Origin of the sequence: Rhizobium sp. SL86, assembly GCF_026672545.1 — a bacterium.
Lineage (GTDB): Bacteria > Pseudomonadota > Alphaproteobacteria > Rhizobiales > Rhizobiaceae > Neorhizobium.
Genome location: NZ_JAPPRJ010000009.1, coordinates 1 through 56875, shown reverse-complemented (window position 1 = coordinate 56875; position 56875 = coordinate 1). Strand labels below are relative to the sequence as shown.

The 56875-nt window shown below is 62.1% G+C and carries 54 protein-coding genes and 1 tRNA gene (1 of these 55 cut by a window edge); 28 read left to right on the top strand and 27 right to left on the bottom strand.

Going from position 1 to position 56875, the window contains the following annotated elements; genetic code table 11:
• The 5 genes from OU993_RS23445 to OU993_RS23425 form a co-directional block, all read right to left on the bottom strand.
• Nucleotides 1-138, bottom strand: the 5' end (the start) of a protein-coding gene (locus OU993_RS23445; protein WP_268161331.1) for an HD-GYP domain-containing protein. Its footprint begins 924 nt before the window's first position; the window shows 138 of its 1062 coding nt (coding positions 1-138); the start codon lies at nt 136-138; its stop codon lies off the left edge, out of view.
• A gap of 12 nt (nt 139-150) precedes the next feature.
• On the bottom strand, nt 151-2439 hold the full coding sequence (locus OU993_RS23440) for an ATP-binding protein (protein ID WP_268161330.1): 2289 nt from the start codon (nt 2437-2439) through the stop codon (nt 151-153).
• Nucleotides 2436-2942: a molybdopterin-dependent oxidoreductase gene (locus OU993_RS23435; RefSeq protein WP_268161329.1), complete on the bottom strand. Its 507-nt coding sequence runs from the start codon at nt 2940-2942 to the stop codon at nt 2436-2438. Before OU993_RS23435 ends, OU993_RS23440 begins: the two co-directional genes overlap by 4 nt.
• A gap of 48 nt (nt 2943-2990) precedes the next feature.
• Nucleotides 2991-3452: a chemotaxis protein CheW gene (locus OU993_RS23430; protein ID WP_268161328.1), complete on the bottom strand. Its 462-nt coding sequence runs from the start codon at nt 3450-3452 to the stop codon at nt 2991-2993.
• 364 nt (nt 3453-3816) lie between these two features.
• Nucleotides 3817-3892, bottom strand: a tRNA-Thr gene (locus OU993_RS23425).
• A gap of 170 nt (nt 3893-4062) precedes the next feature.
• Here OU993_RS23425 and OU993_RS23420 point away from each other — a divergent pair.
• Nucleotides 4063-4821 (top strand): NAD kinase, encoded by a 759-nt coding sequence (locus tag OU993_RS23420; protein ID WP_442793034.1) that lies wholly within the window; start codon nt 4063-4065, stop codon nt 4819-4821.
• Between the two features lie 76 nt (nt 4822-4897).
• On the opposite strand, the gene prfB is transcribed toward OU993_RS23420, so the two are convergent.
• The 3 genes from prfB to OU993_RS23405 all read right to left on the bottom strand — a co-directional run bounded on the left by prfB (nt 4898) and on the right by OU993_RS23405 (nt 10218).
• Nucleotides 4898-6029 (bottom strand): peptide chain release factor 2 gene (prfB, locus tag OU993_RS23415; RefSeq protein ID WP_268161326.1). Its coding sequence is split into 2 segments (ribosomal slippage): nt 4898-5959 and nt 5961-6029, totalling 1131 coding nucleotides; the frame shifts between segments, so codons are not numbered across the junction.
• Nucleotides 6030-6142: 113 nt separating this feature from the next.
• Entirely contained in the window at nt 6143-8596 is a 2454-nt protein-coding gene (locus tag OU993_RS23410) for a penicillin-binding protein 1A (protein ID WP_268161325.1), read from the bottom strand.
• Nucleotides 8597-8985: 389 nt separating this feature from the next.
• Nucleotides 8986-10218, bottom strand: a complete 1233-nt coding sequence (locus OU993_RS23405; RefSeq protein ID WP_268162513.1) for an N-acetylmuramoyl-L-alanine amidase — start codon at nt 10216-10218, stop codon at nt 8986-8988.
• 711 nt (nt 10219-10929) lie between these two features.
• Here OU993_RS23405 and OU993_RS23400 point away from each other — a divergent pair.
• The 6 genes from OU993_RS23400 to aat all read left to right on the top strand — a co-directional run bounded on the left by OU993_RS23400 (nt 10930) and on the right by aat (nt 17899).
• Entirely contained in the window at nt 10930-13908 is a 2979-nt protein-coding gene (locus tag OU993_RS23400; RefSeq protein WP_268161324.1) for an Rne/Rng family ribonuclease, read from the top strand.
• Between the two features lie 193 nt (nt 13909-14101).
• A complete protein-coding gene (locus tag OU993_RS23395) occupies nt 14102-14866 on the top strand; it encodes a DsbA family protein (RefSeq protein ID WP_268161323.1) in 765 nt (254 codons plus the stop codon).
• A 114-nt stretch (nt 14867-14980) separates the two neighbouring features.
• Nucleotides 14981-15418 carry a type II 3-dehydroquinate dehydratase gene (gene aroQ, locus OU993_RS23390; RefSeq protein ID WP_268161322.1) on the top strand — a complete coding sequence of 146 codons (438 nt, stop codon included), beginning with the start codon at nt 14981-14983 and terminating at the stop codon, nt 15416-15418.
• A gap of 25 nt (nt 15419-15443) precedes the next feature.
• Nucleotides 15444-15917 carry an acetyl-CoA carboxylase biotin carboxyl carrier protein gene (accB, locus tag OU993_RS23385; protein WP_268161321.1) on the top strand — a complete coding sequence of 158 codons (474 nt, stop codon included), beginning with the start codon at nt 15444-15446 and terminating at the stop codon, nt 15915-15917.
• A gap of 9 nt (nt 15918-15926) precedes the next feature.
• A complete protein-coding gene (gene accC, locus OU993_RS23380) occupies nt 15927-17276 on the top strand; it encodes an acetyl-CoA carboxylase biotin carboxylase subunit (protein WP_268161320.1) in 1350 nt (449 codons plus the stop codon).
• 2 nt (nt 17277-17278) lie between these two features.
• Entirely contained in the window at nt 17279-17899 is a 621-nt protein-coding gene (gene aat / locus OU993_RS23375; protein ID WP_268161319.1) for a leucyl/phenylalanyl-tRNA--protein transferase, read from the top strand.
• A gap of 23 nt (nt 17900-17922) precedes the next feature.
• Here aat and OU993_RS23370 read toward each other — a convergent pair whose 3' ends face one another.
• The 3 genes from OU993_RS23370 to OU993_RS23360 all read right to left on the bottom strand — a co-directional run bounded on the left by OU993_RS23370 (nt 17923) and on the right by OU993_RS23360 (nt 19407).
• A complete protein-coding gene (locus tag OU993_RS23370) occupies nt 17923-18318 on the bottom strand; it encodes a DUF2155 domain-containing protein (RefSeq protein ID WP_268162512.1) in 396 nt (131 codons plus the stop codon).
• A 124-nt stretch (nt 18319-18442) separates the two neighbouring features.
• Complete coding sequence (locus tag OU993_RS23365) at nt 18443-18841, bottom strand: NADH:ubiquinone oxidoreductase subunit NDUFA12 (protein ID WP_268161318.1); 399 nt, start codon at nt 18839-18841, stop codon at nt 18443-18445.
• 98 nt (nt 18842-18939) lie between these two features.
• The gene (locus tag OU993_RS23360; protein ID WP_268161317.1) at nt 18940-19407 is read right to left on the bottom strand and encodes a GNAT family N-acetyltransferase; all 468 of its coding nucleotides are present in this window, start codon (nt 19405-19407) and stop codon (nt 18940-18942) included.
• A gap of 253 nt (nt 19408-19660) precedes the next feature.
• Between OU993_RS23360 and OU993_RS23355 the strand changes: the two genes are divergently transcribed.
• The gene (locus OU993_RS23355) at nt 19661-20086 is read left to right on the top strand and encodes a hypothetical protein (RefSeq protein ID WP_268161316.1); all 426 of its coding nucleotides are present in this window, start codon (nt 19661-19663) and stop codon (nt 20084-20086) included.
• Nucleotides 20087-20098: 12 nt separating this feature from the next.
• Here the strand turns inward: OU993_RS23355 and OU993_RS23350 are convergent, their stop codons facing one another.
• The 3 genes from OU993_RS23350 to OU993_RS23340 form a co-directional block, all read right to left on the bottom strand.
• Nucleotides 20099-20599, bottom strand: a complete 501-nt coding sequence (locus tag OU993_RS23350; protein ID WP_268162511.1) for a GNAT family N-acetyltransferase — start codon at nt 20597-20599, stop codon at nt 20099-20101.
• A gap of 93 nt (nt 20600-20692) precedes the next feature.
• Nucleotides 20693-22198 (bottom strand): Asp-tRNA(Asn)/Glu-tRNA(Gln) amidotransferase subunit GatB, encoded by a 1506-nt coding sequence (gene gatB / locus OU993_RS23345; protein WP_268161315.1) that lies wholly within the window; start codon nt 22196-22198, stop codon nt 20693-20695.
• 109 nt (nt 22199-22307) lie between these two features.
• Nucleotides 22308-22817 carry a GNAT family N-acetyltransferase gene (locus OU993_RS23340; RefSeq protein WP_268161314.1) on the bottom strand — a complete coding sequence of 170 codons (510 nt, stop codon included), beginning with the start codon at nt 22815-22817 and terminating at the stop codon, nt 22308-22310.
• A 271-nt stretch (nt 22818-23088) separates the two neighbouring features.
• Here OU993_RS23340 and OU993_RS23335 point away from each other — a divergent pair, with 271 nt between their 5' ends.
• Genes OU993_RS23335 through OU993_RS23325 form a run of 3 tightly spaced genes read left to right on the top strand, consistent with a single transcriptional unit; the run spans nt 23089 to nt 23888 of the window.
• Nucleotides 23089-23346 carry a YjhX family toxin gene (locus OU993_RS23335; RefSeq protein WP_268161313.1) on the top strand — a complete coding sequence of 86 codons (258 nt, stop codon included), beginning with the start codon at nt 23089-23091 and terminating at the stop codon, nt 23344-23346.
• A gap of 4 nt (nt 23347-23350) precedes the next feature.
• Nucleotides 23351-23608 (top strand): hypothetical protein, encoded by a 258-nt coding sequence (locus tag OU993_RS23330; protein WP_268161312.1) that lies wholly within the window; start codon nt 23351-23353, stop codon nt 23606-23608.
• On the top strand, nt 23592-23888 hold the full coding sequence (locus OU993_RS23325; RefSeq protein ID WP_268161311.1) for a type II toxin-antitoxin system RelE/ParE family toxin: 297 nt from the start codon (nt 23592-23594) through the stop codon (nt 23886-23888). Before OU993_RS23330 ends, OU993_RS23325 begins: the two co-directional genes overlap by 17 nt.
• A gap of 21 nt (nt 23889-23909) precedes the next feature.
• Here OU993_RS23325 and OU993_RS23320 read toward each other — a convergent pair whose 3' ends face one another.
• The 4 genes from OU993_RS23320 to OU993_RS23305 all read right to left on the bottom strand — a co-directional run bounded on the left by OU993_RS23320 (nt 23910) and on the right by OU993_RS23305 (nt 27079).
• Nucleotides 23910-24374 carry a GNAT family N-acetyltransferase gene (locus tag OU993_RS23320; RefSeq protein WP_268161310.1) on the bottom strand — a complete coding sequence of 155 codons (465 nt, stop codon included), beginning with the start codon at nt 24372-24374 and terminating at the stop codon, nt 23910-23912.
• 20 nt (nt 24375-24394) lie between these two features.
• Entirely contained in the window at nt 24395-25876 is a 1482-nt protein-coding gene (gene gatA / locus OU993_RS23315) for an Asp-tRNA(Asn)/Glu-tRNA(Gln) amidotransferase subunit GatA (RefSeq protein WP_268161309.1), read from the bottom strand.
• Between the two features lie 61 nt (nt 25877-25937).
• A complete protein-coding gene (gatC, locus tag OU993_RS23310; RefSeq protein ID WP_268161308.1) occupies nt 25938-26225 on the bottom strand; it encodes an Asp-tRNA(Asn)/Glu-tRNA(Gln) amidotransferase subunit GatC in 288 nt (95 codons plus the stop codon).
• A 149-nt stretch (nt 26226-26374) separates the two neighbouring features.
• Nucleotides 26375-27079, bottom strand: a complete 705-nt coding sequence (locus OU993_RS23305) for a metal-dependent hydrolase (protein ID WP_268161307.1) — start codon at nt 27077-27079, stop codon at nt 26375-26377.
• 206 nt (nt 27080-27285) lie between these two features.
• Between OU993_RS23305 and ruvX the strand changes: the two genes are divergently transcribed.
• Entirely contained in the window at nt 27286-27777 is a 492-nt protein-coding gene (gene ruvX / locus OU993_RS23300) for a Holliday junction resolvase RuvX (protein ID WP_268161306.1), read from the top strand.
• On the opposite strand, the gene OU993_RS23295 is transcribed toward ruvX, so the two are convergent.
• The 3 genes from OU993_RS23295 to OU993_RS23285 form a co-directional block, all read right to left on the bottom strand.
• Nucleotides 27717-28046 (bottom strand): DUF6105 family protein, encoded by a 330-nt coding sequence (locus tag OU993_RS23295; RefSeq protein WP_268161305.1) that lies wholly within the window; start codon nt 28044-28046, stop codon nt 27717-27719. The two genes, ruvX and OU993_RS23295, sit on opposite strands and share 61 nt — an antisense overlap.
• Nucleotides 28043-28213, bottom strand: coding sequence for a hypothetical protein (locus OU993_RS23290; RefSeq protein WP_268161304.1), 171 nt, complete (start codon nt 28211-28213; stop codon nt 28043-28045). Before OU993_RS23290 ends, OU993_RS23295 begins: the two co-directional genes overlap by 4 nt.
• Before the next feature lie 140 nt (nt 28214-28353).
• Nucleotides 28354-30006 carry an acyl-CoA dehydrogenase family protein gene (locus OU993_RS23285; RefSeq protein ID WP_268161303.1) on the bottom strand — a complete coding sequence of 551 codons (1653 nt, stop codon included), beginning with the start codon at nt 30004-30006 and terminating at the stop codon, nt 28354-28356.
• Nucleotides 30007-30131: 125 nt separating this feature from the next.
• On the opposite strand from OU993_RS23285, the gene OU993_RS23280 reads away from it, so the two are divergent.
• The 4 genes from OU993_RS23280 to dprA are packed head-to-tail and all read left to right on the top strand — an operon-like array spanning nt 30132 to nt 34167.
• Complete coding sequence (locus OU993_RS23280; protein WP_268161302.1) at nt 30132-31088, top strand: aspartate carbamoyltransferase catalytic subunit; 957 nt, start codon at nt 30132-30134, stop codon at nt 31086-31088.
• Nucleotides 31085-32377: a dihydroorotase gene (locus tag OU993_RS23275; protein WP_268161301.1), complete on the top strand. Its 1293-nt coding sequence runs from the start codon at nt 31085-31087 to the stop codon at nt 32375-32377. Before OU993_RS23280 ends, OU993_RS23275 begins: the two co-directional genes overlap by 4 nt.
• A gap of 12 nt (nt 32378-32389) precedes the next feature.
• The gene (gene plsY / locus OU993_RS23270) at nt 32390-33007 is read left to right on the top strand and encodes a glycerol-3-phosphate 1-O-acyltransferase PlsY (RefSeq protein WP_268161300.1); all 618 of its coding nucleotides are present in this window, start codon (nt 32390-32392) and stop codon (nt 33005-33007) included.
• A gap of 8 nt (nt 33008-33015) precedes the next feature.
• Nucleotides 33016-34167, top strand: a complete 1152-nt coding sequence (dprA, locus tag OU993_RS23265) for a DNA-processing protein DprA (protein WP_268161299.1) — start codon at nt 33016-33018, stop codon at nt 34165-34167.
• Here the strand turns inward: dprA and OU993_RS23260 are convergent.
• Nucleotides 34141-34353 (bottom strand): hypothetical protein, encoded by a 213-nt coding sequence (locus tag OU993_RS23260; RefSeq protein WP_268162510.1) that lies wholly within the window; start codon nt 34351-34353, stop codon nt 34141-34143. The genes dprA and OU993_RS23260 overlap by 27 nt on opposite strands.
• 244 nt (nt 34354-34597) lie before the next feature.
• Here OU993_RS23260 and topA point away from each other — a divergent pair, with 244 nt between their 5' ends.
• The 6 genes from topA to rpmG all read left to right on the top strand — a co-directional run bounded on the left by topA (nt 34598) and on the right by rpmG (nt 42280).
• On the top strand, nt 34598-37270 hold the full coding sequence (topA, locus tag OU993_RS23255) for a type I DNA topoisomerase (protein WP_268161298.1): 2673 nt from the start codon (nt 34598-34600) through the stop codon (nt 37268-37270).
• Nucleotides 37271-37335: 65 nt separating this feature from the next.
• Nucleotides 37336-39627 (top strand): ribonuclease R, encoded by a 2292-nt coding sequence (rnr, locus tag OU993_RS23250; protein ID WP_268162509.1) that lies wholly within the window; start codon nt 37336-37338, stop codon nt 39625-39627.
• 10 nt (nt 39628-39637) lie between these two features.
• Nucleotides 39638-40105 carry a DUF983 domain-containing protein gene (locus OU993_RS23245; protein ID WP_268161297.1) on the top strand — a complete coding sequence of 156 codons (468 nt, stop codon included), beginning with the start codon at nt 39638-39640 and terminating at the stop codon, nt 40103-40105.
• An 83-nt stretch (nt 40106-40188) separates the two neighbouring features.
• Nucleotides 40189-40806, top strand: a complete 618-nt coding sequence (locus OU993_RS23240) for an NUDIX domain-containing protein (protein ID WP_268161296.1) — start codon at nt 40189-40191, stop codon at nt 40804-40806.
• A 29-nt stretch (nt 40807-40835) separates the two neighbouring features.
• Entirely contained in the window at nt 40836-42020 is a 1185-nt protein-coding gene (locus OU993_RS23235) for an MFS transporter (RefSeq protein WP_268161295.1), read from the top strand.
• Nucleotides 42021-42112: 92 nt separating this feature from the next.
• The gene (gene rpmG, locus OU993_RS23230; RefSeq protein WP_046792751.1) at nt 42113-42280 is read left to right on the top strand and encodes a 50S ribosomal protein L33; all 168 of its coding nucleotides are present in this window, start codon (nt 42113-42115) and stop codon (nt 42278-42280) included.
• Between the two features lie 693 nt (nt 42281-42973).
• Here the strand turns inward: rpmG and OU993_RS23225 are convergent.
• On the bottom strand, nt 42974-44341 hold the full coding sequence (locus tag OU993_RS23225) for a PleD family two-component system response regulator (protein ID WP_268161294.1): 1368 nt from the start codon (nt 44339-44341) through the stop codon (nt 42974-42976).
• A gap of 16 nt (nt 44342-44357) precedes the next feature.
• A complete protein-coding gene (locus tag OU993_RS23220; protein ID WP_165220271.1) occupies nt 44358-44729 on the bottom strand; it encodes a response regulator in 372 nt (123 codons plus the stop codon).
• Between the two features lie 126 nt (nt 44730-44855).
• Between OU993_RS23220 and OU993_RS23215 the strand changes: the two genes are divergently transcribed.
• From OU993_RS23215 to OU993_RS23200, 4 genes are all read left to right on the top strand, one after another.
• Nucleotides 44856-45164, top strand: coding sequence for a DUF3572 domain-containing protein (locus tag OU993_RS23215; RefSeq protein WP_268161293.1), 309 nt, complete (start codon nt 44856-44858; stop codon nt 45162-45164).
• Nucleotides 45161-45805 (top strand): hypothetical protein, encoded by a 645-nt coding sequence (locus OU993_RS23210; RefSeq protein ID WP_268161291.1) that lies wholly within the window; start codon nt 45161-45163, stop codon nt 45803-45805. The genes OU993_RS23215 and OU993_RS23210 overlap by 4 nt, the downstream gene beginning before the upstream one ends.
• A 97-nt stretch (nt 45806-45902) precedes the next feature.
• Nucleotides 45903-47195, top strand: a complete 1293-nt coding sequence (locus OU993_RS23205; protein ID WP_268162508.1) for a DNA polymerase IV — start codon at nt 45903-45905, stop codon at nt 47193-47195.
• Nucleotides 47196-47306: 111 nt separating this feature from the next.
• Nucleotides 47307-48560, top strand: a complete 1254-nt coding sequence (locus tag OU993_RS23200; protein WP_268161290.1) for a L,D-transpeptidase family protein — start codon at nt 47307-47309, stop codon at nt 48558-48560.
• A gap of 28 nt (nt 48561-48588) precedes the next feature.
• Here OU993_RS23200 and dnaE read toward each other — a convergent pair whose 3' ends face one another.
• The gene (gene dnaE / locus OU993_RS23195) at nt 48589-52086 is read right to left on the bottom strand and encodes a DNA polymerase III subunit alpha (RefSeq protein ID WP_268162507.1); all 3498 of its coding nucleotides are present in this window, start codon (nt 52084-52086) and stop codon (nt 48589-48591) included.
• A gap of 1287 nt (nt 52087-53373) precedes the next feature.
• Between dnaE and OU993_RS23190 the strand changes: the two genes are divergently transcribed.
• Both OU993_RS23190 and OU993_RS23185 read left to right on the top strand, forming a co-directional pair.
• Nucleotides 53374-54168 (top strand): class I SAM-dependent methyltransferase, encoded by a 795-nt coding sequence (locus tag OU993_RS23190; protein WP_268161289.1) that lies wholly within the window; start codon nt 53374-53376, stop codon nt 54166-54168.
• 83 nt (nt 54169-54251) lie between these two features.
• Entirely contained in the window at nt 54252-54860 is a 609-nt protein-coding gene (locus tag OU993_RS23185) for a DUF2026 family protein (RefSeq protein ID WP_268161288.1), read from the top strand.
• Nucleotides 54861-54987: 127 nt separating this feature from the next.
• Here the strand turns inward: OU993_RS23185 and OU993_RS23180 are convergent, their stop codons facing one another.
• Together OU993_RS23180 and OU993_RS23175 are read right to left on the bottom strand one after the other, a co-directional pair.
• Nucleotides 54988-55671 carry an ABC transporter ATP-binding protein gene (locus tag OU993_RS23180; RefSeq protein WP_268161287.1) on the bottom strand — a complete coding sequence of 228 codons (684 nt, stop codon included), beginning with the start codon at nt 55669-55671 and terminating at the stop codon, nt 54988-54990.
• 15 nt (nt 55672-55686) lie between these two features.
• The coding region (locus tag OU993_RS23175) for a lipoprotein-releasing ABC transporter permease subunit (protein ID WP_268161286.1) at nt 55687-56875 on the bottom strand (1189 nt) is incomplete at its 5' end.

Genomic DNA, 56875 nt, shown 5'->3' with positions numbered 1-56875 from the left:
GAAGTCCAGTTCCGGCATCGCGTGAAGCGCTTCCTCCGGGCTGATGAAACCGACCGCCGAACAGTTTTCAACGCTGGTAGCCAGCTTCTTCAGGAGCGTGAGATTGGTCTTGTTGTCGTCCACGACGAGTATTTTCATGTCAACTCCTCCTTAAGCCGCCATCGATTGCTTTGCCGCGTCGATGTCCTTGCTCAGCATTTCGATATCCTTGAGCGTTGGCGTCGTTTGACGCAGCGCCTGAGACTTCTCCGCGATATCAGCTAAACCTACATTAGCTGCAGAACCTTTAAGATTGTGAAGCAACTTATCGAGCCTGTCCGGCTGACCGTTGCTCATTTCCCGGCGCAGATTGTCGAGCAGCTCCACCGCATCGTCGAAGAAGGATTCCATCAGCTCGTCGAAGGCTTCGGGGCCGAGGATGTCGGCGATCTCCTGCCGCCGGGCAGCCAGGGCATCCAGTTTTTCCGTCCGAGCGGCGACGGATACGGCTGCGGGCGGGCTCGTTTCTGTGGCCTGCGGGGCAGCCGCCGGCACCGTCGGGACCACCGTTGCGACCGCGGCATCCGGCTCTGCCGCCTGCCCTCGCGCCGGATGCAGTTCGACGTCGGAGATCAGCCTGTGCAGCATGGCGATGCTGATCGGTTTTGCCTGGAAACCCGCCATGCCAGCGTCCATGCACCGCTGGCGATCTTCCTCCGAGGCATTGGCCGTCAGAGCGATGATCGGCGTGTCGGCACTTGCACCTCCGGAGGCACGCAGGCGGGTGGTCGCCTCGATTCCATCCATCACGGGCATCTGCATGTCCATGAGAATGAGATCGAAGGCCTCAGCGCGTGCCCGCTCCAGGGCAATCTCGCCATTGTCGGCCATGACCACGGTCTGCTTCAGGTGTTTCAGGTAACCCAGAATGACCTGCTGGTTGACCTTGTTGTCTTCGGCCACGAGGATCTTCAGTTTGGGCAGGTCGGCAAGCACCTTGCTCTGCTGCAGGGCGACCTCCAGGTGCGGTGCCGCCGCCGCCTCGACCGGAATCTCGAACCAGAACGTGCTGCCCTGGCCTGTGACGCTGTCGACGCCGATCCGGCCGCCGAAACGGTCGATGATTTCCTTGCAGATGGTAAGGCCAAGCCCGGTGCCGCCATATTTACGGCTGATGCTGGCATCGACCTGGGAGAAGGGACGGAACAGCTTCTCTTTGCCTTCCTCGCCGATGCCGATGCCGGAATCCTGCACTTCGATGCGCAGCCACAGGCTAGAATGTGCCCGGAATTGCCGCAGGCGCAAGGTGACCGTGCCCTGCGCGGTGAACTTCACCGCATTGCTCATCAGGTTGAGGATCACCTGCCGCAGGCGAGTCGGATCGGACAGCACGTAACGGGCACGCCAGCGATAGGGCAGATCGACGACGATGCGGTTCCCGGCTTCGGTCGCGCGGCCACGCATCATCTCGGCGCTCGTTTCCGCAAGCGTCAAAAGATCGACGGAGCGTTGTTCGAGTTCCAGCTTGCCGTGTTCGATCTTCGCGTAGTCGAGAATTTCGTTGATGATGTCGAGCAGCGCTTCGCCGGAACGGCGGATCGTGCGCACATGCGCAGCCGATTCGGGCGAGAGGCGGGTCAACTCCAGAAGCTCGACCATGCCGAGGATGGCGTTCAGCGGCGTGCGGATCTCATGGCCCATCGTCGCCATGAACTGCGATTTGGCCCGATTGCCCGCCTCGGCCGCCTGATAGGAAACGGTCAGCTTGTCGGCCATCGCCTCCAGGCTGACGCCTGCGGCCTGGACGCCCTTCAGCTGCCGCTGCAGGGTGAAAATGAGGAGGACGACCGACAGCACCAGAAGCCCGATCAGCCCCATCGACTTGCGCTGAAGCGATTCGAGTTCGATTCGCCCCTCGGCACGTTCGGCACTGATCGTCGTGTTGGTGTAGACGAGAAGGTCAGCGGTCTCGCGGGAGAGGATCGCCAGCTCGTAATCCAGGGAGGTGAGGCTGGCCTGCGAGATCTCCTCGCCGGCAAGGATCGCATCGAAGATCGGCGCATTGTTGAAGATGAGACGCTGGATCTTGTCGACCTGTTCGATGACGGCCGGATCCGACAGAAAATTCTGCTCGAACTTCGTTTCCCGCAAAATCTTCATGCGCGAATAGACCACATCGTAACGGGTCGACAGCTCCTCGAGCGATGCGCGGTCGGTCCGCCCCGAACTGATCATCAGCTCCAGCCGATGATGAAGGTCGTGGGCTTCGCGGTTGAACTGGTAGACTGACCACATCGCATTTTCCCGCACGGCGTCGCGAAGGTCGCTCTGCCGGCGGGAGATGTCGACATAAACCGACACCAGGATCGCCAGAAGAAATACCGAAAAGACCTGAATGGCCGCGGTTGTGCGGCTGGCCTTGCGGATCTCGTCGCCGCCGAAGGGGGTCTTGCTGGTCACGATTTAACCTCGATCTCCTTGATCTGCCAAACGGAGCGGGAGAAATATTTCTCGTTGTAGAGCTTCGGGTCGAGATCGAAGGGATAGATCAGAAACAACGGCCCCTTGTCCCGGACGGACATAACCTTGCCGTTCATGCGCGAGGCCAGAATGGTCTGGAGCGCTGTGGCGTCCTCCATCGGCACTTCGGCGAAATAATCATTGATGGCGCGCACAAGGAGCGTCTTGCCCTTGGCGCCTGCCGCCTCCAGGATCGCCCGCAGCAGAGGTCCGGAAAACTCCGTCTTGCCTTCGGTCCAGGGTGTTTCGGTCACCACCTTGCGCCCGGCGAGCTTTTCCAGCATCGCGAGGTCGAACTGGGCCGTGCCATCGACATTGGGAGTGGCAAGCGTGCCGCGAACGGTCAGGATCACGGGGCCCTTCGGGGCATCGAGCGCCAGGGCGTGCGGGGCGGTCAGCACCACCGCGAGAAAGGTCAGCAACGGTTTCAGTCTTTTCATCATGTGTCCTCCACACAAAAGAGACGAATGGGTCTGACAGATTGGAACGGATCAGGCGGCCTGCGGAATCTCGTCGTTTTCGAAGAGCCGGGCGAGATTGATGAAGCAGATCATGCCCGTCTCGTGGGTGATGATGCCGTCGCAATAACGTCCGTCGAACGAGGTGAAGATCTCCGGCACCGGCTGCAGTTGACTGACGGGCACGCTCAGCATGTCGGTGACCTGGTCGACGAGGAGGCCGATCACCACGGAGCCCGCTTCCGCCACGACGATGGCGCTGCGTTCGTTGCGTTCAGCCGGCGCCATGCCGAGCCGGTGAGCCAGATCGATGGTCGGGATGACGTTGCCACGCAGGTTCATCACACCCAGCACGAAACCCGGCGCATTCGGGATCGGCATCGACGGTGCCCAGCCACGGATTTCCCGCACGGCCGTGGTGCGGATGCAGAAATTCTGCTCGCCGAGGCGAAATGCGATGATTTCGAGAACATTGCTGAATGCAGGTGTGGACATCGATCGCCTCCCGGACGTATCGGCACACGGCATGGACGGCTGCGGCGAGCCAGGCCCAAACGGGACCCCGGCAGAAGCAGCCCGGTGCGGTGCAACGACAACAGTGAAATGTGCAAGAGCGTCGTCGGCAGCCCGGGCGGTCAACCGCCATCAGCGCGTCAGCGACAAGACGCCATGTCCCGGATCCGAGGTCATTTCAGTTGCGATGCCACTGCATCCTCCGGGCACCCCAAATCTAGGATAGAGAGTGTAATCGCCGCTGAAGGAATTACTTCAATTTGAAGCTATTCTCGTTTTTTCTAATACAACGCAGGCGAAAGTGGCGGAAAACCGCGACCGGAAGGCGAATTTTGAAAAAGAAGGATGGTGCCCCCGGCAGGGTTCGAACCCGCGACCCCCTGATTACAAATCAGGTGCTCTACCAACTGAGCTACAAGGGCATGTGGCGAGGGAGTTAGCATATTCTCCCCGTGTGTAAAGGGCAAAACGTGACAAATAACAAACGCATGTGAGCGAAGGGCGGCGATGGCGCTGTCAAGGCTTGTCGCGGCCTTGGCTTTTCCTGTACCAAGGCTTTGACGCGAAAGGGGCGCCGATGTCTTTGAACAGCATGAGACTTTCCTTCCTGGCATCGTCCGCGCCCGAGGCGCAGCTTGCGCTGAACGAGCTTGCCCGGCTCTACGGCAACCACGAGATCGGCGAGGCCGACGTGATCGTCGCGCTCGGCGGTGACGGTTTCATGCTGCAGACGCTGCACCAGACGATCAACAGCGGCAAACGAATCTACGGGATGAACTGTGGCTCCGTCGGCTTCCTGATGAACGACTATCGGGTCGAGGATCTCGAGCAGCGAATCGAACAGGCGGTGGAGAATGATTTTCATCCGCTGGAGATGCGCACGAAAAATGCCGACGGCAGCACCTCGATCGCGCTTGCCATCAACGAGGTCTACCTCTTCCGCCAGTCCTACCAGGCCGCCAAGCTCCGGGTCACCATCGATGGCCATGTGCGGCTCGACGAACTGATCTGCGACGGCCTGATGATTGCGACGCCCGCCGGCTCGACCGCCTACAATCTTTCCGCCCACGGGCCGATCCTGCCGCTCGAAGCGCCGCTTCTCGCCATGACGCCGGTCAGCGCGTTTCGCCCGCGGCGCTGGCGCGGCGCGCTTTTGCCCAACAAGGTCTGTGTCGAGCTCGACATCCTGGAACCCGAAAAGCGACCGGTCAACGCGGTTGCCGACAATACGGAGATCAAGAGCGTGCTCTCCGTCCGCATCGCCGAATCGACGGTGAAGACCGCCCGCATCCTGTCCGATCCCGATCATTCCTGGTCGGAACGTATTCTGGCGGAACAGTTTTCCTACTGAGCGCTTCCCGAATCAAAAACGGCGCGCCCAAGGGACACGCCGTTTTTGTCGTTCGATGAGGATAGAGACTCTCGTCTCAATCGATGTCGGAGACTTCGACGCCGGCACAGCCATTGATGCGGTGGGCGAGTGCGGCCTCCATGAACTCATCCAGGTCGCCGTCCAGCACATCGCCCGGCGCCGTGCTTTCGACGCCTGTGCGCAGGTCCTTCACCAGCTGGTAGGGCTGGAGAACGTAGGAGCGGATCTGGTGACCCCAGCCGATATCCGTCTTGGAGGCGGCTTCGGCATTGGCGGCGTCTTCCCGCTTCTTCAGCTCCTGCTCGTAGAGACGGGCGCGCAGCATGTCCCAGGCCTTGGCGCGGTTCTTGTGCTGCGAGCGTTCCTGCTGGCAGGCCACCACGATGCCAGTCGGCAAGTGCGTGATGCGCACGGCCGAATCGGTCGTGTTGACGTGCTGTCCGCCGGCACCGGACGACCGGTAGGTGTCGATGCGGCAGTCGCTTTCGTTCACCTCGATCTGGATCGTGTCGTCGATGACCGGATAGACCCAGATCGACGAGAACGACGTGTGGCGGCGCGCATTGCTGTCATAGGGCGAGATCCGCACCAGGCGATGCACGCCGGACTCGGTCTTCAGCCAGCCATAGGCATTGTGGCCCTTGACGAGAATGGTCGCGGACTTGATGCCGGCCTCGTCACCGTCATGCACTTCCAGCACTTCGACCTTGAAGCCGGAGCGCTCGGCCCAGCGGCTGTACATGCGCAACAGCATGTTGGCCCAGTCCTGGCTCTCGGTGCCGCCGGCGCCGGAATGCACTTCCACATAGGTGTCGTTGCCATCGGCTTCGCCGGAGAGCATCGCTTCCACCTGGCGGCGGGAGGCTTCCGTCTTCAGCGCCTTCAACGCATCCTCGGCATCGCGTACGACGCTGTCGTCGCCCTCTTCTTCGCCGAGTTCGATGAGCTCGACATTGTCCTTCAGCTGCTGCTCAAGCGACTTCACGCCGCTGATCGCATCGTCCAGCTGCTGGCGCTCGCGCATCAGCTTCTGAGCTTCGGACGCATCGTTCCAGAGGTTCGGATCCTCTGCCTTGTTGTTCAACCAGTCCAGTCGTCTTATCGCCTGGTCCCAGTCAAAGATGCCTCCTCAGCAGGCTTACGGCCTGCTTGATGTCGTCGATGATATTCAGGGTTTCATTGCGCATAGTGTCGTCTTTGTCCTTTCGGCCAGATGGGGGCGTGCATAGTGGCAGGGGCGCACGATGTAAAGCCCGCGGGGGTGCGAAGACCCCGCGGACGGACATTCGTCACGACGGTATCAGAAGAGGCCGCCCGCCCCGGAGGTGACGGCCTGCTGCGCCTGCGGCGAGGACTTCAGGATCTCCTCGGGCGCCACCTGATCCTCCATGCCGATGACCGAGAAGGTATCGGCCGGACCGGTGCCGGGCTTGAAGGCCTCGATGATCGTATCCGGTTCGCCTTCGAGCGCAAACATGCCGGTCTTGCGGTTGACGGCGATGAACTGCATACCTTCCGGCACCTGGAACTTGCTGGGCGGCGTGACCTTTGCCGCCTGCGCCAGGAAATCGCCGAAGATCGGTGCGGCAAGACCACCACCGGTGCCGCCACGGCCGAGCGGTGCCGGATTGTCGAAACCGATATAAAGGCCGGCGACGAGGTTGGGCGTGAAGCCGACGAACCAAGCGTCCTTTTCGTCATTGGTGGTGCCGGTCTTGCCGGCGACCGGACGATCCTTGACCGGGATCTTGCCGGCGGCAGTCCCGCGGGTCACGACGCCTTCCATCATCGAGGTGATCTGGTAGGCGGTCATCGGGTCGAGAACCTGTTCGCGGTTGTCCACCAGCGTCGGTTCGTCCTGATTGGCCCAGCTGTTGAAGTTGCAGCCTTCGCAGGTGCGCTCCTCATGGCGGAAGATCGTCTTGCCGAAACGATCCTGGATCCGGTCGACGAGCGTCGGCTTGATCTGCTTGCCGCCATTGGCGATCACCGCATAGGCGGAGACCATACGCAGCACCGTCGTTTCACCGGAACCGAGCGACATCGACAGGAGCGGCGCCATCTTGTCGTAGATGCCGAACCGTTCGGCATATTCGGCGACGAGGTCCATGCCCATGTCGTTGGCAAGACGAACGGTCATCTGGTTTCGCGATTTCTCGATGCCGGTGCGCAGCGTCGACGGACCGCCCGAATCGCCACCATAGTTTTCCGGACGCCAGACCTGGCCGCCGGAGACCACTTCGATCGGCGCGTCCAGGATCACCGAGGCGGGCGTATATCCGTTGTCGAGCGCTGCCGCATAGACCAGCGGCTTGAAGGAAGAGCCCGGCTGGCGCATCGCCTGGGTGGCGCGGTTGAATTCCGACTGGGCATACGAGAACCCGCCGACCATGGCGAGCACGCGACCGGTATGCGGATCCATCACCACCATGCCGCCCTGTACCTTCGGCGGCTGGCGCAGGCGGTAGGCATTGTCCTCCCCTTCGATCGGTTCGACATAGATCACGTCACCCGGCACCACGACACCTTCCGGCGTCTTGGAGGTCTTGCGTTCGCCCTTGGCGTCGCGGAAGGCCCAGCGCATCTGGTCGGCTGCAATGAAACCGCGCTTGCGTTCCTCTTCCAGCTTGCCGCCCACCGTCTGCGGCTGCAGGCCGATATCGACGCGCGAGGCGGAGACCGCGAGAACCACGGCAAGCTTCCATTCCGGCACGTCCCGAAAGGCCGGGATCTTTGCCAGCGGCTCGCCCCAGTCGCCGTCCATCGAAATCTTCTGGATCGGACCGTGGAAACCACGGCGCTGATCATAATCCTCAAGCCCCTTCTGCAGGGCGGCGCGTGCCATCACCTGCATCTGCGGGTCAAGCGAGGTGCGCACCGACAGGCCGCCCTCATAGAGCGCCTTGTCGCCATACTTCTCGATGATCTGCCGGCGAACTTCCTCGGAGAAATAATCTGACGCAAACAGCGTGGATCCCGAGCGGCGCGGCTGCACGCCGAGCGGCTGCTTCTTGGCATCCTCGGCGTCGCTGACGGTGATGTAACCGTTCTCCGCCATGCGGTCGATGACCCAGTTGCGGCGCTCAATCGCCGCCTTTTCGTGACGGAAGGGATGGTAATTGGCAGGTCCCTTCGGCAGGGCGGCGAGATAGGCGCTTTCGGCAATCGTCAGTTCGGTCACCGACTTGTCGAAATAGGTGAGTGCTGCGCCGGCAATGCCGTAAGAGTTCAGGCCGAAGAAGATCTCGTTCAGATAGAGTTCGAGGATCTTGTCCTTGGAATAGGCCTGTTCGATGCGGAACGACAGGATGGCTTCCTTGACCTTGCGGTCAATCGTCTGATCGGCGGTCAGAAGGAAGTTCTTCGCCACCTGCTGCGTGATGGTGGAGGCGCCTTCCGGGCGGCGGCCCGAGCCGATGTTCTGCACGTTGTTGACCACGGCACGCGCCAGGCCCCAGAAATCGACGCCGGGATGGTTGTAGAAATTCTTGTCTTCCGCCGAAAGGAAGGCGGCCTTCACCCGATCGGGGATCGCCTGGATCGGCAGGAAGAGACGTTTTTCGCGGGCGTATTCGGCCATCAGGGCGCCGTTGCCGGCATGCACGCGGGTGGCAACCGGCGGCGCATAGGAGGCCAGCACCTCGTAGTTCGGCAGATCTCTGGATACGCCACTGAGGTAGACGGCAACAACCGCCGCCACCGCAAGAAAGCCAGCACAGGCCAGGCCAAACAGGTATCCAATCAATCTGATCATTCGCTACTACCGCTTATTCTCTGCTGAGAGCCCAACAAGACAGAAGTCCCGCTGTTGTTCCGCATTTCCGGACCGGTATCGTCAAGCCTCTGAACTGGTTTCAACTGGCGCGATGCGCAGATCGTCTGCGCGTCCGGCCGTTTGACCTCATTTCAAAGCACTTTCGCATGTTTCTAGGCCTTTTGCACGGTCGCTTTCCGTTGCGCAACCCCGAGGACGGTGTCGACAGATTCGCGCCTCACGTCCGCCCCCACCGGAGTAACCGTGCGAATGTGAGAAAAATAGGGCCCGTGCCAGTCTATTCGTCCCAACCGGGACGAGAGCATCACAACACACAGCTTTCTTTCCTGGCCAAGCGGCCCGCTTGCCGGAAAAGCCGCTTGCCCCGATCAGCCGCCACCGGCCACCGTCTGCTGCCGATAGGTGATCACCGCATCGGTCAGGCGTTCCGCTACCTTTTCGCGCCATTGCGGATCGAGCAGCTGTTTTTCGTCCTCCTCGTTGCTGAGGAAACCGAGCTCCACGAGGATCGAGGGAATGTCCGGCGCCCGCAGCACCTGGAAACCAGCCGAGCGGTGTGGATTGTTGATGAGGCCGATCTGCCCGTCAAACGAGGCGACCACCCGGTTGGCGAGCGAGATCGAAAAGGCCTGCGTCTCGCGCCGCGCGAGATCGAGCAGGATGTCAGCGACTTCCGGCGGGCCGCTTTCGATGGAAAAACCCGCCAGTTCGTCGGAAAGGTTCTCGCGCGCTGCCAGTGCTGCCGCCATGCGGTCGGAGGCCGTGTCGGAAAGGGTGTAGACGGTCGCGCCACGAATGTTCTTCTGCGCCAGCGTGTCGGCATGCAGCGAGATGAACAGATCCGCGCCGCCCTGGCGGGCAAGCGTCACGCGCTGGGAGAGCGACAGAAACGTGTCGTTGCGGCGGGTGAGAAAGGCCTTCACGCCCGGCTTGCGGTTCAGATGCTCCTCCAGCGTCTTGGCAAAAGCGAGCGTCAGGTCCTTTTCGACCGTGCCCGACTTGGCGCCCGTCGCGCCGCTGTCGATACCGCCATGGCCGGCATCGACAGCAATGGTGAAGACGCTGTCGCGCGCGCCATCGACCATCGGATCGGTACCGAGACTTCCCGATGGCGTGGGATCGGGTTGGGTCCAGCGCTGCGTGCGCACCAGTTCCGCCACCACTTCCGGCGTCGTCATCTCCGCATCGAGCACCAGGCGGTATCCGTGGCCCTCGTTCTTCTGGACTTCGGCCAGCACCAGTTTCACCGATTTGTGGGGCGTGAAGACGATGCGCGCACTCCCCTCGCCCATCGCGCCGTAGCGGATATCCTTGAACAGTCCGCGCGGGCTCAGATCCGCGGCCGGAAAACCGAAGGCGGTTGCAGGCAATTCAACAACGATGCGCTCGGGAGACGCTACATAATGAACGGAAAAGTCGGGGCGGCCATCAAAATCGATGACGACCCGCGTGCGGGCATCATCACCGGCAATGCGGGCGGAAAAGGCAAGCAGCGCGTCCTTTTCCACCGTCTCCGTCGCCCGGACGGGCACGGCGGCAGAAAGGATCGGCACCAGCAACGCAAGCGTGACAACCACGGCCTTTACCGCCAGCCTGCGCATCCATCCGGTCCGCGGCTCCGTCATTCTATCCGTCCCCTCGTCCACCGTATCGCCTGTCTCATCCTGTGCTTGCTGTGCCGGTACGGCTCCGCGCACCTGTTGCAGCGAGCCACCGATTCTCACCGTACCGCCGCTGTATAGCAGCCGCCGGATGTTCGACACAGCCGGCACGCGGCGTGCGTGCGCCATCACAGCCTGAGCGGCGCCGTCTTTAGACGCTGAATTTGATCCATAATAAGGCAGCGCAGGCTTTCCCCTTGCTATTATGACAGATAAAACTTACAAGGCTTTTGAGGGTTTAAGTGACGACGGGATAGTCTGTCGATAGGCTGCCAGCGTAACAGTTCTGGCGCCGCTGACCGAAGGCATCTGCCGTCATCACACTTTGACCCGAGAAACTATCCGACTCCGGCGGTGGCCGGCACAGTACCGGGTGGCTCGCCACCCACGCTCGTTGGGAGCAAATTCATCGGACCCCTGGCGGGTCTACTGTATCGTCTTTCTCGTATGGTCTTTGATGTTGCGGCACCAATTGCATAAACTGAATGAGCGGATGGAGCCCACGGCTTCGTTAAGCATTCAGTCCGCGCTGCCGCGAAACAACCCAGCGGGAACTTTCTTATCCGGCGCACCGGACGTGGAACACGACCAGCCTGTCATGATGACGGGCTCCTCGGCGTATGCTCGTCCGCGCCGAGGAGCACATATTCAATGGCAGACAAAATGCTTATCGACGCGTCTCACAAAGAGGAGACACGCGTAGTCGTCGTCCGGGGCAACCGGATTGAAGAGTTCGATTTCGAATCACAACACAAGAAGCAGATCCGCGGCAACATCTACCTGGCGAAAGTGACGCGCGTCGAACCGTCGCTTCAGGCAGCCTTTGTTGACTACGGCGGCAACCGCCACGGCTTCCTGGCCTTTGCCGAAATCCACCCCGACTATTACCAGATCCCGCTCGCCGACCGTCAGGCTCTCCTGCAGGCGGAGATGGAAGACCAGCGCAAGCAGTCGGACAACGGGGATCACGACGCCGAACCGGCCGTCGATCTTTCCAAGGCGGAACAGCCCGACGTTGGCATCGTTGCACAGGTCGAGGCGGCTCTCGGAAGCGAGAGCGAAGAGGCCCCCTCCGCAGACGTTTCCCTGACCGAAGAGCCGGCAGCTGAACCCGCCGAAGCTGAGGCCGTTGCCGCCGAGGCGGAAAAGCCGAAGGCAAAACCGCGCCGGACCCGCGCCCGCAAGAAGGCAGCCGAACCGGTTGCCGAAGACGCCGCCACCGACGCACCGGCAGAGACAATTGCCGAAACCACCGTCGATGCCGAGGACAACAGCACGCCGGACAGCATGGCGGCGATGATCGAAACCGACGCCATCTCGGAAGACGTTCGCGGTCGTGGCCATGACGACGATGATGACGACGACGACGATCACGAGAAGGAAGAGATCGAATCGGTCGGCGCCGAAGATGCGATGGAAGAGGTTCCGGACCGCGTCTACCGCAAGCCCCGCAAGCAGTACCGCATCCAGGAAGTGATCAAGCGCCGGCAGATCCTGCTCGTGCAGGTCGCCAAGGAAGAGCGCGGCAACAAGGGTGCGGCGCTCACCACCTACCTGTCGCTGGCCGGTCGTTATTCCGTCCTGATGCCGAACACGGCGCGGGGCGGCGGCATTTCGCGCAAGATCACCCAGCCGACGGACCGCAAGCGTCTGAAGGAAATCGCCCGCGAGCTCGAGGTTCCGCAGGGCATGGGCGTGATCCTGCGCACCGCCGGTGCCAACCGCACCCGCGTCGAGATCAAGCGCGACTTCGAATATCTGATGCGCCTGTGGGAAAACGTCCGCACGCTGACGCTGAACTCGATCGCGCCGTGCCTCGTCTACGAGGAAGGTTCGCTGATCAAGCGTTCGATCCGCGACCTTTACAACAAGGACATTTCCGAGATCATCGTTGCCGGCGAAGACGGTTATCGTGAAGCCAAAGACTTCATGAAGATGCTGATGCCGAGCCACGCCAAGGTGGTTCAGCCCTACCGCGACCTGCATCCGATCTTTGCCCGCTCCGGCATCGAGGCGCAGCTCGACCGCATGCTGCAGCCGCAGGTGACGCTGAAGTCCGGCGGTTACCTGATCATCAACCAGACCGAAGCGCTGGTGGCGATCGACGTCAACTCCGGCCGTTCGACCCGCGAACATTCGATCGAAGAGACCGCACTCCAGACGAACCTGGAAGCCGCCGAAGAAGTGGCGCGCCAGCTTCGCCTGCGCGACCTGGCCGGCCTCATCGTCATCGACTTCATCGACATGGAAGAAAAGCGCAACAACCGCGCGGTCGAGAAGAAGCTGAAGGATTGCCTGAAGAACGACCGTGCCCGCATCCAGGTCGGCCGCATCTCGCATTTCGGCCTTCTCGAAATGTCGCGCCAGCGCATCCGTGCCAGCGTTCTGGAATCAACGACCCAGGTCTGCTCGCATTGCGGCGGCACGGGCCATGTCCGTTCGCAGTCCTCCGTTGCCCTGCATGTCCTGCGCGGCATTGAGGAATATCTGCTGAAGAACACGACGCACGACATCACCGTCCGCACCACGCCGGATATCGCCCTCTACCTGCTCAACCACAAGCGGGCGACGGTGGTGGATTACGAAAAGCGCTTTGGCGTTTCGATCTTCATCGAATCCGACGGCTCGCTCGGCTCCGTACATTTCGCCATCGACCGCGGCGAACCGGTTGCCAACCCGATCCGCATCGAAAGCCTGATGCAGTTTGCCCCCGTGCCGGACGATGACGACGACGATATCGTCGACATCGTGGAGGACGAAGAGGAAGAGATCGAGGCCGCACCAGCTGCCGCCGCGCCTCAGGAAAGCCGCAGCAGCGACGAAGAGAACGGCAATCGCAAACGCAAGCGCCGCCGCCGCCGTCGCAACCGCAATCGCAACGGCGAAACCTCCGCTCAGCAGAACGAGGATGGCGACGACACCTCGGATGAGGAAGACGACGGCGAAGCCGAGTCTGACGAGGACAACGGCGTTGCAACCGCCGCCGGCGTGTCCGACCAGGACGGCGATGCCGAGAGCGAAGAAAGCCAGCGCCGCAAGCGCCGTCGCCGCGGCAAACGTGGCGGCCGCCGCAATCGCCAGGGCGAAGACGGTTTCGTTGCCGGCGGCGAAGGTGAGAACGGCGCCGAAGATGACGGTGATGACGAGGCTGGCGAAACCTCTGACGCGGTCGCAACGGTAGATGCTGAGGCACCGGTCGCAGCCGTCGAGGACGTCGTTGCCGAAGCGGTCGAGGCCGACGAGGCTCCCGCCGCCGAGGCAAAGCCGGTCAAGCCGCGCCGCACGCGCCGTGGCAAGGCCTCCGCCGCACCGGAAGAGGTCGCTGCCGCCGAGGCTCCGGCAGAACCGGTCGCCGAGGTTGCTGCTCCTAGCGCTTCGGAGGAACCGGTTGTCGAGCAGGCTGCCGCACCGCAGGCGGAAACCGTGGCAGAAGAAGCTGGCGCCAGCGAAACGGCTGCAGCCGAGGCTGACACTGCCGCCGAGGAAGACCGCCAGGTCCGCGCCAACCGCGCCTCGACGATCACCACGTCCGAACCGGTGGTGAAGTCGGCGGTCGCAACGGATGGCGACGGCACGGATCCGTCGAAGCCAAAGAAGGCCGGCTGGTGGCAGCGTCGCGGCTTCCTGTGAGCCGCAACAGCATCCTGTGAATGACAAAGACGGCCGTGCGGATCGTGCGGCCGTCTTTCTTTTGCCCGCTTTGCGAGCTTTTGCCTCACCACGCTCGCCGATGCGCCTTTTGATACGGCCCGTCTGCGGGTATATGCTGCGCCAAACGGCAGAATCGCCTGGCTCCTGCCACGCCCCGTCGAAGAGGATCAAGATGACGTCGCTTCCGAAGCTTTTCACCACGCTCCTGCTGGCAGGCGGCAGCCTCCTTCCGCTCGGGCTCCCGGCGCATGCGCTGGACGAGCAGCAGAAGAAGGAATTTGGCGCCTTCATCCGCGAGTACCTGATCGCCAATCCGGAAGTCATGCTGGAGGTGCAGGAGGCGCTGGAAAAGAAGCAGGAGGCCCTGCGCGCGGCCCAGACGACGAGTGGCATTGTCGCCAACAAGCAGGCGATCTTCGCATCCGCCGATGACATCACGCTCGGCAATCCGAAGGGCGACGTGACCGTGGTCGAGTTCTTCGACTACAATTGCGGTTATTGCAAACGCGCGCTTGCCGACATGGAGGAGATCCTGTCGGAGGACAAGAATGTCCGCTTCATCCTGAAGGAATTCCCGATCCTGGGGCCGGATTCGATGGCCGCGCACCGTGTGGCGAATGCCGTTCGCATCCTCGCCCCGGAAAAATATCCGCAGTTCCACCGCGCGCTGCTCGGCGGCCAGACGCGGGCGACCGAACAGACGGCGCTGCAGGTGGCGGCGATGCTTGGGGTCCAGGAGGCGGATATCCGCAAGACCATGGAAGACAAGCCGAACGATCCGCAGGTCAGGGCGACCTACGAACTTGCCAATGCGCTTGGCGCCACCGGCACGCCCTTCTACGTCGTCGGCGAAGAGGCCGTCTTCGGTGCCGTCGGCCACGCGGAACTGTCCCAAAAGATCGCCAATATCCGCGCCTGCGGCAAGGCGACCTGCTGATCCGTTTACCGCCAGGGCGATCTATCCCCGGTTATCAACGGGTTTCCGAGCCGGGGGCTTTCCCTTGCGGCCTCGCCGGTCTATAGGTTGCCGTGATCTGATGACGGGATTTTCATGAGCAAGACCATCTTTGTCCTCAACGGACCGAACCTGAACATGCTGGGCAAACGCGAACCGGGCATTTATGGCGGCAAGACCCTGAAGGACATTGAAAGCGACTGCATCGCCGCCGGCGAGACACTGGGCTTTTCGGTCGAATGTTTCCAGAGCAATCACGAAGGCGTGCTGGTGGACCGGCTGCATGAGGCGAACGACCGTGCGGTCGGCGTTGTCATCAATCCCGGCGCCTACGGCCACACCTCGATTGCCCTGCACGATGCCATTCGCGCGATATCCGTTCCGGTGGTGGAGGTTCACATCTCGAACATCCACGCCCGCGAAGAATTCCGTCACAAGTCGATGATTGCACCCGCGGCCAAGGGCATGATCTGCGGATTGGGCCCGCAAGGCTACGTGCTGGCATTGCATGCCTTGCGCGACATCACCAACTAAGAACAACAGAACATATAGGTTGACCATGTCTGAGAAGAAAACCGGTATCGACAAGGGGTTGATCCGCGATCTGGCGAACATCCTCAAGGATACCGATCTGACCGAGATCGAAGTCGAGCAGGAAGACCTGCGCATCCGCGTCTCGCGCAACATTCAGGCACCGCAATATATCCAGGCCGCCGTTCCGCAGCACGCCGCTCCGGCCGCTGCCGCCCCGGCGCCGGCTGCTGCTGCCGCCGCTGCTGCGCCTGCTGCCCGTGACCTGTCGAACGCCGTCACCGCACCGATGGTGGGCACGGCCTATCTGTCGCCGGCTCCGGGCTCACGTCCCTTCATCGAAGTGGGTGCGACCGTCAAGGAAGGCCAGACGCTTCTCATCATCGAAGCCATGAAGACCATGAACCAGATTCCTGCGCCGCGCTCCGGCAAGGTGACGGACATCATCGTCAACGATGCGCAGCCGGTCGAGTATGGCGAGCCGCTCGTTATCATCGAGTAAGGCGTCATCATGATCTCGAAAATCCTCATTGCCAACCGCGGCGAAATTGCCCTGCGCGTCCTGCGCGCCTGCAAGGAGCTCGGCATTGCAACCGTCGCCGTCCATTCGACGGCCGATGCCAATGCCATGCATGTCCGGCTCGCCGACGAAAGCGTGTGCATCGGCCCGCCGCCGTCGCGCGACAGCTACCTCAACATCCACCAGATCGTTGCGGCCTGCGAGATCACCGGCGCGGATGCCGTGCATCCCGGCTATGGCTTCCTGTCGGAAAATGCCAAGTTCGCCGACATTCTCGACGCGCACGGCATCACCTTCATCGGGCCGACGGCAGAACACATCCGCCTGATGGGCGACAAGATCACCGCCAAGAAGACGGCGGTTGAGCTCGGCATTCCGGTCGTTCCCGGTTCCGATGGCGAAGTCCTGCCGGAAAACGCGCTCGAAATCGCCCGCAAGATCGGTTTCCCGGTCCTCATCAAGGCCACCGCCGGCGGCGGCGGTCGCGGCATGAAAGTGGCCAAGACCGAAGCAGACCTTGAGGAAGCCGTATCGACGGCGCGTTCCGAGGCGCTCGCCGCCTTCGGCAATGACGCCGTCTACATGGAAAAATACCTCGGCAAGCCGCGCCATATCGAGGTGCAGGTGGTCGGCGACGGTGCCGGCAATGCTATCCATCTCGGTGAACGCGATTGCTCGCTGCAGCGCCGTCACCAGAAGGTCTGGGAAGAAGCAAACTCCCCTGCCCTCAATGTCGAGCAGCGCATGAAGATCGGCCAGATCTGCGCCGACGCCATGAAGAAGATGAAGTACCGGGGCGCCGGCACGATCGAATTTCTCTACGAAAACGGCGAGTTCTATTTCATCGAAATGAACACCCGCCTGCAGGTGGAGCACCCGATCACCGAAGCCATCACCGGTATCGACCTCGTGCACGAACAGATCCGGGTTGCCTCCGGCGCCGGTCTTTCGGTCACCCAGGACGAGATCACCTTCTCCGGTCATGCGATCGAGTGCCGCATCAATGCCGAGGATCCGCGCACCTTCGTGCCGTCGCCCGGTACGATCACGCATTTCCACGCTCCGGGCGGTCTTGGCGTTCGCGTCGATTCGGGCGCCTATGCCGGCTACAAGATCCCGCCCTATTACGACAGCCTGATCGGCAAGCTCATCGTGCACGGCCGCACGCGCGTCGAATGCATGATGCGTCTTCGCCGTGTTCTCGACGAATTCGTCGTGGACGGTATCAAGACGACGCTGCCGCTGTTCCAGGACCTGGTGTCGAACCAGGATATCGCGAACGGCGACTACGACATCCACTGGCTGGAGAAGTATCTGGCCAGCGACACGTCAAAAGGATAGGCATGGCAGGGCGACGCGGCAGATATTATCCGTCCATCACACCGGATGTTCTGCTGCGCGCCTATTCCATTGGCCTCTTTCCCATGGCCGAATCGGCAGACGACCCGGAAATCTTCTGGGTCGAGCCGGAAATGCGGGGCGTCTTGCCGCTGGACGCCTTCCATGTCTCCAAGAGCCTGAAGAAGGCCATCAAACGCGCACCCTTCGACATCCGCATCGATACCTGTTTCGAAGCCGTGATGACCGGCTGCGCGGAAGAAACCTATGATCGCCCCAGCACCTGGATCAACGCCACCATCCGCCAGCTCTACACCGAGCTGCACCGCATGGGCCATGCCCACAGCGTGGAAGCCTTCGAGGACGGTGAACTGGTCGGCGGGCTTTACGGTGTATCGCTGGGAGCCGCCTTCTTCGGCGAAAGCATGTTTTCCCGCCGGACGAACGCCTCAAAAATCTGCCTCGTGCATCTGGTCGATCGGCTGAACGCCAACGGCTTCATGCTTCTCGACACGCAGTTTACCACCGAACACCTGAAGACGTTCGGAGCCATCGACGTGCCGAAGCAGGATTATCTGATGATGCTGAAGGCCGCGACCGAATCGCCGCACCTGCCGTTTCCCTGAGAGGGCGTTTTGCCCGCCGTCGGTTACTTCTTTGCAGACGCTGGCGGCGGAACGTCGGATTTCTGCTTGCAGCCGGTCAGCCAGACGTCATAGATCGGATGTTCGACGGCATTCAGACCCGGGCTGTCGGCAAACATCCAGCCGGTGAAGATGCGGCGGATTTTTCGGTCGAGCGTGATCTCGTCGACTTCGACGAAACCGTCCACCCGCTGGGCTTCCGTATCGTCACGCGAATAGCAGACTTTCGGCGTCACCTGGAGTGCGCCGTACTGAACCGTCTCGTTGACGTAGACGTCGAATTTCGTGATGCGGCCGGTGATCTTGTCGATGCCGGCAAATTCCGCCACCGGATTGTCGATGCGCGCTGCCATCACCGGATGGGCGACCGGCAGAACCAGCGCGCCGGCAGCCAGAGCCATGACGAACGGACGAACAGAAAGTTTCGGCATCAACAATCCCACCACATGGCTGACCTGGTCCCAGAACAGACGTGGGACCAGTATGCGCTATATCGCAAATGTGGCGTCAGCGCGGAGATGAGCGTCAGGCGCTCGGGGTCCAGGCGTCGTAATCGCCGGTGACGCGCGGACGCTCGCCGGTGGCCTCCAGAGACCCCTTCGGACGGTAGGCATAGGGCGTGCCCGTCATGTTCTCGACATGCGGCTTCTGCCATTCGCGGGCGACATAGTTATCCTTCGACGGCGGGGTGTCGGTGCGGTAGTGCATCCAGCCGTGCCAGCCGGGCGGAATGGCCGAGGCATCGGCATAACCCTTGTAGATCACCCAGCGGCGCGGCAGGCCGAAGGAGGTCGTGCCGCCTTCATAATATACGTTGCCGAACTCGTCTTCGCCGACGCGCTTGCCGTTGCGCCAGGTGAAGAAGCGGGTGCCGACCGTCTGGCCGTTCCACCAGGTGAAGATCTGAAGAAGGAGAGTTTTCATGAGTTTCCAACGTCCTCGCGAGAGACAAGGAATGTATCCTTGCCCCGCTTATGCAATGTCGGACCGGTCTTGTCCAGCGCTTCGCTTGCGCCTCCCCGCTATTTGAGGGCCATCTTGAAGCCGGCATGCGAACGGTCGAACCCGAGCCGCTCATAGAAACGGTGGGCGTCGGTGCGCGCAAGGTTGGAGGTGAGGTAAGCGGCCTTGCAGCCATGCCGCCTCCCCTCCTCCAATGCATGGGCGATCATGTGGGCACCGATTCCCCGACCCCTCAGATCAGACCGGGTCTGAACCGCCTCGATGCGCATGTTCAGCGCGCCGCGTCCGGCAAGCGTGCGCAGGAATGTCAGTTGGAAGGTACCAACGACGGCCCCCTCCAGCGTTGCTACGAACAATTGCTCGTTCGGCGCCTGATCAAGCGCATGAAAGGCACGCAGATAATCGTGATGGGCCTCAGGATCGGTGGTGTCGCCATGACCGCCGACGGCATCATCCGCAAACAGCGCAATCAGGTGAGGCAGGTCCTCTTCCCGCGCACGGCGGATCACGATCTCGTCTGACGTCATTGCATTGTCCTCCCACGATTTCCGATAGAAGATTAGGTTAGTCGCAAACGGTGCCGAGAGGAACCGTTCGTGTTGGTCCCGGCATCAGAGTGAGAATCAGACGCTCTCCGCTGCGAAGTTACCATCCGTCCACTCGTGACATGATGGCGCGCCTCCAGCACCCCTCAGGGCCGCATATCGTGTCCATCCCCATCTTGCCCTCGGCTGCAGAGTCTGCACTACTGGATCTCAGAAATTTCGGGGGATGTTTCTGATGCTGACAAGATTGATCCTGTGCTTCTGCACGCTTTTTATCCTTGCCTCGAGCCAGGCGGCCGCGGCGGAAAACAGGCGCAAGGCGATTGCGTTCTCCTATGCGCCGGAAATGAGCATGGGGCAATGTGTCGGACGCGACGTGGCAAGCGCCATGGCCTGCGCCAAAAAGAAGTGCATCGCCGAGGGCGGTACCAAGGAGGATTGCCTGGATGTGGCGGCCTGCTTCCCGGCCAACTGGACGGTGGTCGTCGCCATCCAGCCCAGTGACGGACCGTCATGGACCGAGTTCCACTGCGGCTGGGCAAACCGCGAGCTGGCCTTGAAAGCGGCGGAGGCGGCCTGCGACCGCGAGATTCGCGGCGACGTGATGGAATGCGGGGCCGCCCTTCTCTATGACGAGAACGGCCGGGAATACGAGCCGTGATGCGGCAGGCTGTCAGGCAAACAGCCGTTTTTCCATGATGATCGCTTCGATGCCGCTCGCCTCGCCGCCGCAGTTCTTCGTGCGGTCGACCTCGGCAAAACCGAGACGGTTATAGAAGGAAATCGCCCGCTCGTTGCGCGGCTCGACCTCGAGCCGCATGATCTCGGCATCGGGAAAGCAGGTTTCCAGTTCGGCAAAAATGTCGCGGCCAATACCGTGGCCCTGGAAGGACGGGTGCACGTATAGTTGGCGCAGCAGCGCCGTCTTCGTCATCTTCTGCGACATGGCGGCAAAACCGATACCACCGATCTGCCGACCGTCATCGGCCACCAGATATTCGCCGTCACGTTTGCCGATATTGGCCTTGATCGCCGACAGCGAATGCCAGGCGGCAATCAACTCGTTGACCTTGGCCTCTCCATAAAAGCCGTCATAGGTGGCGTGCCAGGTTTCCACGAGAAGCTCACGGATGGCCTCGGCATCCTTCTCACTGGCACTGCGGACGAAAAACACCATGATCCCTCCGGGATGGCCCTGCGGCCTTGCTGGCACCTCGGGGGCGTTTCGCCTTCAGGCGAGACGCCGTCGCAGAGGCGGTCCCGCCCCTTATTCGTCCTCGATGCCGAGCTTGGACTTCACGAGCGCCTGCACGGCCTGCGGATTGGCCTTGCCGCCGGTTGCCTTCATCACCTGACCGACGAACCAGCCGGCAAGCGTCGGCTTGGCCTTCACCTTGGCCACCTGGTCCGGGTTGGCGGCGATGATGTCGTCAACGGCCTTCTCGATGGCACCGGTATCGGTCACCTGCTTCATGCCACGCGCTTCGACGATGTCCGCCGGGTCGCCACCCTCGGCAAAGACGATCTCGAAGAGGTCCTTGGCGATCTTGCCGGAAATGGTTTCCGCCTTGATGAGGTCGATGATGCCGCCAAGCTGGGCGGGCGAAACCGGGGTCTCTTCAATGCCTTTACCGGCTTTGTTCAAGGCGCCCAGCAGATCGTTGATGACCCAGTTCGCCGCCGTCTTGCCGTCGCGCCCTTCGGCAACCGCTTCGAAATAATCGGCGATGGCCTTTTCCGAGACGAGCACGGAGGCGTCATAAACCGACAGGCCGAGTTCGGCGACGAAGCGCGCCTTCTTGTCGTCCGGCAGTTCCGGCAGATGCGCCTTCAGTTCTTCAACGAAGGCATCGTCGAATTCGAGCGGCAGCAGGTCCGGATCGGGAAAATAACGATAGTCATGCGCATCTTCCTTGGAGCGCATGGAGCGGGTCTCGCCCTTGCCCGGATCGAACAGACGGGTTTCCTGGTCGATCGTGCCGCCCTCTTCCAGGATGGCGATCTGACGGCGGGCTTCATATTCGATCGCCTGGCCGATGAAGCGGATCGAGTTGACGTTCTTGATCTCGCAGCGCGTGCCGAAGGCTTCGCCCGGACGGCGCACGGAAACGTTGACGTCGGCGCGCATCGAACCTTCGTCCATGTTGCCGTCGCAGGTGCCGAGATAGCGCACGATGGAGCGCAGCTTCGTCATATAGGCCTTGGCCTCATCCGACGAGCGCATGTCGGGCTTGGAGACGATTTCCATCAGCGCCACGCCGGAACGGTTCAGATCCACATAGGACATGGTCGGATGCTGGTCGTGCATCAGCTTCCCGGCATCCTGTTCCAGGTGCAGGCGCTCAATGCCGATTTCGATATCCTCGAACTGGCCCTGGCGGTCGGGTCCGAGCGAGATGACGATCTTGCCTTCGCCGACGATCGGATCCTTGAACTGCGAGATCTGGTAGCCCTGCGGCAGGTCCGGGTAGAAATAATTCTTGCGGTCGAAGATCGAGCGGTTGTTGATCTTCGCCTTCAGGCCAAGGCCGGTGCGTACCGCCTGGCGGACGCATTCCTCGTTGATGACCGGCAGCATGCCCGGCATGGCGGCATCCACCAGCGAAACGTTCGAATTCGGCGCCTTGCCGAATTCGGTGGAGGCACCGGAAAACAGCTTGGATTTGGAGAGAACCTGGGCGTGCACTTCCATGCCGATGATCACTTCCCAGTCGCCGGTGGCGCCGGGAATGAAGCGTTTCGGGTCAGGCGTGCGGACATCGACAATCGTCATCGGAATGGCTCTTCATGCAGTCTGTTTGGTTGATCGTCAGGTAGAGCAAATGGCGAGGGGGTGCAAGCTTTCCGACGGACAAGCTTGCGCGGCGATCCTGTGCCGGCCCTCAGAACTCGGCGCCGTAGAGGCCGTTTTGTTCTTCGACCAGCGACTTCGACATGCCAACAGACTGGACGTCCTGGTCGAGCTTCGGCGAATAGGCGACGGACAGCCAGTTGATGTGAAAACCGTTCTTTTCGAAGAACAACACCGCGTCATTGTTGAGGGCGTGGGTTTCCAGCTTCACCATCTCGAAATCCTGTTCGCGGATCGCCTTTTCCATTTCCTGCAGCAGAGCGGTACCGATACCGCGGCGCTGATGATCCGGATCGACCCAGAAATCGGTGATCACCTCATCCAGGTTCTCGCGCGCGGCCCAGCCGACCGGCACGCCGTTTTCCTCGACCACCATGATGGTGAGCCAGGACGATTCGACGAAACCGGAAAAGGCAATCACGGCGTTCTGGCGAATGTCGTCATTGCCGCCGATCGGACCCATCGCCTGCGCCCAGGCGCGGAGACCGATTTCGGTAAGCATCGCCACATCGTCTTCACGGGCATTGCGGATCGTCAGCATACTCGTCCCGTCTGGTTTCTCCAGCAAGTAGAACACCGGTGCGGCCGCTTTCCAAGCAAAACCTTCATCCCAACAGGTTGATAGCGCGGCTTTTTCTCGATAATCTGCGACTGTAACAGGAGTTTTGATGTCCAACTCGTCCGAGTCCCGCTAAGGGGCGACCTGTCGAAAGCATCGCAGGTTGCCCGAACAAGACCGAGCCCCGGCGCAACTTCCTTGCGTCCGGACCCATCTTGTCGCGTCCCAAAGGGACCTTCCGGACTTCACGACCATGGACATTTCCCGCGCCGAACAGCGCATTCTCCACCTGCTCGCACAGGGCGGCAGGATCGAACTTTTTCGCAACGATGAGCGCAAGATCGAAAGGGTGCATCTCATCACCCGCGAAGGCTGGTTCTTTAGCGGCCTCGACCTGATAACCTTCCGCAAGCTGAAACAGAAACGCGCCATCGCCTCGAAGGGCGGCCAGCCCTACCGCATCACCGAACGCGGCCTCGTTCTGGTGCGTGCAGAGCAGGATAACCGATAGAACAATGGGCCGGCGCAAAGGCAAAGCGGAGCGCCGGCCCTTTGCCTTTCAGCCATGGCTGCGTTATTGTCCGACCATGGCCAGACTTCGCAAAAGTTCAGCACAAACAGATACAGCGCCACCCACCGAAAAGTCGGTGACGCCGGAGCAATATGCTGCCTGGAAAGAGGCAAAAATTCGCGCCGCGCTTGCTGAAGCTGACGATCGTTCCACGCTGATACCGGCTTCCGATGTATGGGAGCAGTTTGGCTTCGAACGTTAGGTTCACACCGCAAGCACTGGCCGATCTGATCGACATCCATCGCTATATTGCCGAAGCCGATGAGCCGACAGCAGACCGGATCCTGTCTCGCATACGCCAGGTGACCGTCATGCTGGAAAGCTTCCCCGTCTTGGGACGGGAAGGCAGCGTCGAGGGAACGCGGGAGTTTGCCATTCCCGGGCTCCCTTACACCATCGTGTATAGCTTAGCCTCGGAGGCGGATCTCGACATTCTGACTGTCATCCACCAGCGCAAACTCTATCCGCCCATGCGGAGTTGAGCTTCGGACAATCACCCGCGCTCAACCCAGCACCCTCTCCATATGCACCTTCTCACGTTCCATGCCGAGACTTGTGGAATATTCAAGCCCGCGCCAGACGATCGAAAAGCCACACCGCTCATAGAGCCGGATGGCGCCGGCATTGCTGCCGTGGGTGTGAATGCGCGCCCGCTCAAGGCCCTCGCGGCGCATGACAGAGAGCAGATGCTCGACCAGTGCTCGGCCGATACCCTTGCCTTGGCAGGCGGGATCGACCCACAGATCGGAAATGTAGTCGGGCTCCGTCTCCCGCGCCGTCCAGCCGGCAATCCGGCCGTCGAGTTCCGCGACCGTGATCTTGTCTGTGGCATCGGCGGGAAAGCGCTCATAGGCGAGCCTCACCTGTTCCAGCCGGTCGAGCGGCAGGCCGCTCTCGCGAAACGCATCGCTCGATTGCCATGCGGCAAAGCCGACCGCGGAGACCGCCAACTGATCGGCGGCCGCCATGGGGCGTATGGAGAACCCGCTTACCACCAAACCTTCGGCGAAAACGTGCCGGCGGCCTGTTCGATCACATGGGCCGTCTTGAACAGCGTCTCTTCCTCGAACGGCTTGCCGATGACCTGAAGCCCGAGCGGCAGGCCCTTGTTGTCGAGGCCCGCGGGGACGGAAATGCCGGGAAGGCCAGCCAGGTTCAGCGTGATGGTAAAGACGTCCTGCAGGTACATCTTCACCGGATCGGCGGCGAGTTCCTTGTCGCCAATCGCGAAGGCCGAGGACGGCGTGATCGGCGCGAGGATCGCGTCGACGCCAGCGCGGAAGGCATTCTCGAAGTCACGCTTGATCAGTGTGCGCACCTTCTGCGCCTTCAGGTAATAGGCGTCGTAATAACCGGCGGAAAGCACGTAGGTGCCGATCATGATGCGGCGCTGCACTTCCTTGCCAAAGCCGCTCGCGCGGGTCTTTTCGTACATGTCGGCGATATCGCGGCCCTCGGCGCGCAGGCCGTAACGCACGCCGTCATACCGGGCAAGGTTGGAGGAGGCTTCCGCCGGTGCGACGATATAATAGGCCGGCAGGGCATATTTCGTGTGCGGCAGAGAGATCTCCACCACTTCGGCACCGGCATCCTTCAGCCACTCGGCGCCCTGCGCCCACAGCTTTTCGATCTCTTCCGGCATGCCGTCGAGGCGATATTCCTTCGGGATGCCGATCCTCATGCCCTTCAGCGACTGGCCAAGTGCTGCCTCATAATCCGGCACGGGCAGATCGACGGAGGTCGTGTCCTTTTTGTCGACACCGGCCATGGATTTCAGAAGGATCGCCGCATCGCGCACATCACGGGCAATCGGGCCGGCCTGATCGAGCGAAGACGCGTAAGCGACGATGCCGAAGCGCGAGCAGCGGCCATAGGTGGGCTTGATGCCGACGGTGCCGGTAAAGGCGGCCGGCTGGCGGATCGAGCCGCCGGTATCGGTGGCGGTGGCGCCGGCGCACAGATGCGCGGCAACGGCAGCCGCAGAGCCGCCGGAGGAGCCGCCGGGCACCAGCTTCTCGTCGGAGCCTTCCGCCTTCCACGGGTTGACGACCGGGCCGTAATAGGAGCTCTCGTTGGAGGAGCCCATGGCGAACTCGTCCATGTTGAGCTTGCCGAGCATCACGGCGCCTTCGCCCCAGAGCTTTCCGGTAACGGTCGATTCGTATTTCGGCTGGAAACCGTCGAGGATGTGGCTGCAGGCCTGTGTGTGCACGCCTTCGGTGGCGAACAGGTCCTTCACGCCGAGCGGAATGCCTTCCAGCGCACCGCCCTTGCCCTCGGCAAGCCGTGCGTCGGAGGTTTTCGCCATGGCGATCGCCTTGTCCGGCGTCACCGCCACATAGGCGTTCAGCGCACCATTGGCGGCATCGATCGCGTTCAGATAACTCTCGGTCAGTTCGACCGCGGAAATCTCGCGGGCTTTCAACTTGTCACGGGCAGCGGCGATGGTGAGGCTTGTCAGGTCGGTCATGATGGTCAATCAGCTCAATTCGGAGGCGGCGGATAAAGGTCGGAGGCGCGAGGTGAAGCGCTTACTCGACGACCTTCGGCACGAGGAAGAAATTCTGGTCGGCATTCGGCGCGTTGGCGACAACATCGGCGGCCTTGTCGCCATCGGTCACCGCATCCTCGCGCTGGCGCATGGTGATCGGCGTGACCGAGGTCATCGGCTCGACGCCCGACACATCCACTTCGGACAGCTGTTCGACAAAGCCGAGAATGCCGTTCAGCTCACCCATCATCCGTTCTGCCTCCTCATCGGTGACGGCAATACGGGACAGACGCGCAACGCGCTTCACGGTGGCAAGGTCGACGGACATGATCTCTCTCCGGCTTCTGGATTTCCCTCCCGCTATAATGGCCCGGTCCGGCCTTCGCAACGGGTTTGGTTCGGGCTTTGCCCGCAGATATGGAAAAGCCGCGGCCGCATGCGCGACCACGGCCCTCGATTGGTTCAAGCCCTTGCGGATCAGAAGGAGAGGACGGTGCCCACCTTAGGGGTCTCCACCCGGGTCTTCAGGCCTTCCATGCCCTTCACGAAGGTCTCCGGCGTCTGCTCGATGATCGGGAAGGAACCGTAATGACAGGGGATTGCATGTTTGAAATCGAAGAAGCGCTGGCAGGCTAGCGCTGCGACGGCACCGCCCATGGTGAAACGGTCACCGACCGGAACCAGGCCGATATCCGGCTGGTGCAGTTCGTTGATCAGGCCCATGTCGGTGAAGATGTCGGTATCGCCCATATGCAAGAGCGAGGGTTCGCCCTCGAAATGCAGCATCAGGCCGTTGGCATTGCCGAGCGCGTGCGACACACCATCCTCGGTGATCTGCGCCGATGAATGCAGCGCCTGGGTAAAGGTGGCGGTGAAGCTGCCGAAGCTTACCGTGCCACCGGTATTGCCCATTTCCAGCCGGCTGACGCCCTTCGAACCCAGCCAGGCGGCGAGATCGGCATTGGCAAGCACCACGGCACCCGTCTCGTTTGCCAGTGCCACCGTATCGCCCACATGGTCGCCATGGCCGTGGGTGAGCAGGAGGTGGGTGATTCCGTCGGCTGCCATCTTGCGGTCATGGCCTGCAAACGACGGGTTACCGGTCAGGAAGGGGTCGATCAGGATCTTGGCATCCGCCGTTTCAATCCGGAAGGCCGAATGGCCAAGCCAGGTGATCTTCATGAAAAATCTCCGTCTTTCCTATGTGATTTGGTATGAAGGCTCGGCTGGACCGAGCGGTGAACGCGTCGGGCCGCACGTCCGACTTACGCAGTGCGACGGGACGTGGATCTGTCTGGCCACGGGCTAGCATATATGTCCTGGCCTGCGTATGGGAAGCATCGGCGCATGCCGTTCAAAAACAAGCAGACAACCAGAGGGCAAGACAGATGGCGACACTGACGATCGAGGAGCTGGCAGCCGTACTGCAGCCCGGCCAGGCGATTGCCGGCCTCGACCTCGGCACCAAGACGATCGGTCTCGCCATGTCCGATCTCGGCCGCCGCTTCGCCTCGCCGCGCCCGGTCATCAAGCGGGTGAAGTTCACCATGGATGCCGAGGTGCTGCTCGAATTCGCAGCCAGGGAGAAGGTCGCCGCCTTCGTCATCGGCCTGCCGATGAACATGGACGGTTCCGCCGGCCCGCGCGTTCAGGCCACCCGCGCCTTCGTGCGCACCATGGGCGAAAAGACCGAGATCCCCTTCGTCTTCTGGGACGAGCGCCTGTCGACCGTTGCGGCAGAGCGGGCGCTGCTGGAGATGGATGTCTCGCGAGCCAAGCGCAAGGAACGCATCGATTCGGCGGCAGCGAGCTTCATCCTTCAGGGCGCGCTGGACAGGCTTTCCCTGCTGACCGCGGGTGCCGATACGCGGGACGCCTGACGCGCCTGCCACCAGGCCAGGATCGCCTTTCTGCGGCGGAAGGCCAGGATGGCCATCACGATCAGGCTGTCGAACGCGATCGCGCGTGCCACCAGCGGCGGCAGATCCGCAGGCGGGATGCCGAGGATGTTGCCGTAGATCTGGAAGACCAGATCATGGGTCTGGCGCGTCAGCATGAAGAAGCCGAAGCTCATGTCGTAATAGGACAGGCCATACCAGGCGCCGAGCAGAGCTACGGGGCCGGCCCACAGGATCAGAAACCACTTCATGCGGCCTCTCCTTTCATCGCCATGTCGTCCACTGGGATAACGCTCCAACGGACCAGAGCCATCATGCTCAGAACAATCGCCGGCACGGCGATATCCAGCGGCAGAACCGCAAAGACGACGAGCGACGTCACAAGCAACGCAAGACTGTAGACGCGGTTTCCCGGCACGGCTCGACCCTTCGGCGCATGGTTAACATTTCGTTAACCGCAAACGTAGAGATCAACCAAGAAAGCGCAAACGAAACCCGGCGCTATGGTTAACGCCGGGCTGAAAGATGCTGCAAACAACAGCTTGCGCTGTGGGTAACTCAGGTGGCGGCCGGATAGAGCAGATCCACCACGTAAGACGCATCGAAGCGCGAATCGAGCATGCCGTAGGTGGTACGCCAACCGCCGGCAAGCCGCGTCTCCAGGAATGCGTCGGCGATCTTGCCGGCACCGAGCCGGAAGAGTTCGGCCGCCCCCGCGGCAAGCGCCAATTGCTCCACGAGCAGGCGGGCTGCCCCCTCGTCGCGCTCGGCGAGCGCCATGGCGGCTCTCAGCACATCCGTCGTCTTGCGGCCGCTCGGGCCGAGATCCCGCTCCAGCGAGGCAAAGACCATGTCGAAGAGATCGCGGCCGCGGCTCAAGACCCGCAGCACGTCGAGCGCCATCACATTGCCGGAACCTTCCCAGATCGCATTGACCGGCGCTTCCCGGTAATGGCGCGCCAGCGGGCGTTCCTCGACATAACCGTTGCCGCCGAGGCACTCCATCGCCTCGTAGATCACCGAGGGCGCGATCTTGCAGACCCAGTATTTGATCACCGGCGTCATGACACGGGCATAGGCCGCATCGGAGGGATTGCTGCCCGCCTTGTCGAAGGCTTCCGCCAGCCGGTAGGAAAGAGCCGTCGCGGCGGCCACGTCGAGCGCCATGTCGGCCAGAACCCGCGTCATCAGCGGCTGGTCGATCAGGTTCTTGCCGAACACGCTGCGGCCACGGCAGTGATGCACGGCTTCCGCGAGCGACGCGCGCATGATGCCGGCGGATGCCAGCGCGCAATCGAGCCTGGTCAGCGTCACCATGTCGAGGATGGTGCGCACACCGCCGCCGGCCTCACCCAGAAGGTAACCGAAGGCGTCGGCGAATTCGACCTCGGAGGAGGCATTCGAGCGGTTGCCGAGCTTGTCCTTCAGGCGCTGGAACTGCAGGCCGTTCGCGGTGCCGTCCTCCAGCAGACGCGGCACCAGGAAACAGCCGATCCCCTCCGGCATCTGGGCCAGCATGATGAAGGCATCGCTCATCGGCGCCGACATGAACCATTTATGGCCCGAGAGACGGTAGACGCCCTCGCCCACCCGATCGGCGGTCGAGCGGTTGGCGCGCACATCAGTGCCGCCCTGCTTTTCCGTCATGCCCATGCCGAGCGTGATCGCGCTCTTCTGGAAGGCCGGCCGGTTGGAGCTGTCATATTTGCGCGACAGGATGCGCGGCGCCCACTCCTTGTGGACACGCGGCGAGGCCATCATGGCGGCAACCGAGGCACTCGTCATCGTCAGCGGGCAGAGATGCCCGCATTCGAGCTGCGCCGTCAGATAGAAGCGTGCCGCACGCGCCCGGTGCTGGGCGTTTCGTGTTTCCGGCGCGTTCTCCCAGATCGAGGAATGCAGGCCGCTCGCCATCGAGCGGCGCATCAGCGCATGCCAGGCCGGATGGTATTCGACCGTATCCAGACGTTCGCCGCGCGGACCATGCGTCTTCAGTTTCGGCGGGCTTTCATTGGCCATACGCGCCAGTTCCTGCGCCTCGGGCGAGGTCACGTAACGCCCGAGCGCATCGAATTCCTCGCGCGCGGCACGGTGCAGCCCGGCGGTCAGATCCACCATCAGCGGGTCTGTCCTGTAGGCATTGATACCGGACCAGAGGCTGGGCTGGTTCAGCTCGTTGAATGTATCGTCGGTCCGGGTCATCTGATTCATGGGGTGCTTGTAATCGAAATTGGCGGAAATTGCATGGGGATCTCGGATTCTCGTTGAAAGCATCCGCTTGCCCCTTGGCCTGCCTGTCTCTATAGACCGCGTGACACCAGCGGAGGACGTTTTACGTGGTCTTCTTCCCCCACCGCCATCTCCTCGGGATCAAGGGCCTGACCGAGCAGGACATTACATTCCTTCTCGACAGGGCCGACGAGGCGGTCAAGATCAGCCGGCAACGCGAAAAGAAAACATCAACGCTGCGCGGCCTGACACAGATCAATCTTTTCTTCGAAGCCTCCACCCGCACCCAATCCTCATTTGAGCTTGCGGGCAAGCGCCTTGGCGCCGACGTCATGAACATGTCCGTCGGGAACTCCTCGGTCAAGAAGGGCGAGACACTGATCGACACGGCCATGACGCTGAATGCCATGCGTCCGGACGTGCTGGTCATCCGCCACGCCAGTGCCGGGGCCGCAGCCCTCCTGTCGCAGAAGGTCGCCTGCTCGGTGGTCAATGCCGGCGACGGACAGCACGAACACCCGACGCAGGCATTGCTCGATGCGCTGACCATCCGCCGCGCCAAGGGCAAACTCTCGCGTATCATCGTGGCGATCTGCGGCGATGTCCTGCATTCGCGCGTCGCCCGCTCGAACATCCTGTTGCTCAACGCAATGGGCGCGCGGGTGCGCGTCGTGGCACCCGCAACGCTGCTTCCCTCCGGCATCGCCCAGATGGGCGTCGAGGTCTTCCACTCCATGGAAGAGGGTCTCAAGGATGCCGATGTTGTGATGATGCTGCGCCTGCAGCGCGAGCGCATGTCCGGCGCCTTCGTGCCTTCGGTGCGCGAATACTTCCACTTCTACGGCCTGGATGCCGAGAAGCTGAAGGCGGCCAAGGAAGACGCGCTCGTCATGCATCCGGGCCCGATGAACCGCGGCGTCGAAATTGCCTCGGAAGTCGCGGACGGACCGCAGAGCGTCATCGAAAGCCAGGTGGAAATGGGGGTCGCCGTGCGCATGGCGGTGCTGGAAACGTTGCTCGTCTCGCAGAACCAGGGCCCGCGCAGCGAAGGAGTGGGCGCATGATCAAGCCGCTTGTCCTGAAGAATGCCCGCATTCTCGATCCCTCCCGCACTCTCGATCAGATCGGCACGATCATGGTCGGCAGCGACGGAAAGATCCTTGCTGCCGGCGCGGATGCGCTGAACCAGGGCACGCCCGAGGGCGCCGAGGTGAAGGATTGCAGCGGTCTCGTCGCAACACCCGGCCTCGTCGATGCCCGTGTCTTCGTCGGCGAACCGGGGGCTGAACACCGCGAGACGATCGAATCGGCAAGCCGCGCGGCCGCCGCCGGCGGCGTCACCTCCTTCATCATGATGCCGGATACCGATCCGGTGCTCGACGACATCGCGCTCATCGAATTCGTCAAGAAGACGGCGCGCGACAAGGCGGTCGTCAACGTCTATCCGGCCGCAGCCCTCACCCGCGGTTTGCACGGCGAGGAGATGACCGAGATCGGCATGCTGAAGGCTGCCGGTGCGGTCGCCTTCACGCAGGGGCGCCATGCGCTTGCCGACACGCAGGTGCTGCGCCGCGCCATGACCTATGCCCGCGAGTTCGGCGCTGTCGTCTCGCTTGAGGCGCGCGATCCCTATCTTGCGGTCAACGGCGTGATGAACGAAGGCCTGTTTGCCAGCTGGCTCGGCCTGTCCGGTGCGCCGCGCGAAGCGGAACTCATCCCGCTGGAACGTGACCTGCGCATCGCGGCGCTGACTGGCGCGCATTACCATGCGGCGAAGATCTCGGTGCCGGAATCGGCCGAGGCGATCCGTGTTGCACGAGGCCGCGGCGCCAAGGCCACCTGCGGCATCTCGATCAACCACCTGTCGCTCAACGAAAACGACATCGGCGAATACCGCACCTTCTTCAAACTGTCGCCGCCGCTCAGAACCGAAGACGACCGGCAGGCCATGGTCGATGCGCTGGCCGATGGCACGATCGACATTATTGTCTCCTCGCATGATCCGCAGGATGTCGACACCAAACGCCTGCCCTTTGCCGATGCCGCCGATGGCGCGATCGGGCTGGAGACAATGCTGTCGGCAGCGCTTCGTCTGCATCATGCCGACCGCGTGCCGCTGATGCGGCTCATCCATGCGCTGTCGACACGACCGGCGGAAATCTTCGGCCTTGACGCCGGCACGCTGAAGCCGGGCGCCAAGGCGGATATCACGCTCATCGATCTCGATGAGCCCTGGCTGGTGTCGAAGGACATGATCCTGTCGCGCTCGAAGAACACACCCTTCGACGAGGCCCGCTTCAGCGGACGTGCCGTCGCGACCTATGTCGCCGGCCGCCTCGTTCATTCACTCTGAGGAGGAACCCGCATGGCTGATCTCTTCACCTGGTCCATCACCCTGCCGATCGCGCTTGCCGCTCTCGGCCTCGGTTATCTCTTGGGCTCGATCCCCTTCGGCCTGCTTCTGACCAAGGCGGCCGGTCTCGGCGACATCCGCTCGATCGGCTCCGGTAATATCGGCGCAACGAATGTGCTGCGCACCGGCAACAAGAAACTGGCCGCCGCAACGCTGTTCCTCGATGCCTTCAAGGCGACGGCGGCGGCCCTTCTTGCTCAGGCGCTCTGGGGACCGGAAGCCGGCATCCTTGGCGGTTTTGCCGCCTTCATGGGCCACCTCTTCCCGGTCTGGCTCGGTTTCAAGGGCGGCAAGGGCGTTGCCACCTATATCGGCACCCTGCTCGGCGTGGCACCCGCCATGGTTCTGGTCTTCGCCTTTGTCTGGCTGACGGTCGCCAAGCTCAGCAAGTATTCGTCGCTGTCCGCACTGGTTGCAACACTTGTCATTCCGGTTGCATTGTGGATAGTAGGCGAGCCGAAGGTTGCGCTCATCATGGCTGTCATGACCGTGATTTCCTACTGGAAGCACAAGGGCAACATCGAGCGGCTGATCAACGGCACCGAAGGCAAGATCGGCCAGAAGGGGTAGTCTCCGCTGTGGCAACCGACGGCGCACGACGAAAGGGAATTGCGCTGTCGGATAAGCAGAGGATCGCCTGGCTCCGGCTGATCCGCAGCGACAATGTCGGCCCCTCCACCTTTCGCGATCTCATCAACCATTTCGGATCGGCAGAGACGGCCCTTGCGGCGCTGCCGGACCTGTCCCGACGCGGCGGCGCCGCGCGCTCCATCCGCATAGCAACCATTGCGGAGGCGGAACGGGAACTGGAAGAGGCTGCCCGCCTCGGCGCCCGGCTGATCGGCATCGGCGAACCCGAATACCCGCCAGCGCTGAGACAAATCGATGGCGCACCGCCGCTGCTTGCCATGATGGGCGATTTTTCCGTTGCCCCCCGTCCCTCGGTCGGCATCGTCGGCTCGCGCAATGCCTCGATCAGTGGCTCGAAGTTCGCGGCGATGATTGCCCGCGATTGCGGGCGTGCCGGCTATACGGTCACCTCCGGTCTGGCGCGTGGCATCGATACGGCCGCCCATCGCGCCAGCCTCGAGACCGGCACGATCGCGGTGCTTGCGGGCGGCATCGACCAGCCCTACCCGCCTGAAAACCTCGGCCTCCTCAACGAGATTACCCAGGGCTGCGGGCTCGCGGTCAGTGAAATGCCGTTCGGCTGGGAACCCCGCGCACGCGATTTTCCAAGACGCAACCGGCTGATTGCCGGCATTTCGCTTGGCGTGGTCGTGGTGGAAGCAGCCGATCGTTCCGGCTCGCTGATCACCGCCCGCATGGCCACGGATTTCGGCCGGCTGGTCTTTGCCGTTCCGGGTTCGCCGCTCGATCCCCGCTGCCATGGCACGAACGGGCTTCTGAAACAGGGCGCGATTGTCACGACCGGGTCCTCCGATGTGCTGGAGGCCCTTGCCCCTCTCACCAATCTCGATCTCTTAGACCCGCCGACCGTCGACGAGCCGGAGGACCCCGGAGAGGGTGTTCCCCTGCAACCGCCCGACGACAGCGACCGCGCCCGGATCGTTGATGCGCTCGGCCCGACACCGGTCGATGTGGACGACATCATCCGCCATACGGAGCTGCCGGCCGCCGTCGTCTATCTCGTTCTGCTGGAACTCGATCTTGCCGGGCGGCTGCACCGTCACCCCGGCGGCCTAGTGTCGCTCGCGATGCTGATCTGAGCCACCATTCGGCCCGTTCTGCAGTTCACCGGCCTCGATATAGGCCATTTCGATCAGGTAGCAGAGCATCTGTGCCCTTTCCTGGTACGCCACCTGACGCAGTTGCCCGAGCATCTGGCGAATAAAGGCGAGGTTTGCACCCGGCCCCTCTCCACCAGAGCGATTGGCACCGTCGCGATCCGTCATAGCCATCCCGCCCCCCAACAACCACAGATACATTTAAACGAGCATCACCAACCCTTGCACGCAAACTGGCATAGATTATCTTTGATTGCAACTAACGACACTTCCTCTTTTGGTTGCATATGGTGGTGATGGCAAAAATGGGGGCAGCCTCTTGACCGCAGACAAAAGGCCATCCATGTCGAGAGGTCAGATTTGAGGTGGCGCATTCCTGCCTGCCGCCCTTCGCACGCCCTAGAGAGCCATTATGAATGTTGTCGTCGTAGAATCTCCGGCCAAGGCCAAGACCATCAACAAGTATCTTGGGCCGGGCTACAAGGTTCTCGCATCCTTCGGACACGTCCGTGATCTTCCCGCCAAGGACGGCTCGGTGCTTCCCGACCAGGATTTCGAAATGTCCTGGGAAGTGGACGGCGCCTCGGCGAAACGCATGAAGGACATTGCGGACGCCGTCAAAGGCTCCGATGGCCTGTTCCTCGCAACCGACCCGGATCGCGAAGGAGAAGCGATTTCCTGGCACGTGCTTGATCTTTTGAAAAAGAAGCGGGTGATCGGCGGCAAGCCGGTCAAGCGCGTCGTCTTCAACGCCATCACCAAGAAGGCGGTGCTGGATGCCATGGCAAACCCGCGCGACATCGATATCGCTCTGGTCGATGCCTATCTCGCCCGCCGCGCGCTGGACTATCTCGTCGGCTTCAACCTGTCGCCAGTTCTGTGGCGCAAGCTGCCCGGCGCCCGCTCCGCCGGTCGTGTCCAGTCGGTCGCCCTCAGGCTCGTCTGCGACCGTGAGTCGGAGATCGAACGTTTCGTTCCGGAAGAATACTGGAACATTTCAGCCCTGCTGAAGACACCGCGCGGCGACGAATTCGAAGCCAAGCTCGTCTCGGCCGATGGCAAGCGGTTGCAGGCGCGTGGCGTCAAGAACGGCGAGGATGCCGGTCGCCTGAAGGCGCTGCTCGACGGCGCGGCCTACAGCGTCGATACGGTCGAAGCAAAGCCGGTCAAGCGCAATCCCGGCCCGCCCTTCACCACCTCGACCCTTCAGCAGGCCGCCTCCTCCAATCTCGGTTTCTCAGCGTCGCGCACCATGCAGGTGGCGCAGAAACTTTACGAAGGTGTCGACATCGGCGGCGAGACCGTCGGTCTCATCACCTATATGCGTACCGACGGCGTTCAGATGGCACCAGAAGCGATCGATGCGGCACGCCGCGCCATCGGCGACCAGTTCGGCGAACGTTATCTGCCGGAAAAGGCCCGCTTCTATTCCACCAAGGCCAAGAACGCCCAGGAAGCGCACGAAGCCATTCGACCGACCGACTTCAACCGCTCGCCGGACAAGGTGCGCCGTTTCCTCGAAGGCGATCAGCTGCGCCTGTACGAACTCATCTGGAAACGGGGCATTGCCAGCCAGATGGCCTCAGCCGAAATGGAGCGCACGACCGTCGAGATCGCGGCCGTCAATGGTGCAGATCGTGCCGGTCTGCGCGCCGTCGGCTCTGTCGTCCGCTTCGACGGTTTTCTGGCAGCCTATGTGGACAAGCGCGAGGACGGCGAAGCCGGCGAGGACGATGAGGACGGCCGCCTGCCGGAAATCAATGCGCGTGAGACACTCGCCAAGAACAAGGTCAATTCCAGCCAGCATTTCACCGAGCCGCCGCCGCGTTATTCGGAAGCCTCGCTGATCAAGAAGATGGAAGAGCTCGGCATCGGCCGCCCCTCCACCTATGCCGCAACGCTGAAGACGCTGAGCGACCGCGAATACATCGTGATCGACAAACGCAAGCTGATCCCGCATTCCAAGGGCCGGCTGGTCACAGCCTTCCTCGAAAACTTCTTCACGAAGTATGTCGAGTATGACTTCACCGCCGACCTGGAAGAAAAACTCGACCGGATTTCAGCCGGTGAACTCAACTGGAAACAGGTCCTGCGCGATTTCTGGCAGGACTTCTTTGCCCAGATCGAGGACACAAAGGAACTGCGTGTCACCAACGTGCTGGATGCTCTGAACGAGGCTTTGGCCCCGCTCGTCTTCCCCAAGCGCGAAGATGGCTCGGACCCGCGCATCTGCCAGGTTTGCGGCAGCGGCAACCTGTCGCTGAAGCTCGGCAAATACGGCGCCTTCGTCGGCTGCTCCAACTATCCGGAGTGCAACTACACACGCCAGCTGACGGCCGATGGCGCGGAAGCCGAAGCCTCGACGCTGAATGAACCGAAGGCGCTCGGCACCGATCCGATGACGGGCGAGGAACTGACGCTGCGCTCGGGTCGTTTCGGACCCTATATCCAGCGCGGCGACGGCAAGGATGCCAAACGTGCCTCCCTGCCGCGCGGCTGGAAGCCGGAAATGATCGACCACGAAAAGGCGCTGGCCCTGATCAGCCTGCCGCGCGATGTCGGTCAACACCCGGAAACCGGCAAGATGATTTCTGCCGGCATCGGGCGTTACGGGCCCTTCCTGCTGCATGACGGCACCTATGCGAACCTCGAAAGCGTTGAGGACGTCTTTACCGTCGGCCTCAACCGGGCCGTCACGGTTCTGGCGGAAAAGCAGAGTAAGGGTGGCGGACGTGGCCGCACCGCAGTCGCGGCGCTGAAGGAACTGGGTGACCATCCGCAGGGCGGTGCAATGACCGTACGCGAAGGCCGCTACGGGCCCTATATCAACTGGGGCAAGGTCAATGCCACGCTGCCGAAGGGCAAGGACCCGCAAAGCGTGACGGTCGAGGAAGCGCTGGCGCTGATTGCCGAAAAGGCCGGCAAGACACCTGCCGCCAAGGCGAAGGCGACCAAGGCGGCCAAATCGCCGGCCAAAGCAAAGGCCGCGGATGGCGCCGCCGCGCCGGCTAAAAAGACTGCCGCAAAGACGAAGACCGCCGCCAAACCGAAGGCGGCCAGCAAGACAAAGAAGACTGGAACGTGACCAAGAGACCGCGCGAAGCAAAGCCCACCCCACCGCTCAGCCGTAAGGCTGCCCTTCGCGCGGAACTGGCCGCTTCCGGTGATCCGTCGGTCATCGTGCAGGGCGTGGTACCGCCGCGCGAGGTGCTGCTCGCATTCATCGCCGACAATCCGGATCGCGCCACCAAACGCGAGATCGCCAAGGCTTTCGGCCTGAAGGGCGACACCCGTGTCGAACTCAAGGATCTGCTGCGCGATCTGGAGGACGAAGGTCTGCTGCAGAAGAGCCGCAAGGCGCTGACGCGGCCGGGCGCACTGCCGCCGATGACGGTTCTCGACATCACCACCCGCGACAAGGACGGCGATCTGATCGGCCGTCCCGCCGAATGGATGGAGGACCAGGGCGTGGCGCCGGCGGTGCTGATCCGCCAGTCCTCCGACAACCGCAGCAAGTCAAAAGCGCCGGCGGCCGGGCTCGGCGACCGGGTTCTGGCGAAAATCTTTCCGAACAAGGACCGGTCCGGCCCCGCCTATACCGCCCGCGTCGTCAAGGTCATCGACAAACACCGCAATGCCGCACTCGGTGTCATCCGCATGATGCCGGAGGGCGGCGCGCGGCTTCTGCCGATCGACCGGCGTGGCGAGGAAATGCAGATCGCCGCCGCCGATCTCGGCGAGGCGAAGGACGGCGACCTGATCGAGGCGGACGTGCTGCGCGGCAATCGGTTTGGCCTGACGCGCGCCAAGGTCCTCTCCGTTGTCGGCTCGGTCGCCTCGGAAAAGGCGATCTCGATGATCGCCATCTATTCGCACGGCATTCCGCATATCTTTCCGAAATCGGTGATGGACGAGGCGGAAGACGCCAAGCCCGCCAGCATGGTGAAGCGCGAGGACTGGCGCGACCTGCCGCTCGTCACCATCGACCCGGCGGACGCCAAGGACCATGACGATGCCGTCTATGCCGAACCGGACCCCTCGCCCGACAATGAAGGCGGCGTGATCGTCACCGTCGCGATTGCCGACGTCTCCTATTATGTCCGCACCGGCTCTCAGCTCGACCGCGAGGCGCTGAAGCGCGGCAATTCCGTCTATTTCCCCGACCGCGTCGTGCCGATGCTGCCGGAGCGGATCTCCAACAACCTCTGCTCGCTGCGCGAGGGCGAGGACCGGCCGGCGCTTGCCGTGCGCATGGTCTTCTCGAGAGAGGGCCGCAAGGCGAGCCACACCTTCCACCGCATCATGATGAAGAGTGCTGCAAAACTCTCCTATCAGCAGGCGCAGGCCGCAATCGACGGCAAACCCGACGACAAGACCGGCCCGCTGCTCGAACCCATCCTGAAGCCGCTGTGGAACGCCTACGCCATCATGAAGCGTGGCCGCGACCGACGCCAGCCGCTCGAACTCGACATGCCGGAGCGCAAGATCCTGCTCAAAGCCGACGGTACCGTCGACAAGGTGATCATCCCCGAACGCCTCGACGCCCACAAGCTGATCGAGGAAATGATGATCCAGGCGAATGTGGCGGCGGCCGAAACGCTGGAGAAGAAACGCCAGCCGCTGGTCTACCGTGTCCATGACGCACCGACGCTTGCCAAGCAGGAGGTGTTGCGCGAGTTCCTGGCAACGCTCGGCATCTCGATGGCCAAGGGCGGACAGATGCGTTCCAACTCGTTCAACGGAATCCTTGCCAAGGCCGAAGACACGCCGCATCAGGTGATGGTCAACGAGATGGTGCTGCGCAGCCAGAGCCAGGCGGTCTACAGCCCGGAGAACATCGGCCATTTCGGCCTCAACCTGATGAAATACGCGCATTTCACCTCGCCGATCCGCCGTTATGCCGACCTCATCGTGCACCGCGCGCTCGTCGGTTCGCTGGGGCTTGGCGAAGGCGGGATCACGCCGGAGGAAGAAGGCCAGCTCGACGATATCGCCGCCGAAATCTCGACCTTCGAACGACGCGCCATGGCCGCCGAACGCGACACGATCAACCGGCTGATCGCCCATCACCTGGCCGAACGGGTGGGCCAGGAGTTCAAGGGCCGGGTGTCCGGTGTGACCAAGGCAGGACTTTTTGTCACGCTGCCCACCTATGGCGCCGACGGGTTCGTGCCCATATCTACGCTTGGCAACGACTATTTCCATTATGACGAAAGCCGCCAGGCACTGATCGGCGAAAAAACCGGTCTCGGTTATCAACTTGGTGACGCAGTCGATGTCAAACTGGCCGAAGCCATACCGCTGGCCGGAGCGCTCCGCTTCGAAATGCTGAGCGAGGGGCAGAAAATGGGAACGGCAACACGGTCCTTCCACAAGTCGGGCCGCAGGGGCCGGCAGGCGCCGCGCAAACCGGGTACACGGCCACCGCGTCGCGGACGCTAGGAGGAATGAGATGACGGTCTCTGGCAATCATGCCCATGACCACACACAACCGATCCGCTACGGCGGATCGGAACGTCCCGAACGCCCGCTTGGACAAGCGATCCTGCGCGGCCTGAAATGCACCTGCCCGAACTGCGGCAGCGGGCGTCTGTTCAAGAGCTTCCTGAAGCCCGTCGATCGCTGTGCGGCCTGCGGCGAGGAGATGTTCCATCACCGCGCCGACGATCTGCCGCCCTATCTCGTCATCTTCATCATCGGCCATGTCACGGTCGGCGGCTTCATGATGACGGACATGGTCTGGCAGCTGTCGATGTGGACACATCTCGCCATCTGGGTGCCGATCACCATCCTGACGGCGCTTTTATCCATGCAGCCGATCAAGGGCGGTGTCATCGGCCTGCAATGGGCGCTGCGCATGCACGGCTTCGGCAATGAGGACGAGAGTTTCGATCCCGGTCGCGGTGGCCCGCTCGAATGACCTCCGCGGATCGTTTGCTCCCTGCCGAGGCGCGCGCGCGGCCCGGTTCTCCGCTTCGGCTGAGACCCAAGGCATCCGCCTCGTTGATTCTCATCGATCGCAGCCACCCCTCGCCGCATGTTCTGGTCGGCCGGCGCGGCAGCGGCCACGCCTTCATGCCGGACCTTTACGTTTTCCCCGGCGGTCGCCGTGACCAGCGCGACCATGCCCTGCCCTTCGCGCAGGATCTCAATCCGACCGTGATGGATTTGCTTCTGCGCCGCTGTCCGCCTTCGATGGGCGCAAGCGGGGCACGGGCCCTGGCGCTCGCCGCACTCCGAGAACTGTACGAGGAGACCGGCCTGCTCCTGGGTGCGGCCTCCCTCTCCGAAACACCGTATCGCCCCGACCTCTCCAGCCTGCGCTTCGTTGCGCGCGCCGTCACGCCGCCGGGTGCCGTTCGCCGTTTCGACAACCGCTTCTTCGCCACTTTCGTCGATGAAGCTTCCATCGACCTTCAAAGCCTGCGCGAAAGCGACGAATTGTCGGATTTCCGCTGGCTGGATCTTGCAGCGCTCGATTCGGTGCGTCTGCCGGAAATCGTTGCGGTCGTTGCGCGGGATCTGAAGATTTCGCTTGAGTCTGATCCGTCTTTGCCGTTTGGAAGCGATGTTTACACATACTCCAATCGCAACGGTCAGTTTCTGCGCAGTCGGCTGTAGACATGGATTTGCACTCGAAGGATCCCACGATGTCCGAACGGACGGACGGTGACACTGGCCACCGGGAAGATATCCATTGGCCATCGCTGATCGCCGCGATCTCCGCCATCAGCGCCGTCGGGATTGCGATTGGCCTTGGGCTGCCGCTGCTCAGTATCATCCTGGAAAAGCGGGGCATCTCTTCCACGCTGATCGGGCTGAACTCGGCCATGGCCGGGGTTGCCGCGATGATCGCCGCGCCGATCACCACCCGGCTCGCCCATGATTTCGGCGTGGCCCGCACCATGCTCTGGGCGGTCGTCATCTCCGCTATCAGCGCGCTCGGCTTCTATTATGCCGAAGCCTTCTGGATGTGGTTTCCGCTGCGGGTCGCCTTCCATGGCGCCACGACGACGCTGTTCATCCTGTCGGAATTCTGGATCAATGCCGCAGCGCCACCCAAACGCCGTGGGCTGGTGCTCGGCATCTATGCAACCGTCCTTGCCGTCGGCTTTGCGATGGGGCCGCTGATCTTTTCCGCCATCGGCAGCGAGGGCATCCTGCCCTTCCTGATCGGCGCAGCTGCGATCATGCTGGCCTTTGTGCCGATCTATATCGCCCGCGACGAAAGCCCGGTGCTCGACGAAAAACCGCAGAAACACTTTCTGCGTTATGTCTACCTCGTGCCGACGGCGACCGCCGCCGTCTTCGTCTTCGGCGCGGTGGAAGCCGGCGGGCTTTCGCTGTTTCCGGTCTATGCCAACCGTTCCGGCCTCAACGAATCGCATGCCGCCCTGCTGCTGACGGTGATGGGCATCGGCAACATGGTGTTCCAGATCCCCTTCGGCATGATCTCCGACAAGCTGAAGGATCGGCGCCCCATGCTCTTCCTGATGGCGCTGGCGGGGCTGGCAGGGGCACTGGCGCTGCCTTTCCTCATCGAGCACTGGTGGCTGATGGCCGGCCTTCTCCTCGTCTGGGGTGGCTGTGTGTCCGGCCTGTACACGGTCGGCCTTGCCCATCTCGGTTCGCGACTCACCGGCTCGGACCTTGCAGCCGCCAATGCCGCCTTCGTCTTCTGTTATGCGGTGGGTACCGTTGCCGGTCCGCAGGCGATCGGCGCTGCCATCGACATCACCGGAAACAACGGCTTTGCCTATGCGCTTGCCGGCTTCTTTGCCCTTTATGTGCTGATATCCATAGGCCGGCTGCTTTTCGGACGAGAACGGGCTTGACTTTTCGGGCGCGATTTGTAGTTTCGCGCCAGATTTCGCCGTGGACAGCTCAGGCGTCCGCGGCTTGATTTTTATTTAGAGGCAGGAAGACCATGGCGAAAGCTACGACCATCAAGATCAAGCTGCTGTCGACGGCCGATACCGGTTTCTTCTACGTCACGACGAAGAACAGCCGTACGATGACGGACAAGATGACGAAGACCAAGTACGACCCGATCGTCAAGAAGCACGTCGAGTTCAAGGAAACCAAGATCAAGTAAAATTGATCAGCGTTCCAGTTAAAGGCGCGGTACTCTCAGGTACCGCGCCTTTTTTTGTTTCTCTTGCACGACAACGCCAAGCCGCTTGGCTCGAATCGACACAGGAGGCCAATCGGGTTCGCGGCGCAGAACGCGGGACTGTCGAGCATGCTGCAGTGCATTGTATGTCGGGAAAAAAGCCGGGAAATCGCCGTTCAGGACGGGATTTGGGGGCCGGTCGGCATGCAAGGCGGCACGAGGAACCGCGGATATGCATACCGACCGACCGACCCCACGACCCAGGAGATGCGGCGGACCTGAGCATCATGGGGTATCTCATGTTCCGAACGGAACAGGTTCGCTGTCGCTAAACTTGCGTAAAAGCTTTCAGAAATCAACCTATTCTTAACCGCAAGCCCAGAACTCGTGCGCCATGGTTAAAATTCGCGCAGTCTCAACTGTGCAAAGGTGAGCATTATTCAGTATTTGCATGCCGTTAGGGAAGTCACCTCTCCCCAACGAGGCATCCGTCAGAGCGTCGGCAGTTCGGTTGCATGCGCAGTAAAGTGCGAATCGGCAGATCAGTCGCCCGGTCATCTGATGGCAGGTGCCCAGCAGATCGTTCGCGGCACTATAACTTCTGCTGGATGACACCGCGGTGACCATTTGGCCGTTTTTACTTCGCGAAGCGCACGGACTGCTCGGGACGCGACATCACGCCGCAGCGGCGACGACGCGGTTCCTGCCGCTGTTTTTGGCTTCGTAAAGCGCCTTGTCCGCCTTCTTCAACAGTTGCTCGGGCGTTTCGACACCGGGCACATTGGTGGCGATCCCCAGCGAAGCGGTGACGGTCAGATCGAGATCCGTGCCCGGCAAGGAAAACGGCGTCCGCTCGATGATATCGCGCAGGCGCTCGGCGATCGTTGCCGCCGCGGCCGCATCGGTGTCGGGCATCACCACGACAAATTCCTCGCCCCCATACCGGCAGGCAAGATCGGCGCCCCGCACGGTCGAGCGGATACGCCGGGCGAACTCCTTCAGCACCTCGTCGCCGGCATCGTGCCCATAGGTATCGTTGACCTGCTTGAACCGGTCGATATCCGTGATGCAGACCGACAGGGCGCGGCCCCTGGCCGCCGCGCGGTTGAACAGCACCTTCAGATGATTGTCGAGATAACGCCGGTTGTTGAGGCCCGTCAGGCCGTCAGTTACCGCCAGTTCGATCGTCTGGCGCACGCTCGAGCGCAGCCGGTCATTGTAGCGCTTGCGTTTGATCTGGGTCAGCGTCCGCGCCACGAGTTCGTTCGGGTCGAGCGGCCGGACGATGTAATCATTGACGCCAAGATCGAGCGCACGGACGATGGTATCCTCATCGCCCAGTTCGGTGGCCAGCAGCAGCGGCAGGAAACGCGTACGTTCCAGCTGACGCAATTGCGCGCACAGCCGTAGCGGATCGTAGTGTTCACTGCTGCCGTTGATGATGACGAGGTCGAACGGGTTCTCTGCCGCCTCGAAAACCGCCGCCTGCGGATCGGACATCGCGGTCACTTCGGCGACCGGCTTCAGGGCCTTGATGATGCGCTCCTGTGAACTGGCGCGTCCATCGATCAGAAGCACCTGCCCCGGCGCCTCCAGGTTGTCCATGCGCAGGTAATCCTCAAATCCGATCTGCCGCGCCGTCTCGGAGCGGATGCGCAACTCGTCGCTCAATGTCTTCAGCCGGACCAGGCTTTTTACCCGCGACACGAGCTGCAGATCGTTCACCGGCTTGGTGAGGAAATCGTCGGCGCCAGCTTTGAGGCCGCGCACGCGGTCTGCCGGCTGATCGAGTGCGGTGACCATGACCACCGGGATATGGGCGGTCTTCGGATCGGCCTTCAGTTTCTCGCAGACCTCGAAACCATCCATGCCCGGCATCATGATGTCGAGCAGGATGATGTCGACATTGGTATTGGCGACGATGTCCAGCGCCTTGTACCCGTCGTCGGCCGTCAGAACGTCGAAATATTCTGCCAGAAGCCGTGCCTCCAGCAGCTTGACGTTCGCCGGGATGTCATCGACGACGAGGATCCGTGCTGTCATCGCTCACAGCCCCCGCTCATGCGTCGCCCAGATAGGTCTTGATGGTCTCGATGAACTTCGGCACCGAGATGGGCTTCGAGACATAAGCCTCGCAACCGCCCTGGCGGATCCGCTCCTCGTCCCCCTTCATGGCAAAGGCGGTGACGGCAACGACGGGAATGACATGCAGCTCGTCGTCTTCTTTCAGCCACTTTGTGACTTCAAGACCGGAGACCTCAGGCAGCTGGATATCCATCAGGATGAGATCCGGGCGGTGCTTGCGCGCCAGATCAAGCGCTTCCATTCCGTTGCGCGTCTGGATGGTCGTGTATCCGGAGGCTTCTATCAGATCGCGGAAGAGCTTCATGTTGAGCTCGTTATCTTCGACAATCATGACCCTCTTGGGCATCGGCACATCCTTAAATCCTGCCTTGTCGGCAACCTAGCAGTATATAAGGTTGCGAGAGGCCGATTCCATCATCAGCTGTCGCGACACTAGAGCCATTTGGTTGAGGAAAAGGAAATTTATCAACGCATGCATCCCGACCCCCGAAAATCGCAGGTCCTTCCGGCACCGGATGAAACCGCGGCAGCGATCCTGCAATGGCTGGCTGGCGAACCCGACATGCTGGGGCGTTTCCTCGCGCTCTCCGGCGTACAGCCGACGCAAATGCGCAGTGCGGTGAGCGATCCGGGTTTTCTGGCCGGCATGGTGGATTTCATCATGGCGCACGAACCGACGCTGATGACCTTCTGCGAGGCGAGCCAGTGGAAACCCGAGGCGGTGGTGCGCGCCTGGCATCACTATTCCGGCCCTGGCCTCGATTCCGGACAGATCGAATGAGCGAGATCGTCGACCTTGCGCATGTGCGCCTGACCGACCGGCCGCTTGTCGTCTGCGATGTCGATGACGTGGTTCTCGAGTTCGTGATGCCCTTCCAGCGGTTTCTCGAAAGCCTGGGACACCGGCTCGAACCGCGCTCCTATCGGCTGCACGGCAACATCATCTCCACCATCGACCAGCGGCCACTGGCGGACGCACTGGTGACCCAGCTGATCCTCGATTTCTTCGAGGCGCAGGAGGATTGGCAGACGCCGTTTGGTGATGCCGTCAAAAGTCTCAAGACGCTTGGCGACGATGCCGATGTGGTGTTTCTCACCGCCATGCCGCCGCGTTATACCGAGATGCGCCGGCGCCTGCTCGACCGTCTGGACCTCACCTTCCCGCTGCTGGCGACCGAAAGCCCGAAAGGGCCCGTCGTCCGGCAGATGCACGGCCGGCGCAGCCTTCCCCTCGCCTTCATCGACGACATGGCGCACAACCATGTGTCCGTTGCCGAAAGCGTGCCGGAATGCCTGCTCGTTCATCTGATGCCGCAATCGGATATCCACAAACATGCCCCGAAACCCGGCCCGCATGTGGTGCAGGTCACTGATTGGCAGGCGGCCGAACGCGAGGTGCAACGGCATTTTGCCGGCGCCTGACATCAGGTCTTCGCCGCTGACGTTCATCGCAAACAGGTGCTTGTAACGGTCGCGGTGCGGACTTATGGTGGCGTTCGTTCAACCTTTGTTCCGTGCCATGCCGCCGCTTGCCGCTTACGATCCGGGCTTCTGCCGTGACTGCCTGACCGGCCAACCGGAAGGCAGGCGCCGTTGCCGCAGTTGCGGCAGTCCGCGGCTTCTCTACCACCGGGAACTCTACGACCTGTCGATCGCCCATATCGACTGCGATGCCTTTTATGCCTCGGTGGAAAAACGCGACAATCCGGAACTTGCCGACAAACCGGTGATCATCGGCGGCGGCAAACGCGGCGTGGTCTCGACCGCCTGTTACATCGCCCGCATCAGCGGCGTGCGCTCCGCCATGCCGATGTTCAAGGCGCTGGAGGCATGTCCGGACGCCGTCGTCATCCGGCCCAACATGGAAAAATACGTCGCCGTCGGCCGGCAGGTCCGCACGCTGTTCCAGGAGTTGACACCGCTCGTCCAGCCGCTCTCCATCGACGAGGCCTTTCTCGATCTTTCCGGCACCGAACGGCTGCATCACGATCCGCCGGCCCGCATCCTGGCCAAACTGGTGCGGCGGGTGGAAAACGAGATCGGCATCACACTGTCGGTCGGCCTTTCCTACTGCAAATTCCTGGCCAAGGTCGCCTCCGACCTGCAGAAACCGCGCGGCTTTTCCGTGATCGGCCGCGAGGAGGCCTTGGCCTTTCTTGCGCCGCGCCCCGTCACGACGATCTGGGGGGTGGGCAAGGCCTTTGCCGCGACGCTGCAGGCGGACGGCGTCCGCACCATCGGGCAGCTGCAGGGGATGGATGAGGGCGACCTGATGCGCCGTTACGGCACCATGGGACAGCGCCTCTACCGCCTGTCGCGCGGCATCGACGACCGCAGCGTACATCCGAACGATCCGGCCAAAAGCGTGTCCGCCGAAACCACCTTTTTCGACGATATTTCCCGCCATGAGGATCTCGTGCCGATCCTGCGGGCGTTGTCAGAGAAGGTTTCGCACCGGCTGAAGAAACAGGCGATTGCCGGCCACACCGTCGTTCTGAAATTGAAGACGGCCGACTTCAAGAGCCGGACCCGCAATCGCCGGCTGGAAGACCCGACGCAGCTCGCCGACCGCATTTTCCGCACCGGTTTGAGCCTGCTGGACAAGGAAACCGACGGCACGAAATTCCGCCTGATCGGCATCGGGGTGACGGATCTTTGCGATCCCGACCGTGCCGATCCGCCGGACCTTGTCGATCCGCAGGCGGCCCGCCGGGCGGCCGCCGAAGCAGCCATGGACCGGCTGCGCGACAAGTTCGGCAAGGCGGCGGTGGAAACCGGTTTCACCTTCGGCACCCTGAAGAAACCAAGCTGAACAGGCATCACGTTTTCGCGAGGTTTAACCGGCTCCCGGCATACCTAAGCCTTCTTTAAACTTCCTCTCATATTCTCCCGCATCTGGTACTGCGTTAAGGGTTCATGTGTCATGTTGAAGCGTGCGGCGATCATCTTCGCTCTGGTGTCGAGTTGCGCGACGACGGTCGCCGCCGCGGACAATGCACGGACTCTGCAGATCATCGTTTCGAAGGACAGCCAGTCATTGGCCGTCTATGACGGCGGCACGGTCATCGCGACCTCGAAGGTTTCGACCGGCAAGGAAGGTCACGACACGCCGACCGGCATCTTTTCCGTTCTCGAAAAGCGCAAGTATCACGAATCGAACCTCTATTCGAACGCGCCCATGCCCTGGATGCAGCGGTTGACCTGGTCCGGCATCGCGCTGCATGAATCAAACAGCGTGCCGAACTATCCCGCCTCGCACGGCTGCGTGCGCCTGCCCGCCGCCTTTGCCAAATCGCTCTACCAGATGACGACGCGCGGTGTGCATGTGATCATCAGCGATGCCGCCGTTTCGCCTCAGCCGATCACCCATGCCGCCCTGTTTGCCCCGCCGGCCGAACGCCCTGCCGGCAATGTGCTCTCCGATGCATCGCTGCGGCCCTCCTCAGCCGATCAGGCCGTGCGCCAGGTGGAAGTGGCGATGAACATGCCGGCCTCGCCGGTCTCGTTGCCCCTGCCGAAGGAGGCGGCCTCTGCCGCCGATGAACCGGCGCCGTTGCGCATCCTGATTACCCGCCGCAGCGAGCGCGAGACGATTGCCGATGTGCAGGCGATGCTGACCGAACTCGGTTTCGATGCGGGGACGGTGGACGGCATCCTCGGTTCGGCCACGCGCAGCGCGATCGATGCCTACAAACGCTGGAAGGGTTTTGCGACGAAAGGCCCCGTATTGACCGCCGAGGTGCTTTCGGCGCTGTATGCCTCCAGTGGACGCGCCGAACCGCCGACCGGCCAGCTGCTGGTCCGCCAGGGCTTTCAGGAGGTGCTGTCCGAGCCGATCGTCCTTGCAGACCCCAATGTTGCGCTCGGCACGCATTTCCTCTCCGTGACGGCGATCAATCGCGACAAAGGCACGGCGGAATGGCAGGGGCTGAGCCTCGCAAACCACCTGCCCGAAGCCACACGCAAGCGGCTCGGCATCACCTCCGATGCCGTCGAAGGGCCGGATGCGCTGAAAGCGGTGCTCGACCGCATTCATGTGCCGGAGGATCTTCGTCAGCGCATCGGCGCGATGATCTCGACCGGCACATCGCTGACCATCTCCGACACCGGCGTCGGCCCGGAGACGACCAAGGGCACGGATTTCATCACCGTGACCCACCGCCCGCCGCGCGGCTGACGTTTTCGCACGGCGCTGGCGACGGGTCTCAGACCAGTTCCACGTCGAGAACGCCCGGCGCGGCGCGCAGCGCGGCGGCAATTTCCGGCGAGATGCGGTATTTCTCCGTCAGTTCCACCTCGATCTCGCGTTTGCCGTCATCCTTGATGACGACGAAGGAGACAAGGCCATCGCCTCTCGCATTGAGGTGGCGTGCCACGGTGCGCAAGGGTCCGGAATCGCGCACATAAACGCGCAACGCCTTCTGCATCTGCACCGACTTTTCCTCCAGCGACTGCACCGTCTGGATGCGCAACCCGATACCTTCCGGCCGTTCGTCCGCCTGCACGGTGATGACCAGCGACTTGCCGGGTTCGAGCAGGTCGCGGTACTGGTTCAGCGCCTCGGAAAACAGGATCGCCTCGAACTGGCCTGTGGCGTCGGAAAAGGTGACGATGCCCATCTTGTTGCCGGTGCGGGTCTTGCGCTCCTGTTTCGACGTCACCGTGCCCGCAAGACGGCCGGCGCTGGCGCCCGCCTTCACCGCGGCGGAGAATTCCGCGTAGTTCTGCACGCGCATCTTGGCCAGCACATCCTTGTAGGTATCGAGCGGATGGGCGGAGAGATAGAAACCGAGCACCTGGTATTCACGCATCAGTTTTTCCGACGCGGTCCAGGGATCGAAGGCCGGCAGGATCAGCTTTTCCGGGCCGGCCGCCGATGAGGAGCCGAACATGTCATGCTGGCCGCTCGTCTTGCCTTCGGCGGCGCGCTGCGCATAACCGATGATGCGGTCGAGGCCGGTCACCATCTCGGCGCGGTCCTTGCCGAAACAATCGAAGGCGCCGGCATAGATCAGGCTTTCCAGCACACGGCGGTTCACCTGTTTCGGGTCAATCCGCAGGCAGAAATCCTCGATGCTGGCAAAGGGCGTATCGCCACGCACGGCAACGATATGTTCGACGGCGGATTCGCCGACACCCTTGATGGCGGCCAGCGAATAGAAGATGCAGTTTTCACCGGTCTCGAACTTGCGGAACGAGGTCTGGATCGACGGCGGCACGACCTTGATGCCGAGACGGGCGGCATCCTGCCGGAAATCGTTCAGCTTCTCGGTATTGGCCATATCATAGGTCATCGACGCGGCGAGGAACTCGACCGGGTAATGCGCCTTCATATAGGCCGTCTGGTAGGAGACGATGGCGTAAGCTGCCGCATGGCTTTTGTTGAAGCCGTAATTGGCGAATTTGGCGAGCAGATCAAAGATCAGGTCGGCCTGGGCCTTCGACACGCCGTTCTTGATCGCGCCATCGACGAAACGGGCCCGCTGCTTGTCCATCTCCTCCTTGATCTTCTTACCCATGGCGCGGCGCAGGAGATCGGCTTCGCCAAGCGAATAACCGGACAGGACCTGCGCGATCTGCATGACCTGTTCCTGGTAGACGATGACGCCCTGGGTTTCCTTCAGCAGGTAATCGATCGTCGGATGGATCGATTCGATCTCCTCCTCGCCATGTTTGCGGGCATTGTAGACCGGGATGTTTTCCATCGGGCCCGGACGATAGAGGGCAACGAGGGCGATGATGTCCTCAATGCAGTCCGGCTTCATGCCGAGCAGCGCCTTGCGCATGCCAACACTTTCCACCTGGAACACGCCGATCGTTTCGCCGCGCGACAGCATTTCGTAGGTCTTGGTGTCATCCAGCGGGATCGTCGCCAGATCCACATGGATGCCGCGTTTGGCGACAAAATCCACCGCCGTCTTCAAGACCGTCAGCGTCTTCAGGCCGAGAAAGTCGAACTTGACCAGGCCCGCCTGTTCCACCCATTTCATGTTGAACTGGGTGACCGGCATGTCGGAGCGCGGATCGCGGTACATCGGTACCAGCTTCGACAGCGGCCGGTCGCCGATCACGATGCCGGCGGCATGTGTCGAGGCGTGGCGGTAAAGCCCCTCGATCTTCTGGGCGATATCGAGCAGGCGTGCGACGACGGGCTCGCGCTCGGCCTCCTCCTGCAGTTTCGGCTCCTCCTCGATCGCCTTCGAGAGCGGCGTCGGATTGGCCGGGTTGTTCGGCACCAGCTTGCAGATCTTGTCGACCTGGCCATAAGGCATTTCCAGCACACGACCGACATCGCGCAGCGCCGCACGCGCCTGCAGCGAACCGAAGGTGATGATCTGCGCCACCTGCTCGCGGCCGTATTTCTGCTGCACGTAACGGATCACCTCTTCGCGGCGGTCCTGGCAGAAGTCGATGTCGAAGTCGGGCATCGAGACACGTTCCGGGTTGAGGAAGCGTTCGAACAGCAGGGAGAACCGCAAGGGATCGACATCGGTGATGGTCAGCGCATAGGCGACCAACGAGCCAGCCCCCGAACCGCGGCCCGGACCGACCGGAATATCCTGCGTTTTCGCCCATTTGATGAAGTCGGAAACGATCAGGAAGTAACCCGGAAACTTCATGCGTTCGATGACCGAAAGCTCGAAATCCAGCCGCTCGCGGTAATCCTGTTCGGTATAACCCGCCGCCATACCGAGTGCTGCCAGACGCTGTTCCAGGCCTTCGACCGACTGGCGGCGCAATTCCGCCGACTCGGCGCGTTCGGCCTCCTCCGCATCATCCGTCGCCCCGGTGAAACGCGGCAGGATCGGCTTGCGCGTCTTGAGCACGAAGGAGCAGCGGCGTGCGATCTCGACCGTATTCTCCAAGGCTTCCGGCAGATCGGCGAACAGCTTTGCCATGTCCGCCCGGCTCTTGAGATAATGATCCGGCGTCAGACGGAAGCGGGTGTCGTCGGAGACGATGGCATTGTGGGCCACCGCCATCAGGGCGTCATGGGCGTCGTATTCCCCCTTGGAGGGAAAAAACGCCTCGTTCGTCGCCACCAGCGGCAGGTCGTGCTCATAAGCGAGCTCGATCAGACGGCGTTCGTGGCGGCGGTCATAGTTGCCGTGGCGCTGCAGTTCGACATAGAGCCGGTCGCCAAAGACGGCCTTCAGTCGCAGGAGACGCTGGAGCGCCTGGGCATGGTGGCCTTCCTTCAGCAGCGGATCGATCGGACCCGAGGCAAAACCAGTCAGCGCGATGATGCCGTCCGCACCACCCTCCTCCAGCCAGGACATGGCGATGTGCACCGACTGGTGAGAGCCCTCACCGCCGAGATAGGCGCGGCTGACGAGATCGACGAGCCGCTCATAACCCACAGCGTTGGCCGCCAGCAGCACGAGCGAGGGCAGTTTGACGAAACCGGCATTGCCGCCGCGCTTCTCGTCACCCTGATCCTGCATATCGATCGACATCTGGCAGCCGATGATCGGCTGAATGCCGTCATCCACCGCCTTCTGCGAAAACTCGAGCGCGACAAAAAGGTTGTTGGTATCGGTAATGGCGATCGCCGGCTGGCCGTCGGCGGTGGCCTTGCCGAGGATCTTCTTCAGCGGCAGCGCGCCTTCGAGCAGAGAATAGGCCGAATGCACGCGCAGATGCACGAATTGCGGGCTCTGTTCCGCCCGTCCCGCGCCGTCCGTTACCGTGCCGTCGATCATCTCTGCCATGCTGCCTGTGCCTTCTTACGAGTCTGAAGGCGCATTGTCCGGCAGTGGGACCGTGAAGTCCAGCCGAAGCGTGACCGGCGGGACGCAAAGCTGTGAAGTGTGCCAGCGACGAGCTGGCCAGGGGGCCGGCCAGGGGAACCGGCGCCAAGCGTCACATGGCGAGCATCAAAACGCTGATGCTGGCAACGAAGGTCATGATGGAGGCGAAAGCGGCAACATCGCGAAGAATTTCGGTCATCTGCATTCTCCTTTTCCGTTATGTTTTTATTTTGTTCCATTCCTGTTCTCGCGTCAAGAAAAAGAACGAAAGCGGAACGATTTTGTTGAACGAAGGGTAAACAGAAGAACCTTTGCCCGCTTTCCACAGGGCACGGTGTCGCCCTCACGCGACCTGTCGGCCCGTGGTTTGATCCTTGTTTCTCTCCACATCCCCCTTCGGAGATGGCATCGGCCGGGGCGCTGAAAGCTGCCTCGTAAGCAAATAATAATGTGGCACCTCTCAGCGCCCCGTTCGGCATTTTTATCCGCCGGTCGATCCCTCTGACTGGATGGATGGGCGGGAGACGTTGCCATCACCGTTCCCGGCGTCATTCCTGATCGGACGACGCGGGCGGACAACGGGCGATGCGACCCCCGACCTCCATCCCCTTGTGTGCCCCATAAGGCACGTCCGGCGCGCAACGCTGGGAACTCTGGAGACACTGCGCTGACGTCCGACGCGCATTGCCTCCACCCGGTCGCCGGAGGGGGATCCTGTTGACGGACTCAGGTCATGAGGCTTTGCGTCTTGTCCTCATGACCCGAACCGGCCCCGCATCGCCGGCACGCCTGCCGGTGTATCCGCTGCGGGACGGGGGGATTGTAGGCATGGGGGATGAGGGTGGGGAAATTGCGCGGGCGATTTTTTTGACGTGGCGCTTGTGGTTGACCCGAGGATTTGCGGAAAGATGTTTTGCAACAGCGGGTTGACGATCCGATGGCGACGGCGTGCCGGCACGATACCCCCCTCTGTCCTGCCGGACATCTCCCCCTCAAGGGGGGAGATCGGCAGAGTGTTTGGCCGCTCGGTCTATGGAGAGGTCGGAGCGGTTTCTTCGATGGCGACGGTCATGGGGCGGGAAAGCGGCGCCGCGATGCGATCTCCCCCTTGAGGGGGGAGATGCCTGGCAGGGCAGAGCGGGGTGGGACGGCACGCCAGACATCGATCCACCCACCAGCTTTCCGGCGCGCGCCCATGGTGTTATCCCTCCCGCCACCAAACGTACCGGAGCGAAACCCATGACGACCTTCTCCGAACACGATGTCGCCGATCATTGGGACACCAACGCCGAACAGTGGGCCAAGGATGTGCGGGCGGGCTTCGATGCCTACCGCGATGTTTTCACCTTCCCCGCCTTCGCTCAATTCCTGCCGGATCTTGCGGGATTGCGGGTGGCGGATTTCGGCTGCGGCGAAGGGACGAATACACGACGGCTCGCCGCACTCGGGGCAAAGATCACCGGGATCGATCTGTCGGAGAAAATGCTGGCCTTTGCCAGACGCGACGAGGAGGCACACCCGCTCGGCATACGCTATCATCAGGCCTCGTTCAGCGGCCATTGCGGCCTGCCGGACCAGTCCTTCGATGCGGTAATTTCCACCATGGCGCTGATGGACGGGCCGGATTTTGCCGGCGCCATGCGCGAAGCCTTTCGGCTTCTGGTTCCGGGCGGCTTTCTGGCCTTCAGTGTGCTGCATCCCTGTTTCATCACACCCGGCCTGCGCTGGGTGAAAAACGAGGCGGGAGAGACGGTGGCACTCGGCGCTGCCGGCTATTTTGAGACAGGACATTTTGTCGAACACTGGACGTTCGGCGACAACCCGGACAAGGCGGATGTGCTACCCTTCTCCGTGCCGCGTTTTCCCCGCACGCTGAGCGATTATCTAAACCCCGTCCTTGCCGCCGGTTTTCAGATCCGCCGGATCGAGGAACCCCAGCCGAGTGCCGAGGTCTGCGCCGCCTTTCCGCGGTTCCGACGCTGGCGGGACCTTGCCGCCTTCGTGCTGCTGGTGCATGCACAAAAGCTGGCCTGACACGCACATTCCGGCTCCAGCGTTTACATCCGCCCTCACCTCGCCTACTGGAACGCGACACTCCAGACGGGTAAGGCAGAACCATGCTGATCAAGCAGAGCGACTATCACCGGATCTACAAGGTCATCAACAGCCTGCTTCTGGCGCAGAATGCCGATCCGGCCACCGCCACGATGTATTTTGCGAGCTTCGGCGCTTTTATCCTGAAGCAGCATTTCAAGCTGCAGGCGGTGCCGAAGGGTGGGCTGGCCGCCTATCATCTCGATGGCACGCGGGTTCTGTTTGCCGATCACCGGGAGGACGGGTCCGTGTCCGGCGCGGGCGAAAACTTCCACTGCTGGGTGGAGGCGGAGGGCTTTGCGCTCGATTTCATGGCTCCGGCCTTTGCCGATGCGATCACGACCGCACCCGTGGCCTCGCGCATGTTCCAGAAGCCGCTCTCGGCGATGGCGGGCTCGATCAACGATCTCTCCTCGTCCGGCGACTTCTTTTACCGGTCGGAGCCGGAGGCGATGGCCCGGCGCTTTGCCGACTGGAAGGCGCACGGCATGATCGGCGATCTCGCCGCGATCGCCAGCCAGTGGTTCCGCCCCTCGCCGAAGAAGATGCAGGCAGCACTCAGCGTCAGCGACCAGAGCGGGGCGAAGCGCAGCATTGCGCTGACCGGGCATGCGCTGGTGGGGAGCTGGTAGGCGGCAGTCTGAGGCGATCGGAAAGAGGTGTGAGGCGCCCCCTCATCCGTCCTTCGGGCACCGACCGGGGTCGCGCCACGCGTCTCGACCTGTCCTTCGGCCCCTCAAGGGGAGAAGGGAAGATACCTCAGAAATCCCGGATCTTGCCGCCCTCGATCGTCACGCGCCGGTCCATCCGGGCGGCGAGATCGTGGTTGTGGGTGGCAATCAGCGCGGCAAGGCCGGACTGGCGCACCAAAGCTTCCAGCGCATCGAAGACATAGGACGCGGTTTCGGGATCGAGATTGCCGGTCGGTTCGTCGGCGAGAAGCAGGAGCGGCGCATTGGCGACCGCGCGCGCGATCGCGACACGCTGCTGCTCGCCGCCTGAAAGCTCCGCGGGGCGGTGATCGGCACGGTGGCCGATGCGCATGTAATCGAGCAGCTGGGAGGCCCGTTCGGCGGCTTCCTTTTTCGGCAGGCCGGCGATCAGCTGCGGCATCATGATGTTTTCGAGCGCGGTGAATTCCGGCAGCAGGTGGTGGAACTGGTAGACAAAACCGATATCCCCACGGCGGATCGCGGTCCGCCGTTCGTCCGGCAGATTGCCGCAGGCCTCGCCATTGATGAAGATCTCGCCGGAATCGGGATGTTCGAGGAGGCCCGCCAAATGCAGAAGCGTCGACTTACCGGTGCCGGAGGGGGCGACCAGCGCGACGATCTCGCCGGAATGCAGTTCGAAATCGGCAGCCTTCAGGATCGACAGCACGGTATCACCCTGGCCGTAGTGACGGTCGATACCGGTGAGCTTCAGGACGGTTTTACGGGGCATGAGCGGATCGCGATCCTATTCGTAACGCAGCGCCTGCACCGGATCGAGCCTTGAGGCCCGCCAGGCAGGAAAGATGGTGGCGATAAACGACAGCGTGAGCGCCATCACAACAACGGAGACGGTTTCACTGACGCTCATTTCCGCCGGAAGCTGGCTGAGGAAATAGAGCTCCGGATCAAACAGCACCGTGCCCGAGACCCAGGAGAAGAACTGGCGGATCGACTCGATGTTAAGACAGACGATGACACCGAGCAGAACCCCGGCAATCGTGCCGACGATGCCGATGGCGGCCCCCGTCATGAAGAAGATACGCATGATGGCGCGCGACGAGGCGCCCATGGTGCGCAGGATCGCGATATCGCTGCCCTTGTCCTTCACCAGCATGATGAGGCCGGAAATGATGTTGAGCGCGGCGACGAGCACGATCAGCGTCAGGATCATGAACATCACGTTGCGCTCCACCTGAAGGGCGGAGAAGAAGGTCTGGTTGCGCTGGCGCCAGTCGCTGATGAAGATCTGGCGGCCGGCCGCCTCTTCCACCTTCGGGCGCAGCGCATCGATGTCGTCGGGATTGGTGACGAAGAGCTCGATCGACTGCACGATGCCATCGGCGTTGAAATAGGCCTGCGCTTCGGCAAGCGGCATGTAGATGATCGAGGCGTCATATTCCGACATGCCGATCTCAAAAATGCCGGAGACCTGGTAGGATTTCACCCGTGGCGTGGTGCCCATCGGGGTCACGTCGCCTTCCGGCGACACGAGCGTGATGCGGTCGCCGGCCCCTATGCCGAGCGAGGCGGCAAGCCTGGAGCCGACCAGCACGCCATCGCCGGTGGCAAAACCGGTGAGATCACCCGAACGGATATTGCCGGAGACTTCCTTCAACTTTTCCAGGTCTTCGGTGCGGATGCCGCGCACCAAAGCGCCGGAGCCAGCGCCCTGTTTGCCCGACGCGAGCGTCTGGCCTTCGACCAAAGGCAGGGCCATGGTGACACCCGGCACGGCGGCAAATTTCTGGGCAAGCTGTGCATAATCGGTGAGCGGTTGATCGACCGGCTGAATGATCATATGGCCGTTGATGCCGAGGATACGCGAGATGAGTTCGGTGCGAAAACCGTTCATCACCGCCATGACGATGATGAGCGTGGCAACCCCCAGCATGATGCCGACAAAAGAGAAACCGGCGATGACCGAGATGAAGGTC

Bases quoted from the DNA above. Each gene is read 5' to 3' on its own strand.
- OU993_RS23225 (WP_268161294.1), bottom strand. From the start codon at position 44,341: ATGACAGCACGGATCCTCGTCGTCGATGACATCCCGGCGAACGTCAAG.
- OU993_RS23215 (WP_268161293.1), top strand. From the start codon at position 44,856: ATGCATCCCGACCCCCGAAAATCGCAGGTCCTTCCGGCACCGGATGAA.
- topA (WP_268161298.1), top strand. From the start codon at position 34,598: ATGAATGTTGTCGTCGTAGAATCTCCGGCCAAGGCCAAGACCATCAAC.
- OU993_RS23235 (WP_268161295.1), top strand. From the start codon at position 40,836: ATGTCCGAACGGACGGACGGTGACACTGGCCACCGGGAAGATATCCAT.
- OU993_RS23410 (WP_268161325.1), bottom strand. From the start codon at position 8,596: ATGATCAGATTGATTGGATACCTGTTTGGCCTGGCCTGTGCTGGCTTT.
- OU993_RS23200 (WP_268161290.1), top strand. From the start codon at position 47,307: ATGTTGAAGCGTGCGGCGATCATCTTCGCTCTGGTGTCGAGTTGCGCG.
- gatB (WP_268161315.1), bottom strand. From the start codon at position 22,198: ATGACGATTGTCGATGTCCGCACGCCTGACCCGAAACGCTTCATTCCC.
- accB (WP_268161321.1), top strand. From the start codon at position 15,444: ATGTCTGAGAAGAAAACCGGTATCGACAAGGGGTTGATCCGCGATCTG.
- accC (WP_268161320.1), top strand. From the start codon at position 15,927: ATGATCTCGAAAATCCTCATTGCCAACCGCGGCGAAATTGCCCTGCGC.
- OU993_RS23360 (WP_268161317.1), bottom strand. From the start codon at position 19,407: ATGACGTCAGACGAGATCGTGATCCGCCGTGCGCGGGAAGAGGACCTG.
- OU993_RS23190 (WP_268161289.1), top strand. From the start codon at position 53,374: ATGACGACCTTCTCCGAACACGATGTCGCCGATCATTGGGACACCAAC.
- OU993_RS23220 (WP_165220271.1), bottom strand. From the start codon at position 44,729: ATGCCCAAGAGGGTCATGATTGTCGAAGATAACGAGCTCAACATGAAG.
- OU993_RS23420 (WP_442793034.1), top strand. From the start codon at position 4,063: ATGAGACTTTCCTTCCTGGCATCGTCCGCGCCCGAGGCGCAGCTTGCG.
- OU993_RS23295 (WP_268161305.1), bottom strand. From the start codon at position 28,046: ATGAAGTGGTTTCTGATCCTGTGGGCCGGCCCCGTAGCTCTGCTCGGC.
- OU993_RS23285 (WP_268161303.1), bottom strand. From the start codon at position 30,006: ATGAATCAGATGACCCGGACCGACGATACATTCAACGAGCTGAACCAG.
- aroQ (WP_268161322.1), top strand. From the start codon at position 14,981: ATGAGCAAGACCATCTTTGTCCTCAACGGACCGAACCTGAACATGCTG.
- gatA (WP_268161309.1), bottom strand. From the start codon at position 25,876: ATGACCGACCTGACAAGCCTCACCATCGCCGCTGCCCGTGACAAGTTG.
- OU993_RS23355 (WP_268161316.1), top strand. From the start codon at position 19,661: ATGCTGACAAGATTGATCCTGTGCTTCTGCACGCTTTTTATCCTTGCC.
- OU993_RS23180 (WP_268161287.1), bottom strand. From the start codon at position 55,671: ATGCCCCGTAAAACCGTCCTGAAGCTCACCGGTATCGACCGTCACTAC.
- OU993_RS23320 (WP_268161310.1), bottom strand. From the start codon at position 24,374: ATGGCGGCCGCCGATCAGTTGGCGGTCTCCGCGGTCGGCTTTGCCGCA.
- OU993_RS23205 (WP_268162508.1), top strand. From the start codon at position 45,903: ATGCCGCCGCTTGCCGCTTACGATCCGGGCTTCTGCCGTGACTGCCTG.
- OU993_RS23210 (WP_268161291.1), top strand. From the start codon at position 45,161: ATGAGCGAGATCGTCGACCTTGCGCATGTGCGCCTGACCGACCGGCCG.
- OU993_RS23400 (WP_268161324.1), top strand. From the start codon at position 10,930: ATGGCAGACAAAATGCTTATCGACGCGTCTCACAAAGAGGAGACACGC.
- OU993_RS23245 (WP_268161297.1), top strand. From the start codon at position 39,638: ATGACGGTCTCTGGCAATCATGCCCATGACCACACACAACCGATCCGC.
- OU993_RS23395 (WP_268161323.1), top strand. From the start codon at position 14,102: ATGACGTCGCTTCCGAAGCTTTTCACCACGCTCCTGCTGGCAGGCGGC.
- OU993_RS23340 (WP_268161314.1), bottom strand. From the start codon at position 22,817: ATGCTGACGATCCGCAATGCCCGTGAAGACGATGTGGCGATGCTTACC.
- plsY (WP_268161300.1), top strand. From the start codon at position 32,390: ATGGCTGATCTCTTCACCTGGTCCATCACCCTGCCGATCGCGCTTGCC.
- OU993_RS23275 (WP_268161301.1), top strand. From the start codon at position 31,085: ATGATCAAGCCGCTTGTCCTGAAGAATGCCCGCATTCTCGATCCCTCC.
- OU993_RS23435 (WP_268161329.1), bottom strand. From the start codon at position 2,942: ATGATGAAAAGACTGAAACCGTTGCTGACCTTTCTCGCGGTGGTGCTG.
- OU993_RS23370 (WP_268162512.1), bottom strand. From the start codon at position 18,318: ATGGCTCTGGCTGCCGGCGCGCTGGTTCTGCCGGTCGCCCATCCGGTG.
- OU993_RS23405 (WP_268162513.1), bottom strand. From the start codon at position 10,218: ATGCGCAGGCTGGCGGTAAAGGCCGTGGTTGTCACGCTTGCGTTGCTG.
- OU993_RS23430 (WP_268161328.1), bottom strand. From the start codon at position 3,452: ATGTCCACACCTGCATTCAGCAATGTTCTCGAAATCATCGCATTTCGC.
- rpmG (WP_046792751.1), top strand. From the start codon at position 42,113: ATGGCGAAAGCTACGACCATCAAGATCAAGCTGCTGTCGACGGCCGAT.
- OU993_RS23330 (WP_268161312.1), top strand. From the start codon at position 23,351: ATGGGCCGGCGCAAAGGCAAAGCGGAGCGCCGGCCCTTTGCCTTTCAG.
- OU993_RS23305 (WP_268161307.1), bottom strand. From the start codon at position 27,079: ATGAAGATCACCTGGCTTGGCCATTCGGCCTTCCGGATTGAAACGGCG.
- OU993_RS23185 (WP_268161288.1), top strand. From the start codon at position 54,252: ATGCTGATCAAGCAGAGCGACTATCACCGGATCTACAAGGTCATCAAC.
- ruvX (WP_268161306.1), top strand. From the start codon at position 27,286: ATGGCGACACTGACGATCGAGGAGCTGGCAGCCGTACTGCAGCCCGGC.
- aat (WP_268161319.1), top strand. From the start codon at position 17,279: ATGGCAGGGCGACGCGGCAGATATTATCCGTCCATCACACCGGATGTT.
- dnaE (WP_268162507.1), bottom strand. From the start codon at position 52,086: ATGATCGACGGCACGGTAACGGACGGCGCGGGACGGGCGGAACAGAGC.
- OU993_RS23335 (WP_268161313.1), top strand. From the start codon at position 23,089: ATGGACATTTCCCGCGCCGAACAGCGCATTCTCCACCTGCTCGCACAG.
- OU993_RS23365 (WP_268161318.1), bottom strand. From the start codon at position 18,841: ATGAAAACTCTCCTTCTTCAGATCTTCACCTGGTGGAACGGCCAGACG.
- gatC (WP_268161308.1), bottom strand. From the start codon at position 26,225: ATGTCCGTCGACCTTGCCACCGTGAAGCGCGTTGCGCGTCTGTCCCGT.
- OU993_RS23260 (WP_268162510.1), bottom strand. From the start codon at position 34,353: ATGACGGATCGCGACGGTGCCAATCGCTCTGGTGGAGAGGGGCCGGGT.